Annotated in this window: 57 protein-coding genes and 1 pseudogene (2 of these 58 running past the window's edge); 26 read left to right on the plus strand and 32 right to left on the minus strand. The window is 72.1% G+C overall.

Annotated elements, in window-relative coordinates:
* Positions 1-465, minus strand: partial view of a dimethylargininase gene (ddaH, locus tag ACFT32_RS08610; RefSeq protein WP_382487326.1) — the 5' portion only. Its footprint begins 357 nt before the window's first position; the window shows 465 of its 822 coding nt (coding positions 1-465); it begins with the start codon at positions 463-465; its stop codon lies beyond the left edge, outside the window.
* A 157-nt stretch (positions 466-622) separates the two neighbouring features.
* A complete protein-coding gene (locus tag ACFT32_RS08615; protein WP_189724389.1) occupies positions 623-1,108 on the minus strand; it encodes an Lrp/AsnC family transcriptional regulator in 486 nt (161 codons plus the stop codon).
* A 77-nt stretch (positions 1,109-1,185) separates the two neighbouring features.
* Between ACFT32_RS08615 and ACFT32_RS08620 the strand changes: the two genes are divergently transcribed.
* The 4 genes from ACFT32_RS08620 to ACFT32_RS08635 are packed head-to-tail and all read left to right on the plus strand — an operon-like array spanning position 1,186 to position 5,228.
* Positions 1,186-1,935 carry a LytR/AlgR family response regulator transcription factor gene (locus ACFT32_RS08620; RefSeq protein WP_382487331.1) on the plus strand — a complete coding sequence of 250 codons (750 nt, stop codon included), beginning with the start codon at positions 1,186-1,188 and terminating at the stop codon, positions 1,933-1,935.
* A 2-nt stretch (positions 1,936-1,937) separates the two neighbouring features.
* Complete coding sequence (locus tag ACFT32_RS08625; protein WP_193482339.1) at positions 1,938-2,297, plus strand: hypothetical protein; 360 nt, start codon at positions 1,938-1,940, stop codon at positions 2,295-2,297.
* Between the two features lie 10 nt (positions 2,298-2,307).
* Entirely contained in the window at positions 2,308-4,023 is a 1,716-nt protein-coding gene (locus ACFT32_RS08630; protein ID WP_382487334.1) for a cation acetate symporter, read from the plus strand.
* A complete protein-coding gene (locus ACFT32_RS08635; protein ID WP_382487336.1) occupies positions 4,020-5,228 on the plus strand; it encodes a sensor histidine kinase in 1,209 nt (402 codons plus the stop codon). The genes ACFT32_RS08630 and ACFT32_RS08635 overlap by 4 nt, the downstream gene beginning before the upstream one ends.
* Before the next feature lie 4 nt (positions 5,229-5,232).
* Here the strand turns inward: ACFT32_RS08635 and ACFT32_RS08640 are convergent, their stop codons facing one another.
* The 5 genes from ACFT32_RS08640 to ACFT32_RS08660 all read right to left on the minus strand — a co-directional run bounded on the left by ACFT32_RS08640 (position 5,233) and on the right by ACFT32_RS08660 (position 9,780).
* Entirely contained in the window at positions 5,233-5,412 is a 180-nt protein-coding gene (locus ACFT32_RS08640; protein ID WP_382487339.1) for a hypothetical protein, read from the minus strand.
* Between the two features lie 80 nt (positions 5,413-5,492).
* Positions 5,493-6,443: a cytochrome c oxidase assembly protein gene (locus ACFT32_RS08645; RefSeq protein WP_382487341.1), complete on the minus strand. Its 951-nt coding sequence runs from the start codon at positions 6,441-6,443 to the stop codon at positions 5,493-5,495.
* A gap of 117 nt (positions 6,444-6,560) precedes the next feature.
* Complete coding sequence (locus tag ACFT32_RS08650) at positions 6,561-7,586, minus strand: 6-phosphofructokinase (protein WP_358562284.1); 1,026 nt, start codon at positions 7,584-7,586, stop codon at positions 6,561-6,563.
* Between the two features lie 203 nt (positions 7,587-7,789).
* Positions 7,790-8,518, minus strand: a complete 729-nt coding sequence (locus ACFT32_RS08655; protein WP_193482222.1) for a type 1 glutamine amidotransferase — start codon at positions 8,516-8,518, stop codon at positions 7,790-7,792.
* A 23-nt stretch (positions 8,519-8,541) separates the two neighbouring features.
* Positions 8,542-9,780, minus strand: a complete 1,239-nt coding sequence (locus tag ACFT32_RS08660; protein ID WP_189724382.1) for a MurT ligase domain-containing protein — start codon at positions 9,778-9,780, stop codon at positions 8,542-8,544.
* A 159-nt stretch (positions 9,781-9,939) separates the two neighbouring features.
* On the opposite strand from ACFT32_RS08660, the gene def reads away from it, so the two are divergent.
* Complete coding sequence (gene def / locus ACFT32_RS08665) at positions 9,940-10,479, plus strand: peptide deformylase (RefSeq protein ID WP_382487344.1); 540 nt, start codon at positions 9,940-9,942, stop codon at positions 10,477-10,479.
* A 4-nt stretch (positions 10,480-10,483) separates the two neighbouring features.
* Here the strand turns inward: def and ACFT32_RS08670 are convergent, their stop codons facing one another.
* Complete coding sequence (locus ACFT32_RS08670; protein ID WP_382487345.1) at positions 10,484-11,128, minus strand: TetR family transcriptional regulator; 645 nt, start codon at positions 11,126-11,128, stop codon at positions 10,484-10,486.
* Between the two features lie 175 nt (positions 11,129-11,303).
* On the opposite strand from ACFT32_RS08670, the gene ACFT32_RS08675 reads away from it, so the two are divergent.
* Positions 11,304-12,530 carry an acyl-CoA dehydrogenase family protein gene (locus tag ACFT32_RS08675; RefSeq protein ID WP_382487347.1) on the plus strand — a complete coding sequence of 409 codons (1,227 nt, stop codon included), beginning with the start codon at positions 11,304-11,306 and terminating at the stop codon, positions 12,528-12,530.
* On the opposite strand, the gene ACFT32_RS08680 is transcribed toward ACFT32_RS08675, so the two are convergent.
* The 3 genes and pseudogenes from ACFT32_RS08680 to ACFT32_RS08690 form a co-directional block, all read right to left on the minus strand.
* Positions 12,527-13,048 carry a cupin domain-containing protein gene (locus tag ACFT32_RS08680; RefSeq protein ID WP_382487349.1) on the minus strand — a complete coding sequence of 174 codons (522 nt, stop codon included), beginning with the start codon at positions 13,046-13,048 and terminating at the stop codon, positions 12,527-12,529. The genes ACFT32_RS08675 and ACFT32_RS08680 overlap by 4 nt on opposite strands.
* 7 nt (positions 13,049-13,055) lie before the next feature.
* On the minus strand, positions 13,056-14,270 hold the full coding sequence (locus tag ACFT32_RS08685) for a cytochrome P450 (protein ID WP_382487351.1): 1,215 nt from the start codon (positions 14,268-14,270) through the stop codon (positions 13,056-13,058).
* Between the two features lies 1 nt (position 14,271).
* Positions 14,272-15,342 (minus strand): annotated as a pseudogene (locus tag ACFT32_RS08690) (type III polyketide synthase); the annotation flags it as partial.
* A gap of 179 nt (positions 15,343-15,521) precedes the next feature.
* Between ACFT32_RS08690 and ACFT32_RS08695 the strand changes: the two are divergent.
* Positions 15,522-16,190: a transcriptional regulator gene (locus ACFT32_RS08695; RefSeq protein ID WP_382487353.1), complete on the plus strand. Its 669-nt coding sequence runs from the start codon at positions 15,522-15,524 to the stop codon at positions 16,188-16,190.
* 56 nt (positions 16,191-16,246) lie between these two features.
* Here the strand turns inward: ACFT32_RS08695 and ACFT32_RS08700 are convergent, their stop codons facing one another.
* The 5 genes from ACFT32_RS08700 to ACFT32_RS08720 form a co-directional block, all read right to left on the minus strand.
* Entirely contained in the window at positions 16,247-16,483 is a 237-nt protein-coding gene (locus tag ACFT32_RS08700; RefSeq protein WP_382487355.1) for a DUF6213 family protein, read from the minus strand.
* Between the two features lie 25 nt (positions 16,484-16,508).
* A complete protein-coding gene (locus ACFT32_RS08705) occupies positions 16,509-17,894 on the minus strand; it encodes an NADP-dependent succinic semialdehyde dehydrogenase (protein ID WP_382487357.1) in 1,386 nt (461 codons plus the stop codon).
* Positions 17,895-17,970: 76 nt separating this feature from the next.
* Complete coding sequence (locus ACFT32_RS08710; protein ID WP_382487358.1) at positions 17,971-18,429, minus strand: NUDIX domain-containing protein; 459 nt, start codon at positions 18,427-18,429, stop codon at positions 17,971-17,973.
* On the minus strand, positions 18,426-19,964 hold the full coding sequence (locus ACFT32_RS08715; protein ID WP_382487360.1) for an ATP-dependent DNA ligase: 1,539 nt from the start codon (positions 19,962-19,964) through the stop codon (positions 18,426-18,428). Before ACFT32_RS08715 ends, ACFT32_RS08710 begins: the two co-directional genes overlap by 4 nt.
* A 146-nt stretch (positions 19,965-20,110) precedes the next feature.
* Positions 20,111-21,064, minus strand: a complete 954-nt coding sequence (locus tag ACFT32_RS08720) for an NAD(P)/FAD-dependent oxidoreductase (protein WP_382487362.1) — start codon at positions 21,062-21,064, stop codon at positions 20,111-20,113.
* A gap of 77 nt (positions 21,065-21,141) precedes the next feature.
* On the opposite strand from ACFT32_RS08720, the gene ACFT32_RS08725 reads away from it, so the two are divergent.
* The 6 genes from ACFT32_RS08725 to ACFT32_RS08750 all read left to right on the plus strand — a co-directional run bounded on the left by ACFT32_RS08725 (position 21,142) and on the right by ACFT32_RS08750 (position 26,439).
* Complete coding sequence (locus ACFT32_RS08725; protein ID WP_382487363.1) at positions 21,142-21,714, plus strand: helix-turn-helix domain-containing protein; 573 nt, start codon at positions 21,142-21,144, stop codon at positions 21,712-21,714.
* 87 nt (positions 21,715-21,801) lie between these two features.
* Complete coding sequence (locus ACFT32_RS08730) at positions 21,802-22,770, plus strand: NADPH:quinone oxidoreductase family protein (protein WP_382487365.1); 969 nt, start codon at positions 21,802-21,804, stop codon at positions 22,768-22,770.
* A 20-nt stretch (positions 22,771-22,790) separates the two neighbouring features.
* Positions 22,791-23,972, plus strand: a complete 1,182-nt coding sequence (locus ACFT32_RS08735) for an acyl-CoA dehydrogenase family protein (RefSeq protein ID WP_382488819.1) — start codon at positions 22,791-22,793, stop codon at positions 23,970-23,972.
* Positions 23,969-25,042 carry an acyl-CoA dehydrogenase family protein gene (locus ACFT32_RS08740; protein ID WP_382487367.1) on the plus strand — a complete coding sequence of 358 codons (1,074 nt, stop codon included), beginning with the start codon at positions 23,969-23,971 and terminating at the stop codon, positions 25,040-25,042. The genes ACFT32_RS08735 and ACFT32_RS08740 overlap by 4 nt, the downstream gene beginning before the upstream one ends.
* A gap of 227 nt (positions 25,043-25,269) precedes the next feature.
* Positions 25,270-26,133 (plus strand): phosphatidylinositol-specific phospholipase C/glycerophosphodiester phosphodiesterase family protein, encoded by an 864-nt coding sequence (locus ACFT32_RS08745; RefSeq protein WP_382487369.1) that lies wholly within the window; start codon positions 25,270-25,272, stop codon positions 26,131-26,133.
* A gap of 111 nt (positions 26,134-26,244) precedes the next feature.
* Positions 26,245-26,439: a hypothetical protein gene (locus ACFT32_RS08750; protein WP_189724366.1), complete on the plus strand. Its 195-nt coding sequence runs from the start codon at positions 26,245-26,247 to the stop codon at positions 26,437-26,439.
* Between the two features lie 13 nt (positions 26,440-26,452).
* On the opposite strand, the gene ACFT32_RS08755 is transcribed toward ACFT32_RS08750, so the two are convergent.
* The 6 genes from ACFT32_RS08755 to xylB all read right to left on the minus strand — a co-directional run bounded on the left by ACFT32_RS08755 (position 26,453) and on the right by xylB (position 32,916).
* Positions 26,453-27,646 carry a phosphodiester glycosidase family protein gene (locus tag ACFT32_RS08755; RefSeq protein WP_382488821.1) on the minus strand — a complete coding sequence of 398 codons (1,194 nt, stop codon included), beginning with the start codon at positions 27,644-27,646 and terminating at the stop codon, positions 26,453-26,455.
* 171 nt (positions 27,647-27,817) lie between these two features.
* Positions 27,818-28,990 (minus strand): NUDIX domain-containing protein, encoded by a 1,173-nt coding sequence (locus tag ACFT32_RS08760; protein ID WP_382487371.1) that lies wholly within the window; start codon positions 28,988-28,990, stop codon positions 27,818-27,820.
* A gap of 3 nt (positions 28,991-28,993) precedes the next feature.
* Complete coding sequence (locus ACFT32_RS08765) at positions 28,994-29,389, minus strand: luciferase family protein (RefSeq protein ID WP_382487373.1); 396 nt, start codon at positions 29,387-29,389, stop codon at positions 28,994-28,996.
* A gap of 115 nt (positions 29,390-29,504) precedes the next feature.
* The gene (locus tag ACFT32_RS08770; protein WP_382487375.1) at positions 29,505-30,107 is read right to left on the minus strand and encodes an N-acetylmuramoyl-L-alanine amidase; all 603 of its coding nucleotides are present in this window, start codon (positions 30,105-30,107) and stop codon (positions 29,505-29,507) included.
* A gap of 142 nt (positions 30,108-30,249) precedes the next feature.
* On the minus strand, positions 30,250-31,458 hold the full coding sequence (locus ACFT32_RS08775) for an ROK family protein (protein ID WP_382487376.1): 1,209 nt from the start codon (positions 31,456-31,458) through the stop codon (positions 30,250-30,252).
* A 15-nt stretch (positions 31,459-31,473) separates the two neighbouring features.
* Positions 31,474-32,916 carry a xylulokinase gene (gene xylB, locus ACFT32_RS08780; RefSeq protein ID WP_382487378.1) on the minus strand — a complete coding sequence of 481 codons (1,443 nt, stop codon included), beginning with the start codon at positions 32,914-32,916 and terminating at the stop codon, positions 31,474-31,476.
* Positions 32,917-33,057: 141 nt separating this feature from the next.
* Between xylB and xylA the strand changes: the two genes are divergently transcribed.
* Together xylA and ACFT32_RS08790 are read left to right on the plus strand one after the other, a co-directional pair.
* On the plus strand, positions 33,058-34,224 hold the full coding sequence (gene xylA / locus ACFT32_RS08785; RefSeq protein ID WP_382487380.1) for a xylose isomerase: 1,167 nt from the start codon (positions 33,058-33,060) through the stop codon (positions 34,222-34,224).
* 171 nt (positions 34,225-34,395) lie between these two features.
* Positions 34,396-34,716, plus strand: coding sequence for a hypothetical protein (locus ACFT32_RS08790; RefSeq protein WP_382487382.1), 321 nt, complete (start codon positions 34,396-34,398; stop codon positions 34,714-34,716).
* On the opposite strand, the gene ACFT32_RS08795 is transcribed toward ACFT32_RS08790, so the two are convergent.
* On the minus strand, positions 34,705-35,982 hold the full coding sequence (locus tag ACFT32_RS08795; RefSeq protein ID WP_382487384.1) for an SWF or SNF family helicase: 1,278 nt from the start codon (positions 35,980-35,982) through the stop codon (positions 34,705-34,707). The two genes, ACFT32_RS08790 and ACFT32_RS08795, sit on opposite strands and share 12 nt — an antisense overlap.
* Positions 35,979-38,804, minus strand: coding sequence for a DEAD/DEAH box helicase (locus ACFT32_RS08800; RefSeq protein WP_382488822.1), 2,826 nt, complete (start codon positions 38,802-38,804; stop codon positions 35,979-35,981). Before ACFT32_RS08800 ends, ACFT32_RS08795 begins: the two co-directional genes overlap by 4 nt.
* 316 nt (positions 38,805-39,120) lie before the next feature.
* Between ACFT32_RS08800 and ACFT32_RS08805 the strand changes: the two genes are divergently transcribed.
* Complete coding sequence (locus tag ACFT32_RS08805) at positions 39,121-39,303, plus strand: hypothetical protein (protein WP_382487386.1); 183 nt, start codon at positions 39,121-39,123, stop codon at positions 39,301-39,303.
* 36 nt (positions 39,304-39,339) lie between these two features.
* On the opposite strand, the gene ACFT32_RS08810 is transcribed toward ACFT32_RS08805, so the two are convergent.
* Positions 39,340-40,296, minus strand: coding sequence for a hypothetical protein (locus tag ACFT32_RS08810; RefSeq protein WP_382487388.1), 957 nt, complete (start codon positions 40,294-40,296; stop codon positions 39,340-39,342).
* A 134-nt stretch (positions 40,297-40,430) separates the two neighbouring features.
* Positions 40,431-40,727 (minus strand): hypothetical protein, encoded by a 297-nt coding sequence (locus ACFT32_RS08815; RefSeq protein ID WP_382487390.1) that lies wholly within the window; start codon positions 40,725-40,727, stop codon positions 40,431-40,433.
* 99 nt (positions 40,728-40,826) lie between these two features.
* Between ACFT32_RS08815 and ACFT32_RS08820 the strand changes: the two genes are divergently transcribed.
* Positions 40,827-41,729: an oxygenase MpaB family protein gene (locus ACFT32_RS08820; protein WP_382487392.1), complete on the plus strand. Its 903-nt coding sequence runs from the start codon at positions 40,827-40,829 to the stop codon at positions 41,727-41,729.
* A 9-nt stretch (positions 41,730-41,738) separates the two neighbouring features.
* Here the strand turns inward: ACFT32_RS08820 and ACFT32_RS08825 are convergent, their stop codons facing one another.
* Positions 41,739-42,338: a class I SAM-dependent methyltransferase gene (locus tag ACFT32_RS08825; protein ID WP_382487393.1), complete on the minus strand. Its 600-nt coding sequence runs from the start codon at positions 42,336-42,338 to the stop codon at positions 41,739-41,741.
* A 153-nt stretch (positions 42,339-42,491) separates the two neighbouring features.
* On the opposite strand from ACFT32_RS08825, the gene ACFT32_RS08830 reads away from it, so the two are divergent.
* The 5 genes from ACFT32_RS08830 to ACFT32_RS08850 all read left to right on the plus strand — a co-directional run bounded on the left by ACFT32_RS08830 (position 42,492) and on the right by ACFT32_RS08850 (position 47,379).
* A complete protein-coding gene (locus ACFT32_RS08830; protein WP_382487395.1) occupies positions 42,492-43,265 on the plus strand; it encodes an MHYT domain-containing protein in 774 nt (257 codons plus the stop codon).
* Positions 43,266-43,336: 71 nt separating this feature from the next.
* Positions 43,337-45,853, plus strand: coding sequence for a nitrate- and nitrite sensing domain-containing protein (locus ACFT32_RS08835; RefSeq protein WP_382487397.1), 2,517 nt, complete (start codon positions 43,337-43,339; stop codon positions 45,851-45,853).
* Positions 45,850-46,287: a roadblock/LC7 domain-containing protein gene (locus tag ACFT32_RS08840; RefSeq protein ID WP_382487399.1), complete on the plus strand. Its 438-nt coding sequence runs from the start codon at positions 45,850-45,852 to the stop codon at positions 46,285-46,287. The genes ACFT32_RS08835 and ACFT32_RS08840 overlap by 4 nt, the downstream gene beginning before the upstream one ends.
* Positions 46,288-46,309: 22 nt before the next feature.
* A complete protein-coding gene (locus ACFT32_RS08845; RefSeq protein WP_382488823.1) occupies positions 46,310-46,720 on the plus strand; it encodes a DUF742 domain-containing protein in 411 nt (136 codons plus the stop codon).
* Positions 46,721-46,773: 53 nt separating this feature from the next.
* On the plus strand, positions 46,774-47,379 hold the full coding sequence (locus ACFT32_RS08850) for an ATP/GTP-binding protein (protein ID WP_382487401.1): 606 nt from the start codon (positions 46,774-46,776) through the stop codon (positions 47,377-47,379).
* A gap of 25 nt (positions 47,380-47,404) precedes the next feature.
* On the opposite strand, the gene ACFT32_RS08855 is transcribed toward ACFT32_RS08850, so the two are convergent.
* Positions 47,405-47,833, minus strand: a complete 429-nt coding sequence (locus ACFT32_RS08855) for a PPOX class F420-dependent oxidoreductase (protein WP_382487402.1) — start codon at positions 47,831-47,833, stop codon at positions 47,405-47,407.
* Positions 47,834-47,937: 104 nt separating this feature from the next.
* On the opposite strand from ACFT32_RS08855, the gene ACFT32_RS08860 reads away from it, so the two are divergent.
* The 4 genes from ACFT32_RS08860 (at position 47,938) to ACFT32_RS08875 (ending at position 50,633) form a co-directional block, all read left to right on the plus strand.
* A complete protein-coding gene (locus ACFT32_RS08860) occupies positions 47,938-48,351 on the plus strand; it encodes a roadblock/LC7 domain-containing protein (protein WP_189724347.1) in 414 nt (137 codons plus the stop codon).
* A 126-nt stretch (positions 48,352-48,477) separates the two neighbouring features.
* Complete coding sequence (locus ACFT32_RS08865; protein WP_382487404.1) at positions 48,478-49,398, plus strand: DUF6397 family protein; 921 nt, start codon at positions 48,478-48,480, stop codon at positions 49,396-49,398.
* A 64-nt stretch (positions 49,399-49,462) separates the two neighbouring features.
* Positions 49,463-49,834 carry a VOC family protein gene (locus ACFT32_RS08870; protein WP_382487406.1) on the plus strand — a complete coding sequence of 124 codons (372 nt, stop codon included), beginning with the start codon at positions 49,463-49,465 and terminating at the stop codon, positions 49,832-49,834.
* Positions 49,835-49,844: 10 nt separating this feature from the next.
* Positions 49,845-50,633 (plus strand): Fpg/Nei family DNA glycosylase, encoded by a 789-nt coding sequence (locus ACFT32_RS08875; RefSeq protein ID WP_382487408.1) that lies wholly within the window; start codon positions 49,845-49,847, stop codon positions 50,631-50,633.
* Positions 50,634-50,697: 64 nt separating this feature from the next.
* On the opposite strand, the gene ACFT32_RS08880 is transcribed toward ACFT32_RS08875, so the two are convergent.
* The 4 genes from ACFT32_RS08880 to ACFT32_RS08895 form a co-directional block, all read right to left on the minus strand.
* Positions 50,698-51,447, minus strand: coding sequence for an SDR family oxidoreductase (locus ACFT32_RS08880; RefSeq protein ID WP_382487410.1), 750 nt, complete (start codon positions 51,445-51,447; stop codon positions 50,698-50,700).
* A gap of 15 nt (positions 51,448-51,462) precedes the next feature.
* Positions 51,463-52,359, minus strand: a complete 897-nt coding sequence (locus tag ACFT32_RS08885) for a DMT family transporter (RefSeq protein ID WP_382488824.1) — start codon at positions 52,357-52,359, stop codon at positions 51,463-51,465.
* Positions 52,360-52,508: 149 nt separating this feature from the next.
* The gene (locus tag ACFT32_RS08890) at positions 52,509-53,381 is read right to left on the minus strand and encodes an acyl-CoA thioesterase (protein ID WP_382487411.1); all 873 of its coding nucleotides are present in this window, start codon (positions 53,379-53,381) and stop codon (positions 52,509-52,511) included.
* A gap of 37 nt (positions 53,382-53,418) precedes the next feature.
* Positions 53,419-54,587: the 3' portion of a DEAD/DEAH box helicase gene (locus ACFT32_RS08895; protein ID WP_382487413.1), read on the minus strand. The gene runs 1,345 nt beyond the window's last position; only the last 1,169 of its 2,514 coding nucleotides appear in the window; its start codon lies off the right edge, out of view; its stop codon occupies positions 53,419-53,421.

The following is a 54,587-nucleotide window of genomic DNA, read 5'->3' on the forward strand; positions in this document are numbered from 1 at the left end:
CACCCCGAAGAACTCCTGTACCTCGAGATGGGCCTCACGGGTGGTTCGGAACCCGGTGCCGGCCAGGACCCAGCGGCCGGCCGGCACCAGGTCGCCCTCGCCCTCGCACACGGACTCGGGGTGGTAGACCTCGTAGCCCTGCGCCTTGAACCAGGCCTCGTACGGCACGGACTCGGGGCGGCGCTCCAGCGCCTTGAAGAGGGAGCCGAACACTCGGCCCTCGACCACGACGGCCGAGTTCGCCGCGAAGACCATGTCGGGCAGGCCGGGGACCGGCTTCACCGTGTCCACGGTGTGGCCGTGGGCACGGTAGGCGTCGACCAGCGCCTGCCACTGGTCCAGGGCGCGGAGGACGTCGACGGGTTCGTCGGGATGCATCCAGGGGTTGATCGCGTACTGCACGGCGAAGTGTCTGGGTTCGCAGACCACGTAGCGCCGCCGGCGCGGCACACGGGAGTCGGGCACAGAGGGGTACCTCCGCTTCCTAACGGTGTGTGACTGAGGGTTGACACCAAGGTAGAAACTGACGGAGGCGGTCCACAAGAAACATCAGTTGCGTCTTCACGCAGGAACGCTGCGTCTTGAGGCCGACCGACGCACGCCTGCTGCGCGGCCTCGCGGGCTAATCCGGCGCGGGATGGCTGGCCCCCGCCTCCGGGCTCTCCGGAAGCAGATGGGACAGCACCATCACGCTGATCGTCTTCCGGATGAACGGCTCCTGGCGGATCCGCTCCAGCACCTCCTCGAAGTGCTCCACGTCCCGCGCCCGCACATGCAGCAGCGCGTCCGCGCCGCCGGTCACGGTCATCGCCGCGGTGATCTCCGGGTAGTCGCGCACGACCTCCGCGAGCCGCCGCGGCGGGGCCGCGCCCTCGCAGTACACCTCGACGTAGGCCTCCGTGCGCCAGCCCAGCGCCGACGGCTTCACCGTGGCCGTGAAACCGGTGATCACACCCGTTTCGCGCAGCCGGTCGACCCGCCGCTTGACCGCCGTGGCCGACAGCCCGATCGCCGTGCCGATCTCGGCGAAGGACGTCCTGGCGTTCGCCATCAACGCGGTGATGATCTTCCGGTCGAGTTCGTCGAACGGCGTGGACCTGCTGTTCATGCGGGCACTGTATCCAGCGGGAACGCCCACCCCCAGCACATGTCCAGACGTACGGATCGCCCCTACACTCCGGGTTCATGCTGCGCGCCCTCGCTGTCGACGACGAACGCCCCTCGCTGGAGGAACTGCTCTACCTGTTGCAGGCGGACCCCCGCATCGGCAGCGCGGAGGGCGCCGGCGACGCGACCGAGGCGCTGCGCCGCATCAACCGCGCCCTGGAGTCCGGCCCCGGCGGTCCCGAGGCGATCGACGTCGTCTTCCTCGACATCCAGATGCCCGGCCTCGACGGCCTCGACCTGGCCCGGCTGCTCACCGGGTTCGCCCGGCCTCCGCTCGTCGTGTTCGTCACCGCCCACGAGGACTTCGCCGTCCAGGCCTTCGACCTCAAGGCCGTCGACTACGTCCTCAAGCCCGTCCGCAAGGAACGCCTCGCCGAGGCCGTCCGCCGCGCCGCCGAGCTGCGCGGCGCCGCCCCGCACATACCCGTGCACGAACCCGACCCCGACCACCTGCCCGTCGAGCTCGGCGGCGTGACCCGCTTCGTCGCCGTGGACGACATCACCCACGTCGAGGCCCAGGGCGACTACGCCCGGCTGCACACCGGCAAGGGCAGCCATCTGGTCCGTATCCCGCTGTCCACCCTGGAGGAGCGCTGGCGCTCCCGCGGCTTCGTCCGCATCCACCGCCGCCACCTCGTCGCCCTGCGCCACATCGGCGAACTCCGCCTGGACGCGGGCACCGTCAGCGTCCTCGTAGGCTCCGAGGAACTCCAGGTCAGCCGACGTCACACCCGCGAACTGCGCGACCTGCTCATGAGGAGGCCGTGACAGTGCCCCAGGACCACACCGAACGCCGCGTCGTCGTCACCGCCCCGCCCCGCCGCACGGGCCGGGCCTCGGGCTACTACCGCCCGCGCACCGAGATCGACGAACAGACCACCCTCGGCCACACCTACGTCCGCTCCCTGATGCGCACCCAGTTGCGCGCCGCACTCACCGTCTTCGCGATCCTCGGGCTGCTCGTCGGCCCGCTGCCGCTGCTGTTCGCCGCGACGCCCGGCACCGGCCGCCTCGAATGGGCCGTCCTCGGCTTCGGCCTCTACGCCCCGCTCGTCCTGCTCGCCCGCTGGTACGTCCGCCGCGCCGAGCGCAACGAACGCGACTTCGTACGCCTCGTCGAAGACCGCTGAAGCCGCACCCATGAACTCCAGCTACGCCATACCCGCCGTCGCCCTGGTCGTCGTCGCGACGGTCCTGGTCGGCGCCTTCGGCCTGCGCATCTCCCGCACCACCTCCGACTTCTACGTCGCCTCCCGCACCGTCGGCCCCCGCCTCAACGCCGCCGCCATCAGCGGCGAGTACCTCTCCGCCGCCTCCTTCCTCGGCATAGCCGGCCTCGTCCTGGTCCAGGGCCCCGAGATGCTCTGGTACCCGGTCGGCTACACCGCCGGCTACCTGGTCCTGCTGCTCTTCGTCGCCGCCCCGCTGCGCCGCTCCGGCGCCTACACCCTCCCCGACTTCGCCGAGGCCCGTCTCGCCTCCCAGGCGGTACGGCGGCTGGCCGGCGCCTTCGTCGTCGGCGTCGGCTGGCTGTACCTGCTGCCCCAGCTCCAGGGCGCCGGACTGACCCTGACCGTGCTGACCGGGGCGCCCGACTGGCTCGGCGGAGTGATCGTGGCCGTCGTCGTGACCGCCACCGTCGCCGCCGGCGGCATGCGGAGCATCACCTTCGTGCAGGCCTTCCAGTACTGGCTGAAACTCACCGCCCTGCTCGTCCCCGCGCTCTTCCTGGTCCTCGCCTGGCAGAACGACGGAGCCCCGCGCCACGCCTTCGACGAACCGGCCACCTTCCGCGAGCAGCGCGTGGTCCGCGTGGACGACAGCATCGCCCTCACGCTCGACCGGCCGCTGGCCGTCACGGTGACCGGCACCGTGGACGGCCGGGCGCACACCGGCACCCGCCTCGAAATCCCCGCCGGTACCCACCACATCGAAAGCGGCACCCGGCTCACCTTCGCCGCGGGGACGACCGTCCCCGCGGCCGAGCGCAGCGGCGGCGGCGACCTGTCGCCCTCGCAGGACGAGGGCCGCGAGGAACGCCCGCTGTACGCCACGTACGGGCTGATCCTCGCCACGTTCCTCGGCACCATGGGCCTGCCGCACGTCGTGGTCCGCTTCTACACCAGCCCGCACGGCGTCGCCGCCCGCCGCACCACCGTCGTGGTCCTGGGCCTGATCGGCGCCTTCTACCTCCTGCCACCCGTCTACGGCGCACTCGGCCGTCTCTACGCCCCCGAACTGACCCTCACCGGAGACCCGGACGCGGCCGTCCTGCTGCTGCCCGACCGCGTGATCGGGGGAGTGGGCGGGGACCTGCTGGGCGCACTGGTGGCGGGAGGTGCCTTCGCCGCCTTCCTGTCCACGGCCTCGGGGCTGACCATGGCGGTCGCGGGGGTCCTCACCCAGGACGTCCTGCCGTCCCGGGGCGTACGGCACTTCCGGCTCGGCACGGTCCTCGCCATGGCCGTGCCCCTCGCGGCGAGCGTCCTCGTCGGCGGGCTCCCGGTCGCCGACGCCGTCGGGCTCGCCTTCGCGGTGTCCGCCTCCTCGTTCTGCCCGCTGCTCGTCCTCGGCATCTGGTGGCGGCGGCTGACCCCGCCCGGCGCCGCCGCCGGCATGCTGGTCGGCGGCGGCTCCGCCCTGCTCGCCGTCGCCGCGACCATGGCGGGCTACCCGGGCCGGGGCGCGCTGCACGCCCTGCTCGCCTGGCCCGCCCTGTGGTCGGTACCGCTGAGCTTCCTCACCATGATCCTGGTCTCCCTGGCCACCCCGGGCCGGGTGCCCCCGGGCACGGCGGCCGTCCTGGCCCGCTTCCACCTGCCCGAGGAACTGCGCACGGAGGTGAAGACGCCATGAGCGGATTCCTGGCGGGTCTGTGCGTCGCCGTGCTCCCGGTGCTGGCCGCCGGGGTGTGGCTGGGCCGGCGCACCGCACGGGGGGCCAAGAGCCTCGGCGGCCTCGGCACCCCCGTCGAGCACGCCACCTTCGAGACCCTGCACACCGCCTCCCTCGCCGCACCCCCGCTGCGGGCCGGCCTGACCGAGGAGACCGCCCGCAAGTCCGCCCGCAAACTGCGCTCCCTGCTCGGCACGGACGCCCTCTGCCTCACGGACCGCGAACAGGTCCTGGTCTGGGACGGCGACGGCGCCCACCACCGCTCAGAGATCATGGAACGGCTCGGGGGCGCCCTGGACACCGGCAGGGGCGAGGCCTTCCGGCTCACCTGCGACATCCTCGACTGCTCGGTGCGCTGGGCGGTCGTCGCCCCGCTCACCGTCGACGACCGGGTGCACGGCGCCCTCGTCGCCTGCGCGCCCCGTGAGTCGGCGGTCCTGGTCCGGGCGGCCGGCGAGGTGGCCCGCTGGGTGTCCGTCCAGCTGGAGCTGGCCGACCTGGACCAGTCCCGCACCCGCCTCATCGAGGCCGAGGTCAAGGCGCTGCGGGCCCAGATCTCCCCGCACTTCATCTTCAACTCGCTCGCGGTGATCGCCTCGTTCGTCCGCACCGACCCCGAGCGCGCCCGCGAACTGCTCCTGGAATTCGCCGACTTCACCCGCTACTCGTTCCGCAGGCACGGCGACTTCACCGCCCTCGCCGACGAACTCCACGCCATCGACCACTATCTGGCGCTCGTACGGGCACGCTTCGGCGACCGCCTCTCCGTCACCCTCCAGATCGCTCCGGAGGTGCTGCCCGTCGCCCTGCCCTTCCTCTGCCTCCAGCCGCTCGTGGAGAACGCCGTGAAGCACGGCCTGGAAGGCAAGGCCGACAAATGCCGCATCCAGATCACCGCCCAGGACGCGGGCGCCGAGGCGCTCGTCGTCATCGAGGACGACGGCGCCGGCATGGACCCCGACCTGCTGCGCCGCATCCTCGCCCGCGAGGTCAGCCCCTCGGGCGGCATAGGGCTCTCCAACGTCGACGACCGGCTCCGCCAGGTCTACGGCGACGACTACGGCCTCGTGATCGAGACCGCTCCGGGCGCGGGCATGAAGATCACCGTCCGGATCCCGAAGTACCAGCCGGGCGTGCACTCGGGGGGCCGGCTGACCCGGGAGTGAGCCGTCAGGTGCTGCGGGCGGTCACCACCAGCCCGAGGGTGATCAGTCCCAGGACGACCCAGCCGAACCACAGCCAGCCGTTGCTTCCGAGCGCCACCGTGTAGGCCGTCACCATGACGAGGCCGCCGAGTGTGAGCACTCCCATGGTCTTGGTCGAGTTTGAACCGTTCGTGGAACCGGGCATCGCAACACCCTCCTCGTGGTCCGATGCCTCCATGGTGCCTGGCGGACGCCCGGCGCGCACGGTCCTTGCGAGAGCCGGCTTCAGCGCCCCTGCGTGTTCAACGAGGCCAGATAGGCGTTGTACGCCTCCAGCTCCTTGTCCCCGTCGCGGTCGGCGGCCCGGTCCTTGCGCCTGGCCTGGCGCTGGTCGGAGGCGTACCACTGGAACAGCAGGGCGAGCAGCACCAGCACGGACGGGATCTCACTGAACGCCCAGGCGATGCCGCCCGCGGCGTTCTGGTCGGAGAGCGCCTCGATGCCGAGCGAGGCGGGCGGGTTCTCGAACGTCCCGACCATGGGCTCGGACGCCATCATCAGCGCGATGCCGAAGAACGCGTGGAACGGCATGCCCGCGAACAGCTCCAGCATCCGCATCAGGTAGCCGGGGCGGTGCGGCCCCGGGTCCACGCCCATGATCGGCCAGAAGAAGACCAGACCGACGGCGAAGAAGTGCACCATCATCCCGATGTGCCCCGGCTTGGAGCCCATCAGTGTGTCGAAGAGCGGCGTGAAGTAGAGCCCGTACAGGCTCGCGATGAACAGCGGGATCGTGAACGCCGGGTGCGTGATGATCCGCATGTACCGGCTGTGCAGGAACATCAGCAGCAGCTCGCGAGGGCCCTTGCGCCCGCGGCCCGCCGTCGGCAGCGCGCGCAGCGCCAGCGTGATCGGCGCGCCGAGCAGGACGAGGATCGGCGACACCATGCTGATCACCATGTGCTGCACCATGTGCACGCTGAACATGACCATGCCGTAGTCGTTCAGCCGGGTGCACATCATGAGCGCGATGGTCAGCACACCGATGACGAAGGCGACCGTCCGCCCCACGGGCCATTTGTCCCCGCGCCGCACCAGCCGCACGACACCCCACCCGTACAGCCCCAGCCCGACCAGGCAGGCGACGAGAAAGAACGGGTCGGCCGACCACTCCAGCCCTCGCCCCAGCGTGAACGGCGGCAGATCCATGGTCATGCCGTGCCCGCTGTGATCCATTCCGCCGGCTCCTGTTTCGTGGGGGTGTGCAGCAATCTGTCCGCCCACAAGAGTAGAACCGCCCCCGGCCACTCAAGTGACCGGGGGCGGTTCAATGTACTCAGGGGCGCGGGGAACTCAGAGAACGGTCTCCGCCTCGGCGTACCGCTCATCCGGCACGGTCTTCAGCGTCTTCACGGCCTCGGCCAGCGACACCATCACTATGTCCGTCCCCCGCAGCGCGGTCATCTGCCCGAACTCCCCGCGGTGCACGGCCTCCACCGCATGCCACCCGAACCGCGTGGCCAGCACCCGGTCGTAGGCGGTAGGCGTACCACCCCGCTGCACATGCCCGAGAATGACGGGCCGGGCTTCCTTCCCCAGCCGCCCTTCCAGCTCCACGGACAGCTGCCGCGCGATCCCGGCGAACCGCTCGTGCCCGTAGATGTCCTTGCCGCCCTCGTCGAACTCCATGGTCCCGGCCCGGGGCTTCGCGCCCTCCGCCGCCACTACGATCGCGAAGCGCTTGCCGGCCTCGAACCGCTCGCCGACCCGCCGGGTCAGTTCCTCTATGTCGAAGGGCCGCTCGGGGACGACGATGGCGTGCGCGCCGGCCGCCATGCCGGAGTGCAGCGCGATCCACCCGGTGTGCCGCCCCATGACCTCGACCACCAGGACCCGCTGGTGCGACTCGGCGGTGGTCTTCAGCCGGTCCAGGGCCTCGGTCGCCACCCCGACGGCCGTGTCGAAGCCGAAGGTGACGTCCGTGACCGCGATGTCGTTGTCGATCGTCTTCGGCACACCGACGACGGGCAGACCGCTGTCGGACATCAGCCGGGCGGCCTTGAGGGTGCCCTCACCGCCGATGGGGATGATCGCGTCGAGGCCGAGTTCCTCGACATGGCCCTTGGCCCGCTCCACGCCGTCCCGCAGATGGGAGGGCTGGACCCGGGAGGACCCGAGAATCGTGCCGCCGCGGGCGAGGATGCCGCCCACCGCGTCGAGGTCGAGCTTGAGGTAGTCGCACTCCAGGAGGCCCTTCCAGCCGTCCCGGAAGCCGATGACCTCGTCGCCGTGGTCCACGACGGCGCGGTGTACGACGGACCGGATCACGGCGTTCAGGCCGGGGCAGTCGCCGCCGGACGTGAGGACACCAATACGCATAGCCCGAAATACCTTCTCAACGTGGGCCGGGGACCGGACCACGTTGTCCGGCTCGAATTCCCGCCACCCTAGCGTCAGGAAGGGGCGGGACCGAACCGCGCGTCCGCCTGCTGGACTACCCCGCTCACCTGTGCGGATGTGCCGTCAGACGGGCTGTTGACCAGCAGGTTGACGCGTACCTCGGGCAGGCCCCGACGCCGTGCCTACGCAGGCTGCTGAGCAGCCGCGATGCGCTCGTCGCGCAGTGCCTCGTACCAGCGGTCGTCGGTCGGCGGCAGCGCGTTGACGTCGAGTGCCAGCTTCAGCAGCAGATCCGCGATCAGCGGGTTGCGCGCGAGCACGGGGCCGTGCATGTACGTGCCGAAGACGGTGTCGTTGTACGCGCCCTCCGTGCCGTCGCCCGTGCCGTTGCCGTTGCCGAAGCGCACCTGGGCGAGCGGGCGGGCGGTGGGGCCCAGGTGGGTGACGCCCTGGTGGTTCTCGAAGCCGGTCAGCGGGGGCAGGCCGAGGCGCGGGTCGATGTCGCCCAGCACGTCACCGACGCACCGCTCGCCCTCGCCGCGCACCGACACCACGTCCAGCAGCCCGAGGCCGGGCTCGCGCTGGCCGAGGTCGTTGATGAACTCGTGGCCGAGGATCTGGTAGCCGGCGCACACGGAGAACACGATGGCGCCGTTCTCCACGGCCCGCTGCAGACCGCCGTCCCGGCGCAGCCGCTCGGCCGCGAGCCGCTGCGGACGGTCCTCGCCGCCGCCGATCAGGTAGATGTCGCCGGAGGTCGGGATCGGCTGGTCGCTGCGCACGTCCAGCCGGGCCACGTCCAGGCCGCGCTGCTGGGCCCGGCGCTGCACGACGAGCACGTTGCCCTGGTCGCCGTAGGTGCTGAGCAGGTCGGGATAGATCCAGACGACCCGCAGTTGGTTGTCGCTCACAAAAGTCCCCTGACGTCTCGTGCTCAGTTGCCGACGCGGCGGCGCAGGTCCTGGAACGCCGTGTAGTTGGCGATGACCTCGATCCGGCCCGGCGGGCACGCCGCCACGGCCTGGTCGAGGTTCTCGTAGACCTGGAAGTGCTGGTCCGCGACCTCCAGCCGCACCGCGAGGTCCAGCCGCCGGTCGCCGACGACGCAGATCGGGTGACCGGTCAGGCGCGTGTAGTCGACGTCCCACAGCCAGGAGGTGTCGGTGCCGTCGGCGCCGCGCGCGTTCACGGAGAGGATCACCGGGGTCGGCGGCGGGTCGATCAGCGAGAACGTCTCCAGCCAGCCGGCCGGGTTCTTCGCGAGCAGGAGCCGGAGGTCACGGCCCTGGAACTGGACGATGTCGTACCGCCCGGCCACCGCCTGCACCTGGTACATGCGCTCCAGCGCTACCTGCGGCGGCACCCCGAACACGGCGGCGACGGCGGCCGAGGACGCGGCGTTGGCCTTGTTGGCGCGGCCGGGCAGCTGGAGGTGGATCGGCCAGGCCGAGCCATGCGGGTCGAGGACGTGGTCGCCGGACAGCGCCCAGCTCGGCGTCGGACGGCGGAAGCCGCACTCACCGCAGAACCAGTCGTCGCCCGGGCGCTGCATCACGCCACCGCACGACGGGCAGGACCAGGCGTCGTCCTTCCACATCTGCCCGGCGGCGACCCAGATCACATTGGGGGAGGAGGACGCCGCCCACACCACCAGCGGGTCGTCGCAGTTGGCCACGACCACGGCCTTGGAACCCGCGAGTCCCTCCCGCCAGTTCTCGGCGAGCATCCGGGTCTCGGCGGCACGGTCGAGCTGGTCGCGGGAGAGGTTCAGCAGCGCGATGCACTTCGGTGCGGTGTCCCGGGCGACTCCGGCGAGGTACTTCTCGTCGACCTCGATCACGCCGTACCGCGCCTCCGAGCTGCCCGCGAGCGCCGAGGTGATGCCGGCCGGCATGTTGGCGCCGAGGGCGTTGGAGACGACCGGACCGGCCGCCCGCAGGGCCTCGGCGATGAGCCGGGTGGTGGTGGTCTTGCCGTTCGTCGCCGAGACCAGGATCACGTCCAGGTTCTGCGCGAGCCGGGCGAGGAGGTCGGGGTCGAGCTTGAGCGCCACCCGGCCGCCGATCACCGAACCGCTGCCGCGCCCTGCGGCGCGGGATGCCGCTGCGACCGCCTTGCCCGCGGTCACGGCCAGCTTGGCCCGCGGCGAGAGCGGGTCCGAGTTGCCTGCCATCAGTTCTCGATCCTCCTTGCGTACGCGCCGCGCCTTGAAGCCTGACGGCCACGTGGTGTGGACCTCAGCCTATCGAGATCCATTAGCACTCCCGAACCGCGGCACTGTGGCGAACTCGTGTGGGAGGCGCGGACCGAGAAGGACCTTACTCTTGCCGCCATGCGACAGAGCCCCATCCCCGGCGCCCACGGCCGCGTGAGACCCCTCACGCTGCACGGCGAGCCGCTCCTGCACACGCCCTGCGCGGAGGTCACCGACTTCGGGCCCGAACTGGCCCGGCTCGTCGAGGATTTGTTCGCGACCATGTACGCCGCCCAGGGCGTCGGCCTCGCCGCCAACCAGATCGGCGAGTCGCTGCGGGTCTTCGTCTACGACTGCCCGGACGACGAGGATGTCCGCCACCTCGGGCACGTGGTGAACCCGCGCCTGGTCGAGTCGGACGGAGTGGTGATCCGCGGCCCGGAGGGCTGCCTGTCCCTGCCGGGCCTGGAAGCGGGCACGGAACGTTACGACCACGCGGTGGTCGAGGGCTTCACGGTGACCGGCGACCCGGTCACCGTCCACGGCACGGGCTTCTTCGCCCGCTGCCTGCAACACGAGTGCGACCATGTGGAGGGCCGCATCTACGCGGACCACCTGACCGGCTGGCGCCACCGCAAGCTGATGCGCCAGGTGGCCAGGTCTTCTTGGCGTACCTGAACGGTCAGAACCCCGGACCGCCGACCTTGTCTCCCGCAGCCGCGAGACGCCCCCACAACAGGTCAGCCAGACTCCGCACCAACTCCGCACGGGAACAAGGCCGTTCCCCCAGCCACCAGTCCCCGGCCGCGTGCATCATGCCGACGATCCCATGCCCCCACACCCGCGCCAGCTGCTGCCCGCCCGGCCCGAGATCCAGCCGGTCCTCGATGACCTGCGCGAGTTCCTCACCCATCCGCCGCAACAACGGCGCACTGTGCTTGCCGACATCGAACCCCTGATCCCCCGGCTGGCTCCCCTCCGCCGGATGCATCAGAAACCGGTACACCTGAGGCCGCAGCTCGATCGCAGCGAGGTACGTGTCCAGCGTCGCCTCGACCCGCTCCCGCCGGTCCGCCGGCGCGTCGAGCGCCGCCCGCAGTGAGTCCAGCAACGCGTCCGTGTGCCGCTTGGCAAGGGCCGCGTAAAGTCCGCCCTTGTCGCCGAAGTGCCGGTACAGAATCGGTTTGGTGATGCCCGCCTCCGCGGCGATCGCGTTCATCGAGGCCTGCGGGCCGTCGCGCAGCACCACCCGGTCGGCGGCCTCCAGCAGCTCGCGCCGCCGGCGGTCGGCGGACCGTTGCTGATCGGTCCGCTGCGTGGTGTCCATGTGCTCTCCCCACCCGTGCTGATTCGATGACGCCAGCGCAAACTAACACCCAAGCATGCACCGGACATCGAACGGGTGCCGACCGGTCGGTAGGAGTTGACTTCGACTACCCACCGGTAACAGGATGGTGTTACCGCAAGTAACATGCACGTGTGCCGCCGCTGGAGGGGACGACATGGCCGAGTTCACCATGGATCTCAACGACGAACAGAAGGAGGTCCGGGACTGGCTGCACGGCTTCGCCGCCGATGTGATCCGCCCCGCGGCCGCCGAATGGGACGAGCGTGAGGAGACTCCCTGGCCGGTCATCCAGGAGGCCGCCAAGGTCGGCATCTACTCCCTGGACTTCTACGCCCAGCAGTACTTCGACCCCACCGGCCTCGGCATACCGATGGCGATGGAGGAGCTCTTCTGGGGCGACGCGGGGATCGCCCTGTCCATCGTCGGCACCGGCCTCGCCGCCGTCGGCGTCCTCGCCAACGGCACCGAGGAGCAGATCGGCACCTGGATCCCGCAGATGTACGGCGACGCCAACGATGTCAAGGTCGCCGCCTTCTGCTCCTCCGAGCCCGACGCCGGCTCCGACGTGGCCTCCATGCGTACGCGGGCCGTGTACGACGAGGCCAAGGACGAATGGGTGCTCAACGGCACCAAGACCTGGGCGACCAACGGCGGTATCGCCAACGTCCATGTCGTGGTCGCGGTGGTCGACCCGGAGCTCGGCTCCAAGGGGCACGCGTCCTTCATCGTCCCGGCGGGCACACCGGGTCTGGCCCAGGGACAGAAGTTCAAGAAGCACGGCATCCGCGCCTCGCACACCGCCGAGGTCGTCCTGGACAACGTGCGCGTTCCCGGCTCCTGCCTGCTCGGCGGCAAGGAGAAGCTGGACGAGCGGCTCGCCCGTGCCCGGGAGAAGGCCAAGCAGGGCGGGGAGCGCGTGAAGAACGCGGCGATGGCCACGTTCGAGGCGTCCCGCCCCGCGGTCGGGGCCATGGCGGTCGGTACCGCCCGAGCCGCGTACGAGGTCGCGTTGGACTACGCGAAGACCCGTGAGCAGTTCGGCCGGCCGATCATCGACAACCAGGGTGTCGCCTTCCAGCTCGCCGACATGCGCACCTCCATCGACGCCGCCCGGCTCCTCGTCTGGCGCGCCTCCTGGATGGCGGTCAACGGCAAGCCGTTCACCGCCGCCGAGGGCTCGATGTCCAAGCTGTTCGCCAGCGAGACGGCCAAGAAGGTCACCGGCCAGGCGATCCAGATCCTGGGCGGCAACGGCTACACCAGGGAGTACCCGGTGGAGCGGATGCACCGCGATGCCGCGATCTACACGATCTTCGAGGGCACGAGCGAGATCCAGCGACTGGTCATCGCCCGCACCCTGGCCGGCACGCCCATCCGCTAACGATGCCTGAGCGGCGTCAGCTGCTCGATGTCGTACCGCGCCCGCAACTCCGCGATCGCCGCGTGGTCCGGCGGGCCCCCGCTGCCGAGGATCTCCAGCAGTTCCTCGAAGTACCGCTCGTGATCCGGCGGCGGGCTCGCCTGGAAGAACATCTTCGCGGGTTCGCCCGTCGGGTTGGCGAACGCGTGCGGGCAGCCCGGGGGTACGACGATCACCGTTCCCGGCGTCGCGCGCACCACCCGGTTGCCCGAAATGGACTCCCACTTCTGCCAGTTGTCGGGGGTGCGGACACGCGGCTCGAAGGCGAGGACGTCCAGCTCGCCTTCGAGCACGTAGAACAACTCCTCGCTGCGGGTGTGCACATGGGCGCCGACGTCGAAGCCCGGCGGCACGACCACCTCGAAGGTGGAGGCCATGCGCGAGTGCGAGCCGGTCACCTTGAAGGTGACGTGCTGGGCAGGGGCCTGCACCACCCGGCCGTGACCGGGTGGTACGAGCAGTCCTTCCGGCGACGTCATCGCCCGCTCACCACGTCACGGGCAGGGCCTCGGGCCCGCGGATCAGCGCGCCCTTCCTGAAGGGCACCTCTTCGGCGGGTACGGCGAGCCGCAGACCCGGAACGCCGTCGAGGAGCGCGTCGACCAGAAGCTCCGACTCCAGCCGGGCCAGCATGCCGCCCGGGCAGTAGTGAGGGCCGAAGCCGAAGGACACATGGGGGTTGGGGCTGCGCAGGAAGTCGATCGTCTCCGGGTCCGGGAAGACGTCGGGGTCGCGGTTCGCGGCCAGGTACGACACGTAGATCGCGTCGCCCGCCCGGATCGTCACGCCCTTGATCTCCACGTCCTCCAGGGCGATCCGCGACAGGCCGACCGCGTTGCGGTGGGGGATCCAGCGCAGCAGTTCGTCGATGGCCCCGGGGCGGATCTCCGGCTCGGCGCGCAGCCGGTCGGCCAGGTCGGGCCGGGTCAGCAGGACGTAGAACATCTGGCCGCTGTTGTTGGTGACCGCCTCGCCGCCGATCTGGAGGAGCACCGCGAGTCCCACCCCTTCCTCCAGGGTGATCTCGCCGCGGCCCAGGGCGGCGCCGAGCAGGGACGCGACGTCCTCGCCCTTGCTGCCCTCGCGTGCGCCGATCAGATCGGCGAAGTAGGAGCTCATCTCCTGCTTGGCCTTCTCGCTGACCTCGGCGCCGTGCGAGGAGGACAGGATCAGCTGGGTCCAGGAGTGCATGTCCTGCCGGTCGGCGGCCGGGACGCCCATCAGCTCGCAGATGACCGCGATGGGGAACGGGCTGAGCACGGCTGCCGTGAGGTCGGCGGGCGGGCCGTCCTGGAGCATCTCGTCGACCAGTTCCGCCAGCATGCGACGGGACCGCTCGCGCACCCGCTCCACCCCGCGCGCCGTGAACGCGGCGGCGACGCTGCGGCGCAGCCGGTTGTGGTCCGGCGGGTCCAGGAAGCCGACCGCGCCACGGGCCGGGATGAAGTGCGGTGCGAGCCGGGTGACCTGCCGGTCCATGACGGCCTCGCGGCTGAAGCGCGGGTCGTTGGTCACCATCCGGGTGTCGTCGTAGCGGGTGACCAGCCAGGCCCAGCCGTCGCCGTTGGGCAGTTTGATGCGGGTGACCGGGCCCTCGTCCATCAGCTCCCGCAGGACCGGGTCGAAGTCCGTGCCGGACAGATCGAGCGCGGGCCAGTCGCGGACCGGGGGCAGCGTTTCGGTGATCGTCTCTTCGCTCATCTCACATCGTCTCGTCCGCGCGGTGCCAGCGGCCCACGGCCATCTCGGCGGTGATGCCGGGTCCGAACCCGGCGAGCAGCCCGCGTGCCCGGTGCTGGGCGCCGCCCTCCTCGAACAGCCGGCGCAGCGCGTCGAGGACGACACCGCTGGCGATGTTGCCGTACTCGGTGAGCGTGGCCCGGCTGAAGCGGAAGGCGTGCGGGTCGACCTTCAGGAAGGTGCTGAGGTCGTCGAGTATTCGGGGGCCGCCCGCGTGGACGATGTAGAAGTCCAGGTCGGAGGCGTCCCAGCCATGGTCTCCCGCCAGTTCCTTCAGCGCCGGGGCGAGCGGCTCCATGGTGGCCGGCACCCGCTTGTCGAGCAGGAAGTGAAAGCCGGTGGCCCGTACGTCGTACATGATCCACTCTTCGGTCTTCGGGATCAGGTACGAGCCGTTGCGCTCCAGGCTGATGCCCTCGCCGCCCCGGCCACGGACCGCGGCGGCGGCGATACCGTCACCGAACAGGCCGTTGGACAGCAGCGAGCCGACACCGATGTCGGTGGGCTGGTAGCACAGAGAGCAGAACTCGCAGGCCACGATCAGCGCGTTGGCCTCGGGGTAGGCCGTGCAGAAGTCGTGCGCCCGGTTGATCGCCGCGCCGCCGGCCGCGCAGCCCAGCTGGGCTATGGGGAGTTGCCGGGTGGTCGGGTCGAAGCCCATCTCGTTGATCAGCCAGGCGGTGAGCGAGGGCATCATGAAGCCCGTGCACGACACGTAGATGATCACGTCCACGTCGGTGGTGAGCAGCTCGGCGTGGTCGAGTGCCTCCTGGATGACGGCGGGCACCCGCGCTTTCGCCTCGGCCTCGTAGAGCTTGTTGCGGTCCTCGAACCCGGGGTGCTTCAGGGTCTCCTCGATGGGCTGGACGATGTGCCGCGTGCGTACGCCGGTGTTCTCGATCAGCCGGAGGGCCAGCGGCAGTTGGGGGTGATCGGCGTGGCGCTCACGCGCCAGCTCAAGCGTCTCCTCCATCGTGATCACGTGCTCTGGAACGGACACCGAAGGTCTGCACAAAGTCGCCATGAACCGTGCCTGCTTTCGCCTCCCGGAAGGCCCTTCGCCTCCCGGTCAGAAGGTGGTTCACCACAGAGGGTGGTCCATCCACGATCACCCGTCGGGACGCCGACTTCGCGTCGGACTGCTCCATTTCGGGGACCCCGTGCCAGGCTCGGGACAGACCTGTCCGAGGACACGCACCGACGGAGGACGCGATGACGCGCACGGCCCGGGACCTGCTGCGGACGACCACCACCCGACTCGCCCCGGACCCGCGGTCCAACCCGTTGGTCCCCCCGATCGCCGATGGCACGGCCCCGCGCACCGCCCTCGCCGCCCTCGCCCTGGAACAGTCCTGGGTGATCCCCGCGGACCGCCGCGCGTTCCTCCATCTGGCCGAACGTTCCCTCGTCACCGCACCCGAGGCCGCGGCCTTCTTCCGGAGCCTCGCGGAGGGCGAGGCACTGGCGGAGGAACTGTTGCCCTCGCTCGCGCAGGCGTGCGGCGTGGACGACGCGACGGCGGCGTCGTACGAACCGCTGGCCGGCTGCCAGGCCTACCCCGCGTACGTCGCCTGGCTCTCCCTGAACGGCTCACCGGCGGATACCGTCCTGGCCCTGACGGCCAACTTCTCGGCGTGGGGCGGCTATTGCGCGACGATCTCCAAGGCCCTGCGGGCCCACTACGCCTTCACGGACGAGGCCTGCGCCTTCTTCGACTTCTTCGCGGAACCGTCACCCGAACTGGACGAGAAGGCCGTGGCGGCGGTACAGGCGGGCCTGGACACCGGGCAACTGAACGAGCCCCTGGCAGCTGGATACGGCCGCCTGCTCCAGCACTACGAGGCGATGTTCTGGTCCACACTTGCGGATCTGCCCCTTTAGGGGCGCGGGGAACTGCGCGATCAACCCCCACGCACCCGCACCCGCAGCCGCCCAGCTCAGGTCGCACTCCCACTGCTGTGCGCGATACAAGCCACATCAATCCGATCGGCCAGCTTCGCAAGCTCGATCGTCAACGCCGCGACCGTATCCTCGTCCAGCCCCGACTCCCCGCCCTCCACCAGCCGCACCCACCGACCCCCCAACGTCCGCAACAGCTTGCTGACATCCGCCGCAGCCACCTGCAAGGTCCCGTGGTCGTCGACGATCAACGGCAGAGTCACTTCGCGGTTCACAGACGGGATCGTAGCCCCGCAAGACTCACGCACCGTGCCAAACGGTCGTGATGTTGCAGAACTCCCGGATTCCGTGCCCGGACAGCTCACGGCCGTACCCGGACCGCTTCACCCCGCCGAACGGGAACCCCGGATGGGAGGCCGTCATCCCGTTGAAGAACACGCCGCCCGCCTCCAGATCCCGTACGAAGCGGTCCACCTCGGCCTCGTCCCGCGTCCACACGTTCGAACTCAGCCCGAAGGGCGAGTCGTTCGCGATCAGAACGGCCTCGTCCAGGTCGGCCGCCCGGTACAGCGTGGCGACCGGACCGAATGCCTCCTCCCGGTGGATGCGCATCTCGCGGGTGATGCCGGCGAGGATCGTCGGCGTGTAGTACCAGCCGGGCCCCTCGGGCCGTTCGCCACCGCACAGCACCTCCGCGCCGCCGCGCACCGCGTCGTCGACCAGTTCCTCCACATCGCGCAGTCCCTGCTCGCTGGAGAGCGGGCCGACGTCGGTGTCCTCGGCCGTGGGGTCGCCGACGTTCAGCGCCCTCATGCCCTCGGCGAAACGTTCGGCGAAGGCGTCGTAGACATCCGTGTGCACGATGAACCGCTTCGCGGCGATGCAGGACTGCCCGGTGTTCTGCACCCGCGCGGTCACCGCGACCTTCGCCGCCCGGTCGATGTCCGCGGAGGGCATGACGACGAACGGGTCGCTGCCGCCCAGCTCCAGCACGGTCTTCTTGATCATCTCGGCGGCGGTGGAGGCGACCGCGCGGCCCGCCGGCTCGCTGCCGGTGAGGGTGGCCGCCTTGACCCGCTCGTCGCGCAGGATCTCGTCGACCGCGCCGGAGCCGATCAGCAGGGTCTGGAAACATCCCTCGGTGAAGCCCGCCCGGTGGAACAGGTCCTCCAGGTAGAGGGCGGTCTGCGGGACGTTCGAGGCGTGCTTGAGCAGGCCCACGTTCCCCGCCATCAGCGCGGGCGCGGCGAAGCGGATCACCTGCCACAGCGGGAAGTTCCACGGCATCACCGCCAGCACCGGACCCAGCGGCCGGTAGCGCACGCGTACGCGTGAGGCGCCCGAGTCCTTCACATCGGCGCCGGCGGGTTCCTCGTCGGCGAGCAGTTCCTCGGCGTGCTCGGCGTACCAGCGCATCGCCTTGGCGCACTTCGCGGCCTCTGCCCGGGCCTGCTGGATCGGCTTGCCCATCTCGGTGGTCATCACGCGGGCGATGTCCTGCTGATCCTCTTCGAGGAGGTCGGCGGCCTTGTTCAGCAGCCGGGCGCGCTCGCCGAACGTCGACGTCCGGTACGTGCGGAACGTGGCCTCGGCGAGCTGGAGCCGGCGCTCGATCTCCTCCTCGCCCATGGCCTCGTACGTCTTGAGCGTCTCGCCGTTCGCCGGGTTCACCGTTGCGATGGGCATGGCTGACCTCCCTCGGTGCGGGCTGTGTCTCGACCTTCCCGCGCGGCGGAGGGGACCGCAACGCGGGAGCGTCTCCTCAGGGCGAGTGCTCCGCCAGGCGGTCGAGAAACGCCGCCTGCGCCTTGACGATCACCTCGCGGGCCCGGTCGAGGGCGAACCACGCCACCCGGTCCAGCTCGGGGAACTCCTGGAGCTCTCCCGATCTCGGAGGCCACTCCATCCGGAACGTGCCGGGCGTGATCGTCGCCGGGTCGAGGTCGGCCTCGATCGCCCACACTGTGACGATCTTGCCGCCCGTCTGCCGGACCTCGCCCAGGTCGATGGCCTCGCCGTCGGGCGGGGGCAGCCCCAGTTCCTCCTCGAACTCGCGGCGGGCGGCCGCCCAGGCGGACTCGTCGGGCTCGTACTCGCCCTTGGGGACGGTCCAGGCCCCGGCGTCGCGCCGGGCGAAGAACGGGCCGCCCATATGGCCGAGCAACACTTCCGGACCGTCGTCGGCGGGGTGGAAGAGCAGCAGGCCCGCACTGCGCTTCACGGGCGCACCTCCGGATGCGCGGCCAGCAGCGTCTCCACGGTGTCGGCGTCCTCCGGGCGCTTGTCCTCCCGGTAGCGGATCACACGGGCGAAGCGGAGGGTGACGCCGGCCGGGTAGCGGGTGGAGCGTTGCAGACCGTCGTAGGCGATCTCGACGACGAGTTCCGGGCGTACGGTCACGACGTGTCCGTCGTCCTCGACGGCGAGCTGCCGGAGCCGTTCGGTCTGCCAGGTCAGCAGCGCGTCGGTCATGCCCTTGAAGGTCTTGCCGAGCATGGCGAGGCCGCCGTCGGCGGTGCGGGCGCCGAGGTGGAGGTTGGAGAGCTTGCCGGTGCGGCGGCCGTGGCCCCACTCGGCGGCCAGCACCACCAGGTCGAGCGTGTGGACGGGCTTGACCTTCAGCCAGGACGCACCGCGCCGGCCCGCGCTGTAGGAGGCGTCCAGCGCCTTGACGACGACGCCCTCGTGGCCGCGCTTCAGGGTCTCGGCGAGGAACTCCTCCGCCGTGCCCACGTCGTCCGGGCCGGACATCGTCGTGCGCCGCACCCGCATCGGCTCGGGGACCAGCCGGGCCAGCTCCGCGTGCCGCTCGGCGAACGGCAGGTCGAGCAGGTCGCGGCCGTCGACGGAGAGCGCGTCGAAGAAGACGGGGGAGACGGGGACGGCGCGGGCCGCCGTCGCCACGTCCGTGCGGGAGCCGACGCGACCGGCGGTCTCCTGGAACGAACGGGGGCGTCCGCCCTCGTCGAAGGAGATCACCTCGCCGTCCAGGATGAACCGCTCGCCCCGCAACTCCAGTGCAGCGGCCGTCACTTCGGGCAGGCGGTCGGTGATGTCGTCGAGGGTGCGGGTGTAGAGCCGTACCGTGCCGCCGTCCCGGTGCACCTGGACGCGGATGCCGTCCAGCTTCTCCTCGACCGCGCAGGCGCCGAGCTTGTCCACCGCCTCGGCGACCGAGGAGGCGCTGTGCGCCAGCATCGGCCAGACCGGGCGGCCGACCGTGAGGCGGAAGCGGTCCAGGGCGGTGGGGCCGTCCGCGAGCAGTGCCTCGGCCACCGCCTGGAGGGAGCCCGCCAGCATCACCGCCCGCCGGACGTCCGCCGGGGGCGCCCCGGTCGCCTGGGCCAGTCCCTCGACCGCGACGGCGTCCAGCGCGCCCTGCCGCACCTCGCCGGTGAGCAGCCCGAGCAGGAACCGCTGCTCGTCCTCGGTGGCCGCGCCCATCAACTCCCCGACGAGGCGCGCCCGTTCCGCCTGTGAGCCGGGGCCGGACACCTTGCTCAGCTCCGCGAGCCGGGCGTCCACCTCCCGCACGGTCAGACCCGGCTCGGCGGCCGGGGCGACCGGGCGGCTCAGCACCTTCCAGCCGACGCCGATCCGGCCCTGCGGCAGCCGGCCCGCCAGATACGGGATGACGATCGGCACGTCGTCGGCCTCCGCGTCCCGGAACAGCTCCGCGAGCAGGGCCGTCTTCCGGGACCGCGCCGAGGTGGCGGCGACCTCCTGGGACACTTGGGCCAGCCGGTGCAGCAGCATGCAGCCATGGTGCACCGGAGGCGGTGCCTCTACACCCGGGCGGTCTGCGTCGGCTGGTCATCGGAGCACCCCCGGCGACGGCGGCGCGGCCACAGCTGGGGAGGTGCGTCAGCCGCCAAGGCCCCCGGCGCTCACGGAAGCGGCCCCTACCTCCGGGCGGCCGCGTCCAGGTCCGTCATCAGCAGGTCCCCGACGATCGCGGACGCCGCCCGGTAGCCGCCGCTCGCCGCGTGCACGACCTGCTCGGCGAAGCCGATCGCGTTGCCGGCTGCCCAGACTCCGGGCACGGTCGTCAGGCCCGTCGGGTCGATCATGGGGTACGCGCCGAACGGCGTCTCGTGCAGCTCGGCGCCGAGCTGTTCCAGCAGGCCGGTCCGCGGGACGGCGTGCGGGGCGACGAACAGCACGGAGCGGGCGTGCGTCGTGCCGTCGGCGAGCCGGACTCCGGTGAGCCGGTCGTCCTCGACCAGCAGCCCCGTGACCTCGCCGGGCACCACGTCGACCCCGGCCGCGGCGAGCCGGCGCAGATCCTCGTCGGACAGCTCCTCCTCGGCGACCGTGTGCAGGAAGAACCGCACGTCCTTCGACCACTGGGACACCATCAGCGCCTGGTGCACGCTCTTCGGGGACGTACCGAGCACGCCGAACGGCTGGTCGCGCACCTCCCAGCCGTGGCAGAACGGGCAGTGCAGCACGTCCCGGCCGAACCGCCCGGCCAGGCCGGGGACCGCCGGCAGCTCGTCCTTCAGCCCGGTCGCGACGACCAGGCGCCGGGCGCGCACGGTCCGCCCGCCGGCCAGCACCACGTCGAAGTCCTCACCGCGCTCCGCGGCGCCGTCCCCGCCCGGCTCCACCCGCACCACCCGGTCCCGCACGAGCTCCACGCCGTAGCGCGCGATCTCCTCCCGGCCGACGGCGAGGAACTCGGCGGGCGGCATGCCGTCCCGGGTCAGGAAGCCCTGCATGTGCGCGGCGGGCGCGTTGCGCGGCTCGCCCGCGTCGACGACCAGCGTGTGCTGCCGGGCCCGGCCCAGCACCAGCGCCGCCGACAGGCCCGCGGCACCGCCGCCGACGACCACGACTGCGTACTTCTCGGTCATGTGACCACCTCCACTGCCGAGCGTCGCCCCGGCCCCGCGGGATTGACAAACTTGTTTGCCGAACCTGCAATACGACCATGACCACGGACGAGGTACTCGCGGGCGTCGGCCCCCGGCTGCGGCAGATGCGCAAGGAGCGGGAGGTGACCCTGGCGGCGCTCTCCGAGACCACCGGCATCTCCGTCAGCACCCTGTCGCGGCTTGAGTCCGGACTGCGTAAACCCAGTCTGGAACTGCTGCTGCCGATCGCGCGCGCTCACCAGGTGGCCCTGGACGAGCTGGTCGGTGCCGCGCCGACGGGCGATCCGCGCGTGCGGTCCAAGCCGATCGTGATGGGCGGGCGCACCCTCTGGCCGCTCACCCGTCAGCCGGGCGGCCTCCAGGCCTACAAGGTGCTGGAGCCCCGGCGGAAGGAGGAACCGGAGCCGCGCACCCATGAGGGCTACGAGTGGTTGTACGTGCTGTCCGGGAAGCTGCGCCTCGTGCTGGGCGAGCACGACGTGGTGCTCACGGCGGGGGAGGCGGCCGAGTTCGACACGCGGGTGCCGCACTGGTTCGGATCGGCGGGGGAGGGGCCCGCGGAGTTCCTCAGTCTGTTCGGTCCGCAAGGGGAACGGATGCACGTCAGGGCGCGGCCCAGGAAGTCGTGACCCACATGACTGTTCCCTGATCGGCAAGCGACCGCTTAGTATGCGAACCGACCCCGGTCAGACGAAGCAGTCCCGTGGAGGCCCCGCATGCAGGCATGGCAAGTGCACGAGAACGGCGAGCCGAGCGAGGTGTTGCGCCTGGCGGACGTGGCGCGGCCGGTGCCCGGCGACGGCCAGGTCCTGCTGAAGGTGCGCGCCGCGAACATCAACTTCCCCGACGCCCTGCTGTGCCGGGGCCAGTACCAGGTCAGGCCGCCGCTGCCCTTCACTCCGGGCGTGGAGATCTGCGGCGAGACCGAGGACGGCCGCCGGGTGATCGCCAACCCGGCGCTGCCGCACGGCGGCTTCGCCGAGTACGCCGTCGCCGATGCCGCCGCCCTGCTGCCCGCGCCGGACGCCCTGGACGACGCGGAGGCCGCGGCCCTGCACATCGGCTACCAGACCGGCTGGTTCGGACTCCACCGGCGGGCCGGTCTGGAAGCCGGCGAGACCCTGCTCGTCCACGCTGCCGCAGGAGGGGTCGGCAGCGCGGCCGTGCAGCTCGGGAAGGCCGCCGGCGCCACCGTCATCGGTGTCGTCGGCGGCCCCGGGAAAGCGGCCGTCGCCCGCGAGCTGGGCTGCGACGTCGTGATCGACCGGCGCGCCGAGGACGTCGTCGCCGCCGTCAAGGAGGCCACCGGAGGCCGGGGCGCCGACGTGATCTACGACCCGGTCGGCGGCGAGGCCTATGCCCAGTCCGCCAAGGTCGTCGCCTTCGAGGGGCGCATCATCGTCGTCGGCTTCGCAAGCGGCACCATCCCCAGCCCGGCCCTGAACCACGCCCTGGTGAAGAACTACTCGATCATGGGCCTGCACTGGGGCCTCTACAACACCAAGAACCCGAAGCTGGTCCAGCACTGCCACGAGCAGCTCACCGAGCTGGCCGCCCGGGGTGCGATCAAGCCGCTGGTGAGCGAGCGCGTCCCGCTCCCGGGAGCGGCCGCCGCCGTGCAGAAGGTCGCGGACGGCCTGACCACCGGACGGATCGCCGTCGTCATGGAGGAGGCAGCAGCATGACCAGCGCGGAGCAGCGCAGTGTGACCGGCGCCGAGGAACTGCGCGGCCGTACGCGGGAGTTGCTGGCCGCGCACCCGCCGGCCTCGACCGACCGCCTGGACTTCCTCCGGGCCCGCTTCGACGCCGGCCTTGCGTGGGTGCACTACCCGGAGGGCCTCGGCGGAGTCGGCGCGCCCCGCTCCCTCCAGGCCGTCGTGGACGCCGAGCTGGAGGCCGCCGGGGCGCCCGACAACGACCCGCGGCGGATCGGCATCGGCCTCGGGATGGCCGCGCCGACGATCCTCAAGTACGGCACCGAGGAGCAGAAGCAGCGGTTCCTCAGGCCCCTCTGGGTGGGCGAGGAGGTCTGGTGCCAGCTGTTCAGCGAGCCGGGCGCCGGGTCCGACCTCGCCGCGCTGCGCACACGGGCCGTCCGGGAAGGCGACGGCTGGGTGATCAACGGGCAGAAGGTCTGGACGTCCAGCGCCCATGTGGCCCGCTGGGCGATCCTCATCGCCCGCACCGACCCGGACGTGCCCAAGCACCGGGGCATCACCTACTTCGTCTGTGACATGACCGACCCGGGCGTCGAGGTGCGGCCGCTGCGGCAGGTCACCGGCGAGGCCGAGTTCAACGAGGTGTTCCTCACCGACGTCCGGATCCCGGACGCGCGCCGCCTCGGCGAGGTCGGCGACGGCTGGCGGGTCGCGCAGACCACGCTGAACAACGAACGCGTCGCCATCGGCGGCATGCGGCTGCCCCGCGAGGGCGGCATGATCGGACCGGTCTCCAAGACCTGGCGCGAGCGGCCCGAGCTGCGCACCCACGACCTGCACCAGCGTCTGCTGAAGCTCTGGGTCGAGGCCGAGGTCGCACGGCTCACCAGCGAACGGCTGCGCCAGCAGCTCGTCGTGGGCCAGCCCGGCCCCGAGGGCGCCGGCATGAAGCTCGCCTTCGCCCGCCTCAACCAGGAGATCAGCGGCCTGGACGTGGAACTCCTCGGCGAGGAGGGCCTGTTGTACGACGACTGGACCATGCGCCGCCCGGAACTGGTCGACTTCACCGGCCGCGAGGCCGGCTACCGCTATCTGCGCTCCAAGGGCAACAGCATCGAGGGCGGGACCACCGAGGTCCTGCTGAACATCGTCGCCGAGCGCGTCCTCGGCCTGCCCGCCGAACCGCGCACCGACAAGGACGTCGCCTGGAAGGACCTGGCCCGATGACGGATCTTCTCTACTCCGAGGAGGAAGAGGCGCTGCGGGCCGCCGTACGGGACCTGCTCGCCGACCACTGCGACGCGCCCGGCGTGATCGCCCGCACCGAGTCGGACACCCCGCACGACCATGAGGCCTGGAAGGCGCTCACCGACGGCATGGGCCTCGCGGGGCTCCTGGTGCCCGAGGCGAAGGGCGGCCAGGGCGCCACACACCGCGAAGCCGCCGTCGTCCTGGAGGAGCTGGGCCGCGCGGTCGCTCCCGTGCCGTACCTGACCAGCGCCGTCGTCGCCACCGAGGCCCTGCTCGCCTGCGACGCCGACGACCTGCTCGCCGACCTGGCGTCCGGGCGGCGGATCGGCGCCCTCGCGGTCTCCCTCAGCGTCGCACCGGGCACCGCCTACAGGGTGGTCCGGCACGAGGACGGCCGGCTGAGCGGTGAGCTGACCGGCATCGCGGACGCGGCCGTCGCGGACGTCCTGCTGGTGCCCGCCGACGACGGCGGCCTGTACGCGGTCGACGCCACGGCGGCGACGGTCACGCCCCAGGTGTCCCTGGACCTGACCCGGCCACTGGCGACCGTCAGGCTCGACGGGGTGCCGGGCCGTCTGCTGGGCGACGCCGAACCCGCCGTACGCCGGGCCCTGACCGCCGGAGCCGGACTGCTCGCCTCCGAACAGTTCGGGCTCGCCGACTGGGCGCTGACGGAGACCGTCCGCTATCTGAAGGAACGCAAGCAGTTCAACCGGCCCGTCGGCGGCTTCCAGGCGCTCAAGCACCGGCTGGCCCAGCTGTGGCTGGAGGTCGTCAACCTCCGCGCGGCCGCCCGCAACGCCGCCGACGCGCTGGCCACGGGCGAGGACGTCGAGGTGGCCGTCACCGTCGCCCAGGCCTTCGCGGCACCCGTGGCCGTGCATGCCGCCGAGGAGGCACTGCAACTGCACGGCGGCATCGGCATGACGTGGGAGCACCCGGCGCACCTGTACCTCAAGCGTGCGAAGGCCGACTCGATCGCCTACGGCACGGCGGGCGCCCACCGCGAGGCCCTGGCCGGACTGGTCGACCTCCAGGCCCCCTGACGTACACGAAGGCGCACATCTCGTACACCTGGTCGACGCAAGGGAAAAGCCCGGGAATCCCCGGGGAAAGCCCGTCCCACCCGGGGCGGGCTTTCTCGTGCGCCCCGCCCCGGTGAAGTGAACGCGGGGCGGCAGTCCGGCCAACTCCCCGCACGGGCCTGCTTCCTGGACCTTGCCGGGACCCATACTCACAGGGTTCCCGTACGGCACTTCCAGGGAGGCAGAGCATGGCCCTCACCACCCGTCGCAGAGCCCTCACCACCCTCGGCGCCGCCCTCGCGGGCTCGGTCGCCCTCCCCGCCGCCTCCGCGGCGGCCGGCGAACGAGGGCATGGGCGCCGCCCGTTGTGGCGCGCCCACGCCCACAACGACTACGAGCACCCGCGCCCCCTCCTCGACGCCCTCGACCACCGGTTCGGCAGCGTCGAGGCCGACATCTACCTCGTGGGCGACCAGTTGCTCGTCGCCCACGACCCGGAGGACCTCGACCCGTCCCGCACCCTCGAGTCCCTGTACCTCGACCCGCTCGCCGCCCGCGTCCGGGCCAACAAGGGCCGCGTGTACCGGGGGTACCGCGGCTCCCTGCAACTCCTCGTCGACATCAAGACCGAGGGCTCGTCGACGTATCTCGAGCTCGACCGCCATCTGCGGCGCTACCGCCACCTGTTCACGACTTACGCCCACGGCCGTGTCCTCCCCGGCCCGGTCACCGCCGTGATCTCCGGCGACCGCGCGGCCCGCGCCCCCATGGAGGCCCAGAGCGTCCGGCGCGCCTTCTACGACGGCCGCCTCGCCGACCTCGGCAGCCAGGCCCCGGCCTCCTTCGTCCCGCTGATCAGCGACAACTGGACGCTCAACTTCACCTGGCAGGGCGTGGGCGCGTTCCCGGACGCCGAGCGGCAGAAGCTGCGGGGCATCGTCCGGGCCGCGCACGCGCGGGGGCAGAAGGTGCGGTTCTGGGCGACCCCGGATCTGGCCGGACCCGCCCGAGACGCGGTGTGGGCCGAACTGCTCGCCGCGGACGTCGACCATCTCAACACCGACGACCTCGCCGGACTGGAGGCGTTCCTGGACGCCCGCCGGGCGGCGTAGGACATCACACGTTCGGCGGACAGGTCAGCCACCCGGACGAACCCTCCGCTACGCCACACTTGCCGCCGAACGCCGTGAATCGGATAGGGCGGCGTGGCGGAGGAGTTGACGATGGCCATTTCCATCTCTGTGGTGCTGCTGCTCGTGATCCTTGCGGTGATCTTCCTGCGCAACGGCGGGCTGAAGGTCTCCCACGCGCTGGTCTGCCTGCTGCTCGGCTTCTATCTGGCCAGCACGAGCATCGCCCCCACCATCCACAGCGGCATCACGGCGACGGCGGAGATCGTCAGCAGTTTGAGGCCTTGAGGCCTTGGGACCGCTAGCCCGAGAACACGCCGATGCCGTTCGGGACGGCGCGTTCGGCGCCGCCGCTGGGGTGGTTGCGTACGGACACGGTGCTCGCGCCCGGCTTCCGGGCGACCAGCGTCGACGACCCGCCGCCGTCCAGGCTCAGCGCGTCCCGTGAGCCCAGCCGCCGCATGGTGTCGGCCACTTCGGCGATCGTCAGGCCGCTGCGGTAGGCGGTGCCACCGTCCAGTGCGAGCAGCAGCATGCGCCGCCCGTCGTCGGCGAGCCCCACGGCCGTGCGGACGGCCGACGTCGTGTCGTCCAGACCCGGCAGCGGCCGGCCGCCCGAGAGGACCGGGTAGCCGCCGAGGGCGAGACGGTACGGGACGCCGCTCGTGGCCGCGACGAGACTGTGCTCGATCTCGACCGCTTCTCCGGTGGAGAACTTCCGCAGCCGCTGGGCGCCCGCCTCCCGTCCGACCAGCACGGTCGTCCCCGCGGCGATGGGACCGCGGCCGGGCGTGTCCGCGGCCGATACGACCTTGCCGTCGCGGACCGTCACCTCGTAGGTGTCGGTGCTGCACGGAGCGGCCCGGTCCGTGTCCGTGCCGCAGGTGGCGCGCACCCGGGAGGCGCTGCCCCACTCGGAGGTGAACGCGCCGACGGAACCCACCGGCAGCGCGTACTGGTTGAGCCCGCCGAGCGGCAGCCGTGTTCCGGCGGTGCGGACCGATCCGTCGAGGGCCAGCCGGTCCAGCCGGGCCCGTCCGTCGGCGCCGACACCGAACACGTCCTCGGTGGTCGTGCCGGGCGGCAGCTCCGGGCCGAACCGCTGGCCGTTCGGCACGGCCGCCTTGAGCGTCCGCCCGGCCGTGATCGCCGGACCCACGCTCGCGCCGGTCGCCTCGACGCCCGGGTGCTGCGTCTCGGTGATGTTGAAGAAGTCGCCGTTGACCCCGGCGACCGCCCCCTGGGCGTCGGCCATCCGCGAAACCTGCGCGCGCGAGGCCACCGCCCCGGGGTACAGCAGATCGACCTGTACGCGCGGGTTGCCCAGGTCGACCTTCAGCACATGCGCGTGTGTCACCCCCTTGGCCGCCTGGATGTCGAAGTGCTCGTAGGTGACGCCCGGCGCGACACGGACGCGCTTCTGGACGGCGTCGGCCTCGGCCGCCCCCGCCACACCCGCACCGGCCAGTGCGGCGAACGCCGTGAGAAACGCCAGTACCGCTCTGCCTGCTCTGCCTGCTCCGCGTCGCTTGTGACGACCTGTCACCGTACCCCCTGATGTCTCGTCAGATGTCCTCAGGGCAGTGGAGCAGACGTGGGGGCTCAGGAGTACGGCTTACTGCCGACTACGCGGAAACAGTCGGAAAAACACACCCCTCCGGGTGCTTCAGCCGCCGTCCGTCTCGGTGGTGTACGGCGTGTAGTGCGCGGGCGTGTGGTCGATGGGCAGGCCGGGCCGCCAAGCCGTGAGGGCCTGCGCGCTGCACACGAACAACTGTTCAGGCAGCCGGTCCAGGCCGAACCAGCGCCAGCGGCCCACGCTCTCGTCGGGCTGGTCCGCCGGCTCGCCCCGCCAGGCGGTGACCCGGGCGGCGACGGTCACCCGGACGACCCCGCCGACGTCGTCGAGGAGTGTCCCCAGCAGCCGGACGTCCTCCGGCCGTGCCGTGAGCCCGGTCTCCTCGCTCAGTTCACGCACCACCGTGTCCCGCAACGACTCCCCGGGCTCCACCGTCCCGCCGGGCAGCTCCCACGTCCCGCGCCGGTGCCGGCCCAGCAGCAGTCCGCGGGGACCGTACAGAATGGCGCCGTCCCCGAGCGCGGCATGGGCCGGCGGCGGCCGGTCGACGCGCGGCCGGGAGGAGACGCGGACGGGCCGGGTCACCTGGAAGAGCCGGTAGGACGCGTGGTTGCCGGCCTGCGGCGTGTCGAGGGCGTCGATGTGCTCCACGCGCAGCCCGTACTCGGTCAGCAGCTCCGTCCAGAGCTCCGGGGTGAGGACCCACATCTGGACGGTGATGTCACCGCCGCCGGCCATCCGCAGGATCTCGGGCCGGGCCGTGACCCGGTCCGACGGGCCGTCACCGCCCGAGTTGGTGTGCAGCACCGTGAAACAGAGCCTGCCGCCCGGCCTGAGCGCAGCGGCGAGGGCGGGCAGCAGCCGGTGCGGGTCGAGGTACGGGACGGCATGCAGGGAGTAGATGACGTCGTACGGCTCCGCCGTGCGCAGATGTTCCACCGCGTCGGCCAGGACCAGCCGCAGCCCGGCCAGCGAGCCGTACCGGGCACGGGCCCGCTCGTACTGGCCTGCCGAGGCGTCGACCGCGTCCACCAGCGCGCCGTGGGCACGCACCAGATGGGCGGCGTGCCGGGCCGGACCGCATCCGAGGTCCAGCACCCGTCGGCCCGAGAGCTCCCCGAGGACCTCGGCCCCCGGCCCGGTGCCCTCGACACCCCAGTCGATCCGCGTCACCTCGGACAGTTGGGTGCCACGCCGCAGATGATGGGCTCCGTACGCGCGCCAGGCCTCGGCGTTGACCTCCTCCGAACGTGTCACCAAGGCTCAGCCGCCCGCGGCGGCGTCGCGCGGAAGCACCCTGACACGGTGGAAGTTGCATCCGACGGGTCGCGACTCGTCGGCGGCGGGCGGGGTCTGGTGGGCCTTGAGCGCGATGCTCACCAGGCTGAGCAGCAGGTCGACGTCCGCTTCGCAGTCGAGGTGGACCGTCACCCAGCACGAACCGGGAACCAGGTGGATCGCGCTCGAACCGGCGAGGTCGTAGTGGAACCGCTGGATGGCCCGGTGGGTGAGGTGGAGGTCCACGTCCCGTGCCGAGTGGAAGTGGACGATCTCGTCACGGACGGAACGGATCGCCCGTCCGGTACCGCAACTCGCCGGGCCCGGTATCAGGTCGGGCCAGGCCTGCAGGCGCTCCATGGCGCGCTGGGCCAGAGTCATGGCCCCATCGTTGCGCGCTTACCGTCCCGCAACCAGAGGTTGAGTGCTTTGTAACCGGGACGTGAGGTGGGGAGGAGGACGTGAGGTGGGGTTGGAGGGCTCGGGCGGCTGCCTCTCAGCCGGAGTCTCTGACCAGCCTCATGTAGCGCTTCCAGTCCCAGTGGCGGCCCGGATCGGTGTGGTCGCTGCCCGGTACCTCGTGGTGGCCGATGATGTGTTCCCGGTCCCGGGGGATGCCGTGCCGCGCGCAGATCGCCGCGGTGAGCCGGGCCGATTCCTCGTACGCGACGTCGGTGAAGTACGAGGGCTGGTCCACCCAGCCTTCGTGCTCGATGCCGATGCCGCGCTTGTTGTAGTCCCAGTTCCCCGCGTGCCACGCGATGTCGGCCTCGCGCACGCACTGCGCCACATGGCCGTCGGCCGAGCGGACCACATAGTGCGCGGACACCTGCTTCCTCGGGTTCCGGAAGATGGACAGGGTGCCGGAGAAGGTCGTCTGCGCGACATGGATGATCACCCGGTCGACGGGATGGCCGCGGGGGCGGTTCGACGCCGTGTAGTTGGCGCCGGTCGCCGGGTGCCACTCGGCTCCGGGGTGATCAGGGGCTTGAGGCCGGGCCGCGGCCCGGGTGCCGGGGAGCAGGACGTACGGGACGGCGGTGAGGGCGGCGCCCACGAGGATGCCTCGCCTGCCGGGGAGCGGTGCTGCCTGGTTCATGACGGGATGCCTTTCGCTTCGACGGATCATCACGCTACGGCGCCTGCCGGCCCGTCAGAAGGGAGCGAGGTGTTTCGGTGGACTGACCGGCGATTGTGGATAACTCGCCCACCCCTGCGGGTGATTCGGGCTGTCCAGAGGGTCAGGCCCGCTCGGCCACGGCCGCCGGATCGTCCAGCACGGCCCGCACGACCGAGTGCGCGGCCCCCAGCAGCGGCCCCTCGGGGCCCAGCCGTGACACGGACACGGGACAGGCCGGACCCGCCGTGCGCCGCGCCAGCTCGTCCCGCAGCGAGGGCAGCAGCCAGGGCGCGAGACCGGACAGCTCCCCGCCCAGCACCACGCTCTGCGGGTCGAGCAGATTGACCGCCCCGGTCAGGGCGACACCGAGCGCGGTGCCCGCGTCGCGCAGGGCACGGCGTACGTCCTCGTCGCCCTCGGCGGCGCGCCCCGCGAGCAGCCCCACGCGGTCCTCGCCCGGCTCCAGGCCCGCCGCACGCAGCACCGCCTCCTCACCGGCGTACTGCTCCAGGCATCCGCGCCCGCCGCACGCGCACGCCGGCCCGTCCGGCCGGACCGGCACATGGCCCAACTCACCCGCGAAACCGCGTGTTCCGCGCAGCAGTCCGCCGTCCACGACGACGGCCGCACCGATGCCGATCTCCGCCGACACATGCAGGAAGTCGCGCGGCGTGCCGTCCTCGAGCCAGAGTTCGGCGAGCGCGCCGAAGTTGGCCTCGTTGTCCACGGTCAGCGGCAGGCCCGCCGGCAGCAGGGCACCGAGGTCCGTGTCGTGCCAGTCGAGATTCGGGGCGCGTACGACGGTCCGGGCGTCGCGCGCCACCAGGCCCGGTACGGCCACGGCGAGCCCGGCGGGCCACAGGCCCTCGCCCTCCGCCTCGGCGACGACCCGGCCGATCAGTTCGGTGAGCTCCGCCGTCACGGGCCCGGGGGAGCGGCCGCGGTTCGCGCCCTGCCGTATCGCGCGCGCCCTGGTCGTGCCTCGCAGATCGACGGCACAGACCGCGAGATGGTCGACGCCGATCTCCGCGCCGATCCCGGCCGGGCCCCGTGCGCTGACGGCGAGCGCGGAGCCGGGGCGGCCCACCCGGCCGGGCCGCTCGGGCCCCAGCTCCTCGATCAGCCCCGAGCGGACGAGTTCGTCGACGAGCGTCGACACCGCTGCCCGGGTCAGTCCGATCCGCGACGCTACTGCGGCCCGGGACAGCGGCCCCTCGGCGCGGACGGCGTGCAGCACCCGGGCGAGGTTGCGGCGGCGCATGCCCTGCTGGGTGTCGGGCAGCGCGCGTCCCGGCCCGGCCGGGTGAGCCTCGTGCGGCGGTGCGGTCATGCCTGACGCCAGTCCTCAGTGGGTGTCGGTGGGCCGCTCCAGCAGCGGGGCCGCGTCGGAGAGTACCCCGGCGATCCTGGCCAGCGTCTCCTCGTCCCTCTCGACGGCGTCGAGCACCGGCCCGGCCGCCGTGTCCCAGCGGCGCGCCACGGCCGCCGCGTCCTCCCCGGTCAGCAGCCCGGCCGCCTGCGCGGCGGCGCCGAGCGCCACCAGTTCCTTGGCCTCGGGCACCTGCACGGGACGCCCCGACAGCCTGCGTACGGTCTGCTGCCAGGCCGTGCCCCGGGCGCCGCCGCCGATCAGCAGCAGCGGCGCCGAGGAGTCTGCGTCCTGGTCCAGGACCAGGTCGAGCGCGCCGAGCAGGGAGTGCACGGCACCGTCGTATGCGGCCTGGAGCAGCTGGCCGCCGGTCGTGTCGTGACGCAGGCCGTGCAGCAGGCCGGAGGCGTTCGGCAGGTTGGGGGTGCGCTCGCCGTCCAGGTAGGGCAGCAGGGTGACGCCCGTACCGGGTTCCACGGCAGCGCGGTCCAGGCCCAGCAGCGTCGCGACACGGTCGACGGCGAGCGTGCAGTTCAGGGTGCAGGCCAGCGGCAGCCAGTCACCGCGAGCGTCGGCGAAGCCCGCCACCGTGCCGGTCGGGTCGGCGGGCCGGTGCCGGGACACGGCGTACACCGTGCCCGAGGTGCCGAGGCTCATCACCGGCACGCCCGGACGCAGCCCGAGGCCCAGCGCCGCCGCGGCGTTGTCGCCGGTCCCGGGTGCGACCAGAGTGCCCTTGGAGAACGGCAGATCGTGGCTGTGCACCGTGCCCGCCACCTCCGCGGGCCGGACCACGCGGGGCAGCAGGGCCGGGTCGAGCCCCACGTGCGCCAGGATCTCCTCGTCGTACGACTCCGTCCCGGACGCCCACCAGCCCGTCCCGGAGACATCGCCGCGGTCGGTCGTGCCCTGCCCGGTGAGCCGCTCGGTGAGGTAGTCGTGGGGGAGGCGCACGGCCCTCGTGGCCCGGACCGCCTCCGGTTCGTGCTCCGCCAGCCAGGCCCACTTGGTGACCGTGAAGGAGGCGGCGGGGACGCTTCCGGTGCGCTCGGCCCAGAACTTCGCGCCGCCCAGTTCCTCCGTCAGCCGGCGTGCCTGCGGCGCCGAGCGCACGTCGTTCCACAGCAGAGCCGGACGCACCGGCTCGCCCCGGTCGTCCAGGGTGACCAGTCCGTGCTGCTGCCCGCCGACCGACACCGCGGCGGCCTCGTGCGCCGCGTCACCGCACTGGCGCAGGGCCTCGCACAGCGCGTCCCACCACTGGCGCGGATCGCTCTCGCGGCCGGCCCCCGAGGAGACGGTGTGCGGGGCCTGGCCGCTCGCCACGACCCGGCCGGTGGCCGCGTCGACGACCAGCGCCTTGGTGGACTGGGTGGACGAGTCCACGCCGACGACGAGCGGACCCTCGGCTGCTGACATCGGGCTTCTCCCTCTGCTCTCGTCCTTCTCCGGTCTTGCTTCTCTCGTTCCGAGACACCTTGTCTCTTCCCAGAGAGGTGCTCGCATACTAATTTGTAAATCGCCATGACGAAATAGTCTCAGCGAGCGAGGAGCCGCGGCATGAGCTACCAGCCCACCCCCGAGGACAGGTTCACCTTCGGCCTGTGGACCGTCGGCTGGCAGGGACGGGACCCCTTCGGCGACGCCACGCGGCGTGCCCTCGACCCGGTCGAGTCGGTGCAGCGGCTGGCCGAGCTCGGCGCCCACGGCGTCACCTTCCACGACGACGACCTGATCCCGTTCGGCTCGAGCGACACCGAGCGCGAGGCCCACATCAAGCGCTTCCGGCAGGCCCTGGACGCCACGGGCATGAAGGTCCCGATGGCGACCACCAACCTCTTCACGCATCCGGTCTTCAAGGACGGCGCGTTCACCGCCAACGACCGCGATGTGCGCCGCTACGCGCTGCGCAAGACCATCCGCAACATCGACCTCGCCGCCGAGCTCGGTGCCCAGGTGTATGTGGCCTGGGGCGGCCGTGAGGGTGCCGAGTCCGGGGCCGCCAAGGACGTCCGCGCGGCCCTGGACCGGATGAAGGAGGCCTTCGACCTGCTCGGCGAGTACGTCACCTCCCAGGGGTACGACCTGCGCTTCGCGATCGAGCCCAAGCCGAACGAGCCGCGCGGCGACATCCTGCTGCCGACCGTCGGCCACGCGCTGGCGTTCATCGAGCGCCTGGAGCGTCCGGAGCTGTACGGCGTCAACCCCGAGGTCGGGCACGAGCAGATGGCCGGGCTGAACTTCCCGCACGGCATCGCGCAGGCCCTGTGGGCGGGCAAGCTGTTCCACATCGACCTCAACGGCCAGTCCGGCATCAAGTACGACCAGGACCTGCGCTTCGGCGCCGGCGATCTGCGCGCCGCGTTCTGGCTGGTCGACCTGCTGGAGTCGGCCGGCTACACCGGCCCGCGGCACTTCGACTTCAAGCCCCCGCGGACCGAGGACCTGGACGGGGTGTGGGCGTCGGCGGCCGGCTGCATGCGCAACTACCTCATCCTCAAGGACCGCGCCGCGGCCTTCCGCGCCGACCCGGAGGTCCAGGAGGCGCTGCGCGCGGCCCGCCTGGACGAGCTGGCCCAGCCCACCGCTGCGGACGGCCTCCAGGCCCTGCTCGCCGACCGGTCGGCGTTCGAGGCCTTCGACGTCGACGCGGCCGCCGCCCGCGGCATGGCCTTCGAGCACCTGGACCAGCTGGCGATGGACCACCTGCTGGGGGCGCGCGGCTGAGCCCACGCGCGCGTGCACGCGTGACCGTGTGCGCGTGCCTGGGCGTGCGCCTGTGCGTGTGTCGGCCGTACTGCCTGGAATGCCACGGAATCATGCGATCCACGCCATGAGTCCGTATCAACTCCCGTGCACCGCTCGCGCCTTGAGCGGTGCACGGTGACCCTGGTCGGTATGGCCCTGCCGCCCGTACCGCCTCAGCGGCGGAATCCGCTGTTCATCCTGCTCACCGTGCTCGTGGCCACCGCAGCCGTGTGCGCGGTGGTGCTGATGGCCAGGGGAGGCGACGGCTCGCCGGACCGGGAGCCGCCCGCCGGGAGCACGAGCCGCACCCCTGGCCCGTCCTACGGCATCCCCACGAAACTGCCCACCGCGTTGCCCAGCGAGCTGCGGACCCGGCTGCCGTCGGGCTTTCCGAGCCGACTGCCGAGCGAGCTGCCCAGCGACCTCGAATCGCTCCTCCCGTCCCTGGATGCCGGCGAGCTACTGCCGTAGGGGCACCTCTTCCGGTGCGGCTCCGTCTCCGGTGGCCGGCTCCACCGATGTCAGGGCCGTCGCCGGATCCTGTGCGGCGCCTCCCGCCGGCATCCAGCGGCCGCGTTCCTCGCGGTACGGCCACCAACGGCCGTCCCGGCCGAGGCGCAGCTGGACCGGTGCGCCGACGACCGTCCACCGGTTGGCCCGCGCCCGCACCTCCGGCCGCTCGTCCGTATCCCAGGCCGACTCAAGGGCGGCACGCGCGCGTGCGAGCGCTTCGCCCTCCACCCGCCACTCCTCGTCGAGCACGGCCAGCGCGGCCGTACCGCCGAGGTGCCAGGCACGGACCGCCGCTTCGAGGCCCTCCCGGCCGCGTCCCGACCCGTCGGCGAGACGGTCCGCCACATCGCCTCCGGGATCGCCCGCGGCCAGCCGCACCGCGTCCTGCGCCACCGTCAGCTCCGCCTCGAAGGCGCCCCGGAGGGCCTCCGCGAGCAGACGGTGGCCCTGTACGGCGGTCCGCGCGGCCAGGAACTCCAGCGCGGCCGGGTCGATGCCGGGCGCGGGCGGCGTCTCGGTGTCCAGGGACGGCGGTACCCCCGGCTCGTCGGGGAGCCCGGGCAGGGCCGGCAGCGGGGGCAGGATGTCACCGGCCGCGTACGCCTCATCCGCGTCCACACCCTCAGGACCGGAGGACTCCGCGGCGGATCCGTCGCCGCGGGTCTGGAGATCGTCCAGCAGGGCGGCTTCGTCGCGGCCCCGCATCAGCATCAGGACGAACGGATCCTGGTCCAGCAGCCGCGCCACCTGATAGCAGAGCGCCGTCGTGTGCCCGCAGTGGTCCCAGGCACCGCAGTCGCACTGCGGCTCCAGATCGCCCAGGCCGGGCAGCAGTTCGACGCCTTCGGCCGCCGCGTCCTCGACCAGGTGCGGCGGCATCTCCCGGTCCAGCAGCGCCGCCACATGCCCGGCCCGCTCCACCGTCATGTCCAGCAAGCGGTCCCACTGTTCGGGCGAGAGCTCCTCCAGCAGGACATCGGCCCGGTGCGCCGTGCGGTCGCGGTCCTGGACGACGGCCGTGAGCCGTCCCGGGCGCACCGACACCGCGCCGACCGCCCCCGCGCGGGCGAGCCGGCGGCCCGTCTTGAGCTGCGCCGAGTCCAGCGCCGTGTCCTCCAGTGCCTTCAGCCAGGCCTGGCCCCACCAGGTCTGCGCGAAGCCGCGCCCGTGCGCGGGCGGCAGTGCCGCGAACGTGCGCTCCATGTCACCGTCGTGCCGGGTCATCGCGCCCCTCGCAGTTCGACCAGTTCCGCCAGTTCCGCGTCCGTCAGCTCCGTGAGCGCCGCCTCGCCGGAGCCCAGGACGGCGTCCGCCAGCTCCCGCTTGCGGACCAGCAGTTCGGCGATGCGGTCCTCGATGGTTCCCTCCGCGATGATCCGGTGCACCTGTACGGGCCGGGTCTGGCCGATGCGGTAGGCACGGTCGGTGGCCTGCGCCTCGACAGCCGGGTTCCACCAGCGGTCGTAGTGCACGACGTGCTCGGCCCGGGTGAGGTTCAGACCGGTGCCCGCCGCCTTCAACGACAGCAGGAACACCGGCACTTCGCCGTCCTGGAAGCGCCGCACCATGGCCTCGCGCTCGGTGACGGGCGTCCCGCCGTGCAGGAACTGCGAGGGCGTGCCCCGGGCGGCCAGATGCCGTTCGAGCAGGCGGGCCATCTGGACGTACTGCGTGAAGACCAGCACGCCCGCCTCCTCGGCGAGAATCGTGTCGAGCAGTTCGTCCAGCAGTTCCAGCTTCCCGGAGCGTCCGGCGATCACCGGGCGCTCCTCCTTGAGGTACTGCGCCGGGTGGTTGCAGATCTGCTTGAGGCCGGTCAGCAGCTTCACGATCAGACCGCGTCGAGCCATGCTGCCGGCGCCGGAGATCTCCGCCAGCGCCTCGCGCACCACCGCCTCGTACAGGCCCGTCTGCTCCTGGGTGAGCGACACGGCGTGATCGGTCTCGGTCTTCGGCGGCAGCTCGGGCGCGATCCCCGGGTCCGCCTTGCGGCGGCGGAGCAGGAACGGCCGTACGAGCCGGGCCAGGCGGTCCGCGGCGGCCGGGTCCTGACCGCCCTCGACGGCCTCCGCGTACCGCCTGCGGAAGGTGCCGAGCCGGCCCAGCAGCCCCGGAGTGGTCCAGTCGAGGATGGCCCACAGCTCCGACAGGTTGTTCTCCACCGGGGTGCCGGTGAGCGCCACGCGCGCGCGTGCGCGGATGGCACGCAGCTCCCGCGCGGTCGAGGAGTACGGGTTCTTCACGTGCTGGGCCTCGTCCGCCACGAGCATGCCCCACGGCACCCCGGCGAGCCGGGGGGCGTCCAGGCGCATCGTGCCGTACGTGGTGAGCACGAACTCTCCGTCGGCCAGGTCGTCGAGGCTGCGCCGCGCTCCGTGGAAGCGCCGCACGGGGGTGCCGGGCGCGAACCGCTCGATCTCCCGCTGCCAGTTGCCCATCAGGGACGTCGGGCAGACCACCAGGGTGGGTCCGGCGGACTCGGGGTCACTCTGCCGGTGGAGGTGGAGGGCGATCAGCGTGATCGTCTTGCCGAGCCCCATGTCGTCGGCGAGACAGCAGCCGAGGCCCAGGGACGTCATACCGGCGAGCCAGTTCAGGCCCCGCCGCTGGTAGTCCCGCAGGGTGGCGGCGAGGGCGGCGGGCTGCTCCACGGGCTGCTGCGCCTCGGGGTCCGCGAGCCGCTCCCGCAGGGCCGCCAGCCACCCGGTGGGCCGCACCTCGACCCGGCTGCCGTCCACCTCCGCCCAGCCCGTCAGGGCCACGCCCAGCGCGTCCACCGGTGTGACCTTGTGGTCCTGCCGGGAGCGGGCGAGCCGTACCTCCTGAGGGTCGATCAGGATCCACTGGTCACGCAGGCGCACCACCGGGCGCTTGGCCTCGGCGAGCCGGTCCAGCTCCTCGCGGCTCAGCCGCCGGTCGCCCAGCGCGAACGACCAGTTGAAGGCCAGCAGCGCGTCGGCGGACAGGAACGACGGCACGGCCGCGACGGACCCGGACCCCTGCTCGTCCGCGTCGTCGCCGAAGGTCCCCACCGGCCCCACCTCCGCGCGCGTGGTGAGCTCGCGGGTCAGTGCCTTCGGCCAGTGCACGTCGACTCCGGCCGCCGCCAGGGCACGGGCGCCCGCGCCGAGCAGCTCGGTGACCTCGTCGTCGGCGAGTTCGACCGCGTCCGGCACGGTCGCCGACAGCAGCGGCGTGAGCGTGGCCCAGGCCCGGGCCGCGCGCCGCAGGGCGAGCAGGGCGTCCATCCGCGCGCGCGGGCCGAAGGCCTCGCCCCTGGCACCGGCCCAGACGTCAGCGGCGTCCGCGACCAGCGCGGGGTCGCTCACACTGTGCACCTGGAGCACGGCCCGGAACGTCACGTCCGCGTCGGCCACCGCGTCCGTCAGGCCGGGCGCCTCGATCCGCAGCGACAGCCGCACGCCCGCGTCGTGGCCCGCGGCGACGTCGGCGGCCCAGGCGCGCTGCTCGGGCAGGTGCACCGGCTCGGGCGACGCGTAGGCGGGACCGCCGGTCACCAGCGGCGCGGCGGGGGAGCGGGGCAGGGTGTCGGCGACGGCATCGAGGAAGGCACGCAGGAGCCGCTCCGGGTCGGGCAGCCGCAGCGGCCCCGGGCCCGCGAGCGGCACGGCGTGCGCCTCGGGCGGCATCGCGGCGGCGAGCCGGCGTACGGCCTCGACGTCCTGGGCGCGCAGGGGACCCGTGCGCCAGGCGTCGTGGTCGTCCGGGGAGAGCCCCGGCAACAGCAGCCCGCGCGCCACGAGGTGCAGGGCGTGCACGGCCGCGGCGCCCCAGAACACGGTGGAACGGTGCCCCCGCGCGCTCACCCGCGCGCGGGTGAGGACCGGCAGGGCCGCGTGCACCGGCACCAGGACGGCGGGCACGCTCTCTGCCCCGATTCCGTCGCCGCCGGGCACGACGACGGTCAGGTTCGCGGCGGACGCCGATGCCACGGCCGGCAGGGCCTCGCCGTCGGGCCGCCAGAAGGCGATGCCGCCGGTGCGGGCCGGGTCGCCGGGCAGGAACACGGTGCGGCAGTGGGCCAGTTCGGAAGAGACGAAGGTCGGTGCGGAGGTGGTGGTGGAGGGCGTGGAGGAGGGTGAGGAGGAGAGTGCCGGGGGAGTCGGGTGCTCGGCTATGGCTGATTCCTCAAACTTGACTAGCGGATCGGAGTCGCCGAGGGTACAGCACGTCTGGCGCACACGGGTATGACTATGGTGTGACCTGGGTCACTATGAGGAGGTCAGGGGTGTGTAGGGGTCGCACCTCAGGGATGTCTCAGGGGCGCGGTCAGGAACCGCCACAAGCGCGGACCCGTTTTCGAGACAGAGAGCGGCAGTGGCCGCGAAGGAGGCGACAGACATGTCCAAGAACGCCAAGATCGCCGCGGGTGGTGTGGCGGCCGGGCTCATCCTGTTGATCTGGCTGCCCTGGTGGGCATCGCTCCTGATCATCCTGGGAGTCCCGGCCGCCGCGTATCTCACGCTGGACCCGTCGCAGCGGCGCAGGCTGCGCCGCGCCACCCGTAAGGAGCTCGGTCGCTGAGGCGCTGATCCGGCGCGGCCGAAGACCGTCGCCGGATCAGTTCGGCCGTACGGCCATCTTGTCGAGCGCCTCGAGGAGACCCGGCAGCTCCGGCCCCCGGCCCACCGGCAGGACCTCGCCGGGTTCCTCGTCGAGCAGCACGAAGGCCATGTCGTCGGTCCTGGCCACGAGTGACCAGCCCGGACCGTCCGCCCGCAGGATCCGCGCGTCACTCGTCGCGAACGACGACCGGACCCGGCCCAGCGGCGGCGGCGAGTCGATGTAGGTGCGGGCCTCCGCGAGGACCCGCCGGATGCCGCTGTGGCCCAGGCGGCCGTTCCCCCCGCTCGCTGTTGAAGCGTCGGCCGCCTCGCCCTCGTTGCCCGATACAGCCGAGGAATCCGATACCTCGGGGGACTCCGGCGCTCCCGAGGACTCCGGTGCTCCCGAGGACTCCGGTGCTCCCGAGGACTCCGGCGACCCCGACGGCCCGGGCGCCCCCGCCGCCGGAAATTCCGAGTCGTTCACCTGCTCCCGCCATGTCGCCCACTGCAGCGCGATCTCGTCCGCGCCCAGGCGCCGCTGAGCCGGCCCCCAGACGGTGGTGTCCGGCGGAGCCAGCGGCGGCCGGTCGTCGTCCTCCGGGCCGGGGTCGTGCGGGGCGGGCACCCCGGGCGCCGCGACGGCGACCGCGAGCGGCCAGCCGGGCAGGGCCGCGACGACCGAGCGCTCGTCGGGCGACAGCTCGTACTCCATGCCGCAGTCCCAGGACGCGATCGCGACGGCGACCAGGGAGACGTCGTCGATGGCGACGGTCCACCGGGAGCCGTCGCCGTCCTGGCCGAGCACCAGCCCGTACCCGTCGGCCAGCGGTGCGAGACCGAGCGCCCCGCACGCCTCCGGATAGTCGTCGCCCAGGACGCTCGGGAACTTCGCAGGCGTCAGCAGTACCGCCGTGAGCACATAGAGCGCATCGTCCGCGGCGGCGACGGCGTCCTCGTCCGTCCCGGCCATCCCAGCCTCCCCATCGTTCGTCCAATCGCGCGCACCCTAGTGCGCGCGGAAGCCGCTTGTCACGGCCCTGGCAAGCGCACCCGAGCTGCAGTTTTCCGGCGGACGGGGCGAATCGGCCGTCCGGGCCGTGCTCGTCACGCCGTCGGCAGCCCCAGCAACTCACGGGCCACGGTCCGCGGAGACTCGCCGCGTTCCCGCGCCAGCGCGATGACGGCCCGGCAGGCCAGCTCGTTCACCCCGAACGACAGCGCCTCCGGCGACACCCAGCGGGACGCCTCGTCCGCCCGCTCCTGGTCGTCCTCCGCGCACGCCGCGACATAGACTGCGGCAGCCTCGAAAAGGTTGTGTGGACGTTTGTCCCCGTCGGCCTTGGTCTCCGTGCGCAAGGCCTCGGCGACTCTTCCCCCGGCCTTGCGGAACCTGCCCCACATATGGACCACCTTCCCCCTGTGCGGTTGTTGCGTCTGATCTTTCATCTCCCGGCCACCAACGTAAAGTTGGAGAACCTGTGACAGAAGGGGGACGGCACGGTGAAGCGCTTCGACCGGCTGGTTCGGATCCGGCGGATGGACCCGTATCGGGAGGCCACGGAGATCTACCGGCTGAGCGTCGCGTACGAGTTCCCCTGGGACTTCACCCGTGCCCTGGAACTGGCCCTGTACCGCACCTACGCCGTCCCGAGCATCGGCCGGCTGCTCGCGGAGACCGCGGAGCTCACGGAGCGGACCCAGAAGCGCTACGACGACACCTCGCTGCTCCTGGACGCCGTCGTCGAGCACGGCTTCGGCAGCGCCCAGGGGAAGACCGCGATCCGCCGCATCAACCAGATGCACCGCGGCTATGACATCAGCGACGACGACATGCGCTATGTGCTCTGCACCTTCGTCGTGATGCCCAAACGGTGGATCGACGCCTACGGGTGGCGCAGGATGTCACGCCACGAGATCGTCGCCAGTGCCGTCCACTACGGCACGCTGGGCCGGCACATGGGCATCAAGGACATCCCCGAGACCTACGAGGAGTTCGAGACCTGCCTCGACGACTACGAGGCGGCCCACTTCGCCTGGGACGCGGAAGCCCGGCGGGTCTCGGACGCCACGCTCGACCTGATGGCGTCCTGGTACCCGCGCCCGCTCGCACCGCTGCTGCGCACCACCACCCTCGCGCTGCTCGACGACCCGCTCCTGCACGCCTTCCGCTACACCCCGCCGAGCGCCGCCACGCGCGCGTGGGTGCGTCGCGCGGTACGGCTCCGGGGGCGCGCCGTCCGGCTGATGGCGCCCCGGCGCGCCCCGCACTTCGCCCGCCAGAACTGGGAGATCAAGGGCTACCCGTACGGATACCGGCTCGCCGACCTCGGCACGCGACCGGTCCCGGGCCTCCGGGGCTGCCCCGTGCGGCACCCGGCGGAGGGGGACACCGAGGCCGGGTGACGCGGCGGCTCAGTCCTCGCGGACGGCGAGCGCCAGGAAGCGGGTGTCATCGTCGGCGTACGACGTCATGCGCCACCCGGAACCGGCCAGCAGCGGGCGGAGGTTGGGCTCGGCGCGCAGGTCGTCCGGGGTGAGCGGGCGGCCGTGGCGTGCGGCCAGTGCCGCCCTGCCGATCGGATGGAACAGCGCCAGCACACCACCGGGACGCACCACCCGCGCCAGCTCGCGCAGGTTCTCGGCCGGACTCGCCAGGTGCGAGACGAGGCCCGCCCCGAACACCGCGTCCAGCGACCGCGAGCGCAAGGGCAGCGCGGCGACGTCCGTGAGCAGCAGCTGCCCGTCGCGGTCCCGTCCGGCCCGTACGGCCTCCCGCAGCATGGCCGGGGTCAGATCGGCCCCGAGAACCACTCCCGAGGGCCCCACGGCGGCACGCAGCGGGGGCAGGGCCCGTCCGGTGCCGCATCCGGCGTCGAGCACCCGGTCGCCCTCGCGCAGTCCGAGCTCGGCGACCGCCCCCGCGTAGGCCGGACCGTCGTCCGGGAACTTGCTGTCCCAGTCGGCGGCACGAGGTGTGAAGAACTCCTGGACACGCGTCTGGTCGTCGCTCATGTAGTGCATGATTCCTCACCGACGCGGATGGACGCCTCTGTGCACACGTTCGAGCGTGACGCGATCGTTCCGATACATCCTTGCGTCATATTCCAACACCTTTCGAAATGCGCCCCCTTCGTGCGCCCTTTCCGGGTCTAGCGTCCCGGGGCCATGGGACACCTGGACCACGCCGCCCTGGGGTGGCTGACCCCCGCGCTGTCGTACGCGATGGCTTGCATAGGCGCCGCGCTCGGACTGCGCTGCACCGTCCGCGCCCTCGCCGCCACCGGCCGCTCGCGCCGCAACTGGCTCGTCACCGCCGCCTCGGCGATCGGCACCGGCATCTGGACCATGCACTTCGTGGCCATGCTCGGGTTCGCCGTCACCGGCACCGACATCCGCTACGACGTGCCGCTCACCCTGCTGAGCCTGCTCGTCGCCATGGTCGTCGTGTGCGCCGGCGTCTTCGCCGTCGGCTACGGCCGGGACCGCGGCAGGGCCCTCTTCCTCGGCGGCCTCACCACCGGCCTCGGCGTCGCGAGCATGCACTACCTGGGCATGGCGGCCGTACGCCTGCACGGCGACGTGACCTACGACCCGCTGCTCGTCGGGCTCTCCGTGCTGATCGCCGTCGTCGCTGCGACGGCGGCCCTGTGGGCGGCGCTCAACATCAAGTCGCCCGTCGCGGTCACCATCGCCTCCCTGATCATGGGCGCGGCCGTCAGCAGCATGCACTACACCGGGATGTTCGCGGTGAGCGTGCGGGTCACGCCCTCCGGGGCGGTACTGCCCGGGGCCACGGCGATGCAGTTCATCTTCCCCCTCGCCGTCGGCCTCGGGTCCTACCTCTTCCTGACCTCGGCCTTCGTCGCGCTCTCGCCGACGGCAGGCGAGCGCGAGGCGTCCGCCTCGGCCCAGCGGCCGGTCGAGAGCGTCGCCCCCTAGAGGGCTCCGGATGGATCTCCGCGGCGTCGCGACGCCCGGCACGCCCCCGACCACTCCCGAGCGAGGAGTCCATGCGTACACCCCGTAGGAGTCCCACGACCGGCGCCGAGGCGCCGCCCCCGCCCGTGCGCGGTCGCCGCGCGCACGCCGGGCCACCGGCCGACGAGGGCCCGGAGGCACCTTCGGGCGCCGTACCGGACGGGGAGGTCACGCGCGCGGAGCGCTGGCACATACGCCCGCGCACCGTGCGCGCCAAGATCGTCTGCCTGCTGATGGTGCCGGTCGTCTCCCTCCTGGCCCTGTGGGCCTACGCCACCGTCACCACCGCCCAGGATGTCTCCCGGCTGCGGCAGGTCCAGCGCGTGGACGCCACGGTCCGCGCCCCCGTCTCCGCGGCGGTCGCCGCCCTCCAGGCCGAGCGCGCGGCCGCGGTACGCCACGCCACCGACCCGTCGGCCGTACCGTCCGGCGAACTGGACGAGCTCGCCCGGCGCACCGACCGCGCCGTCGCGACACTGCGGCTCGGCGAGGGCAACACCGTCGCCGACAGCGAGGAACTGCCCGCCGGAGTCGCCGGCCGGCTGGAGGCGTTCGTCACCGGCACCGAGGAACTGCGGCCGCTGCGGACCGCGGTGCGGGACCGGCGCGTGGGCTGGGCCGAGACGTACAGCCGCTACACCAGGAGCATCTCGGCGGCCTTCGGCGCCGGCGGTGCCCTCACCGGCATCCAGGACGCCGACCTCGGCTCCGACGCGCGCGTGCTGCTCGAATTCGCCCGCGCGGGCGAGGCGTTGGCCCAGGAGGACGCGGTGCTGGCGAGTGCCCGGCTGTCCGGCACCCTGACCGGGGAGCGGCTCCGGCTCTTCACCGGCGCCGTGGACCTGCGCCGCACCCTCACCGGATCGGCCGTCGCCGACCTGCGCGGCACCGAACGCTCCGCGTGGAACGCCCTCGCCGACAGCAGCGCCTACGCGGGCCTGGGCGACGCCGAGGACCGGATCCTCGCCCGCGGGCCCGGCGCAAAGGCGGTCGAGGCGGCGCCCGAGAGCGCCTGGAACACCGCTCACACGCGCGTGCAGCACGGCATGCGCGCCATCGAGGACGACGCGGCACGCGGCGTCGCGCAACGGGCTGACCCGTTCACCCGAGGACTGCTCACCCCGGCCGGTGCCGCCGTCCTGCTCGGTCTCGCCGCCGTCGCCGCCTCGCTCGTCATCTCCGTACGCATCGGACGGGGCCTGGTGGTGGAACTGGTGAGCCTGCGCAACGGCGCCCTGGAGATCGCCCGGCGTAAACTCCCCGAGGCCATGCGGAGACTGCGCGCGGGTGAGGAGATCGACGTCCGTGCCGAGGCGCCGCCGGGAGCGCCCGCGGAGGACGAGGCCGGGCAGGTCGCCGAAGCGCTCCACACGGTCCACCGCGCCGCGCTGCGGGCCGCCGTGGAGCGCGCCGAGCTCGCCAGCGGCATCTCCGGCGTCTTCGTCAACCTCGCCCGCCGCAGCCAGATCCTCGTCCACCGGCAGCTGAGCCTCCTCGACAGCATGGAACGCCGCTCCGACGACCCGAACGAACTGAGCGACCTCTTCCGCCTCGACCACCTCACCACCCGCATGCGACGCCACGCGGAGAGCCTGATCATCCTCTCCGGAGCCGCCCCCGGCCGGGCCTGGCGCATGCCCGTCGCCCTGACCAACGTGGTCCGCGCGGCCGTCTCCGAAGTCGAGGACTACGCGCGCGTGGAGGTACGGCAACTCCCCGAAGCGGCCGTCATCGGAACGGCCGTGGCCGACCTCACCCACCTGCTCGCCGAGATCATCGAGAACGCCGCCCAGTTCTCACCGCCGCACACGCGCGTGCGCGTCACCGGTGAACCCGTCGGCAACGGCTACGCCGTCGAGGTCGAGGACCGCGGCCTCGGCATGGGCCAGGAGACCCTCGCCGAAGCCAACCGCCGCATCGAGCAGTCCGAGGCGCTCGACCTGTTCGACAGCGACCGGCTCGGCCTGTTCGTGGTCAGCCGGCTCGCCGCCCGGCACGACGTCAAGGTCCACCTGAAGACCTCGCCCTACGGCGGCACGACCGCCGTCGTCCTGCTGCCCACCGCCCTCCTGCACTCCGGGGCGACGGAACGTTCCCCTGGTGAGGCGGCACACGCGCGACAGCCCGAGGAACGCGCCTACGCGCGCGTGCCCGACGACACCCCGCTCCAGGACGTCGTCCCCGCACCGGCCGACCGGCGCGCCCTCGTGGCTCCCGTACCCGCCGCGGCCGAGACCACGAACCACACCCCACCCCCAGGAGTCGCCACCTTGCGACTGCACCGACCCCAGGAGCAGCCCGAAGGTTCCGAGGACCTCCCGCGTCGCGTACGCCAGGCCAGTCTCGCCCCCCAACTGCGCGAGGGGCGTCCCGAGGAACCGCCGCCGACGCCGGCCCCCCGGGACGACGAACGCACCCCCGAAGTCGTACGCGACCGCATGGCGGCGTACCGCGACGGCTGGGCACGCGGCGGCGGCAGGCGGCCCGGCCGCGGCACCACTCCCGGCCCCGCGACGGGCAGAGACAGCAGCGAAGGAGACCCCGCATGATCCAGGACTCGAGCACGCGTTCCGCCCGGCGCTCCGGCGAACTCGACTGGCTGCTGGACGATCTGGTGCTCCGCGTGAGCGACATACGGCACGCCGTGGTCCTCTCCAACGACGGCCTCGCCGTGGGTGCCTCGACCGGCCTCCGGCGCGAGGACGCCGAACACCTCGCAGCGGTCGCCTCGGGCTTCCACAGCCTCGCCAAGGGAGCGGGACGGCACTTCGGCGCCGGCGGTGTCCGCCAGACCATGGTGGAGATGGACGACGCATTCCTCTTCGTGGCCGCCGCCGGCGACGGCTCCTGCCTCGCCCTTCTCACCGCCGTGACAGCCGACATCGGCCTTGTGGCGTACGAGATGGCCCGCCTGGTGAAGCGCGTCGGCGAGCACCTCGGCACGGCGCCCCGCGCCGGCGCCCGGCCACCCGCCGCCGGATGAGCCGAGAGTGCGGTCCGCGCAGATGACCGAGGACATGACGGGCACCCTGAGCGAGCAGGGCAGCCAGTGGTACGACCACGAGGCCGGCCCTCTCGTCCGCCCCTACGCCATGACGGGCGGACGCACCCGGCCCGGCCCCACCGGTGTGCGGTTCGACCTGATCGCCCTGGTGACCCTTGACCCCGCTGCGCCAGGCGTGGACGACGCCCCGCTCGGCCCGGAACACCGGACCCTCCTCGACCTGTGCCGCACGGAGACCCAGTCGGTCGCCGAACTCGCCGCCGGAGCGGACCTGCCCGTGGGGGTGATCAGGGTCCTCCTCGGCGACCTCCTGGAACTAGGCTGCGTCACCGTCAGCCGCCCCGTACCGCCGGCCCAGCTGCCCGACGAACGGATCCTGCGCGAGGTGATCGCGGGACTCAGGGCGCTGTAGACGCAGAGCGCCGCAGATGAACGCACACCCCCCCGACACGAGAGAAGTGACTGATGGTCTCCGAGCACTCCGACGCCCCGGACGGCGACTCCGCCGCACTGGCGTTGAAGATCCTGGTCGCGGGCGGCTTCGGCGTGGGCAAGACCACGCTGGTGGGCGCCGTCAGCGAGATCCGGCCGTTGCGCACCGAGGAACTGCTCAGCGAAGCGGGGCAGTCGGTGGACGACACCGACGGCGTGGACCACAAGACCACCACGACCGTCGCGATGGACTTCGGTCGCATCACCATCCGGTCCGGTCTCTCCCTGTACCTGTTCGGCACGCCGGGCCAGGACCGGTTCTGGTTCCTGTGGGACGAGTTGTCACAAGGGGCGCTCGGCGCGGTGGTGCTCGCGGACACCCGCCGCCTGGAGGACTGCTTCCCGGCGGTCGACTACTTCGAGCACCGGCGCATCCCGTTCGTGGTGGCCGTCAACTGCTTCCCGGGCGCCCGGCAGCACGGCGCCCCGGACGTCTCGCGCGCCCTCGACCTCGACCGGGGGACGCCCGTGGTGCTGTGCGACGCCCGGGACCGCGACTCGGGGAAGGAGGTGCTGATCAGGCTGGTCGAGTACGCCGGGCGGATGCACACCGCCCGGCTCCTCGACTCGGTCGGCTGACCGGAGACACGGAGATCTCCCGTGGTCAGTCCGCGACATCCCGCTCCGCCAGGATCCGGTCGACGGCGACACGGATGAGGAGTTCACCCGGGACGCCGTTGCGGGCGCCGAACTCCTCGGCGCGTTCCTCGCCCATGTACCGGGCGCCGATGCGGGTGGCCCAGTGCCTTATGTCGTCGAGGTCCTCCGAGATCCGGGCGCGGCCCTGCAACACGACGAAGGAGTACGGCGGCCGGTCGTCGTCCACGCACAGGGCGACGCGGCCGTCACGGGCGAGATTGCGCCCTTTCACGGTGTTCTTGCCGGTGTTGAACACCACGTCGTCCCCGTCCAGCAGGAACCAGATCGGGGCCACGTGCGGACTCCCGTCCGCCCTGACGGTGGAGAGCTTCGCGGTGCGGGTGCCGTGGGAAACGAACTCCCGCCATTGCGCATCGGTCATCTTCTCTGCCATGGCTCCCATCCTCCTTGCCCCGGCAGCGGTCGTGGGGAAGGCTGGCGTGGAGATCCTCCGGCCAGGAGGAGAATCGCACGGGGAGAAAACGGGGAGATCGGAACATGGCGCAGAACCAGGGACTCGACTGGCTGCTGGACGACCTGACCGAGCGCGTCCACCAGGTGCGGCACGCACTGGTCCTGTCCAACGACGGCTTGGTGACCGGGGCGAGCACGGGACTGCGCCGCGAGGACGCGGAGCACCTCGCGGCGGTGTCGTCCGGGTTGCACAGCCTGGCCAAGGGCTCGGGACGGCACTTCGGCGCGGGCAGCGTACGGCAGACGATGATCGAGTTCGATGACGCGGTGCTCTTCGTCACCGCCGCCGGCACGGGCAGTTGTCTGTGCGTCCTCAGCGGCGCCGAGGCCGACATCGGTCAGATCGCGTACGAGATGACACTTCTTGTGAACCGGGTCGGCGAGCATCTCGACGTGGATGCCCGCCAGCCGGAGCGGAAGCCGACCACAGACGCCTGACCTGCACATTTGTCTCCCCTCGCGGAGTTATCCACAGGCTCGTCACGCAGTGCGCCGAAGCGGTTACGGTTTTCTCACGGCGACCGCACACGGCGTGAGCCGCCGACTCCACGGGGGAGACCGACCATGTCAGGCACCATCGCGAAATCCGACCGCCTCACCTGCGCCCCGAGCCGGGCCGCCCGCGAACTCGACCTCAAGCGTGGTGAGTTCGACCTCGCGGTGAATCTCGGGCTCATCCGGACCGTTCCCGACGAAGGCGGCGGAGGGCTGCGCGTCGCACGCGCGGAGATCGACCGGCTGCGCGCCGGGGAGGGCTTCCCGGACGAACTGCGCGAACGCGTCGCGACCGCCGGCACTCATGAGGGCGCCGAGCTCTTGGACGTGACGCCCGCCAGATTCACGAGTCTCGCCCGCTACGGCCTGCTCGTGCCGGTCACGTTCTACCTGAACCGCTACCGGGCGGTCGTCTGGCTGTATCTGGCCGAGGAACTGAGGCAGTTCGCGGCAGAGGAGAGCAACGCCCGGCTGCTGAAGGGGCGCACACCCGCACAGATCCGGGAAGGCCAGAAGGACGGCCTGGACCGGCGGCCCCGCAACTGGCGGGGACGCCACATCGGATTCCTGACGCGGCAGGCCGGGGACGACGCCTGGGCCCACGCGGCAGCCGTCGCCTGTCTCCTCGACCCCATCGACGTGGCGGAGGTCGTGGCGGACCCCTACGAGCGCGCCCACCTCAACCGCCGCCGTCCTCGCCTCCCGGTGCACGGCACCCCTGGTTCACCCGCCGCCGAACTGGCCGAGACGCTCATGACGGCCGGCGAGCCGGACGAAGTGGCCTGGTTCCGCGCGGACCTGGCCCACACGATGGAGACGGCGCGCAGCCGGCACCCGGCACCGCGTCCGGCCCCGACATCACCCTCGACGCCGGAGCCGGGCGGGACACCCCCGGTTCCGGCCGGAAACCGGCCCGAGAGCTCGGACCGCACCCCTGCACACGGCCTCCTGGGATGGCTGCAGCGCAGAGGCCGGCGACGTTCGGGGTGAAAAGCGATGAGTTTCCGGATGCGTCCCGGTCGAAATTCTGAGGAGATGATTCCAGGAGGCGATCATGTTCGGTACGACCAAGGCGTTCAGCGGGTTCTCGGTGAACGACATCGACGCGGCCAGGACGTTCTACGGCGAAACGCTCGGACTCCGGGTGTCGGAGGAGAACGGCCTGCTGTTCCTGCACATCGCGGGTGACCGGGACACCCTGGTCTACCCCAAGGAGGACCACACCCCGGCGACGTACACCATCCTCAACTTCCCCGTCGACGACATCGAGGCCGCCGTCGACGAGCTGAGCAGGAGAGGAGTCCGGTTCCAGCACTACGACCACCTCAAGGCGGACGACAAGGGCATCTTCCGCGGCGGCGGCCCGCTGATCGCCTGGTTCACCGACCCCGCGGGGAACGTGCTGTCCGTCCTGCAGGAATCCTGACGCGCCGGAGATGCCCGAGCTCCCCGACGTCGAGGGCTTCCGGCAGGTGCTCGAGTCCTGCGCGACGGGTCGGGTCGTCCGGCATGTCGACGTGCGGGACGCGGGCGTGCTGCACGGGGTCGGTGCCCGGCGACTGCGTGACGCGCTGGAGGGCCGGCGCTTCGGCACACCGGAGCGGCACGGGAAGTGGCTGCTCGCCCGCACCCGCGCCGGCCCGACCCTCGTGCTGCACTTCGGCATGACCGGCCGACTGGTCTGCGGTCATCCCGATGATGCCGTCGAGGCGCACGACCGTGTGCTGTTCACGCTGAGCGGCGGCCGCCAGCTGCGCTTCCGTGACCAGCGCAAACTCCAGGGACTCTGGCTGGCAGGCGACGACTCCGACATCGATCGGCTGCTCCGGGGGCAGGGCCCCGACGCGCTGGCGGTGGAGCGTGCGGATTTCGAGGCCGTCCTGTCCGCACGCCGGGGGCATCTCAAGACCGCGCTCACCGACCAGTCCGTTCTCGCGGGTCTCGGAAATCTGCTCGCCGACGAGATCCTGTGGCGAGCGCGGTTGCGCCCCGACCGCCCGGCACGTGATCTCACCCAGGCCGATCGTCGCCGGCTGTACAGCCAGATGCGCCGCACCCTGCGCTCGTCGGTCACCGCCGGCTGCGTCCCGCCGCGTGACTCCTGGCTGACCGGCCACCGCGACGACCTCGACCCGAGGTGCCCACGCTGCGGCACCGGCCTGCGCCGGACCCGGATGGCAGGCCGAGGCACGGTGTGGTGCCCGCAGTGCCAGCCGGGCCGGTGACCCGGCAGGGCTCTCTGGAACACCGGATCAGTCTGTGGGAGTCAGTCAGATGTAGAACACCAGGTCAGTCCGTGGGAGTCAGAACAGCCGGTGCCCCGGCGAGGATGCCGCCGTCCACGATGAACTCGCAGCCCGTGGAGAAGGTCGCCTCGGTGATGATGAAGAGCACCATGCGGGCGACCTCCTCGGGCTCGCCGAACCGGGGGAGGGGCTGCCCCGCGGTGTACGCGTCGCCGAAGCCGGCCGTCATCCGGGTGCGGATGGCGCCGGGGTGGACGGAGCAGACCCGGACCCGGTCGGGCGCGAGTTCCAGCGCGGCGACCTTCGTCAGGCCGCGCAGGCCCCACTTGCTGGCCGCGTACGCTCCGACACCGGCGTAGGCGGTCAGCCCGGCGAGGGAGGACATGTTCACGATCACGCCGCCACCGGCCCGGCGCAGCGAGGGTGCCGCCGCGCGCATGCCCAGCCAGGCGCCCGTGAGGTTGACGTCGACGACCCGGCGGAACGACTCGGGGCTCTGTTGCTCCATCGTGCCCCAGTCGATGATCCCGGCGATGTTGACCAGCACCGAGACCGGGCCCAGGTCCCGCTCCGTCTCGGCCAGGGCCTGCTGCCAATCGTCCTCACTGGTGACGTCCAGGTGCTGGAAGCGGGCCTGCCCGCCGAGCTCGGACACGAGCCCCGTCCCCTCCGGGTCCCGGACATCGGCGATCACCACGGAGGCGCCCTCGGCCGCCAGGGCACGCGCCACCGCGGCCCCTATGCCTCCGGCCCCACCGGTGACGATCGCCACCCGCTCGCTGAGACGCTCCATCGTGACCTCCTCGGCTCAGGGCGCTCCCGCCGTCTGACGTTCCTCGCCCGGCGCCACCAGGGACTGGGTGAGCGGAATCCGCGCCAGGGCGAGCACCCCCGCGGCGATCAGTGCGACACCGAAGAGCTGGGGCAGCAGCCACCACCCGGAGCGGATCGTCTCCTCGTACAGGAGGATGCCGAGGGCGAGGCTCACCAACGCGTCGCCGAGGGTGAGCGCGGGCTGCGAGGCGACCAGCGGACCGGCCTGCATCGCGTTCTCCAGCAGGAACAGCGCGCACACGCCGGTCGCGGCGAAGGCGTAGGTCTGCCAGGCGGTGAGGAAGGCCACGAGTCCCTGGTCGTCGAGGATGTGGGTGGCGGCCTTCATCAGGGCCGCGGTCACCGCGTAGCTGATCGCCGTCGCGGCACCCAGGCAGGCCGCCCGGGCGCGGCCCTCCGGGCGCTTGAGGGCGGCGAGAGCGAGGGCGACGACCGCTCCCGCGCACACGGCCAGCGCGGGGATCCAGCGGTCCAGCTCCACATGGGTGCGATTGCCCGAGGGGGACGCGGCGGCGAGCGCCACCGCAAGACCGGCCACCACCACCGCCACGGCCAGCCAGCCCACGCCCGGCAGATGCCGGTGCATCAGCAGCGAGGCGACGATGAGGGTGAGCGGCAGCTCCAGCACGAACAGCGGCTGCACGATCGTCAGCGGCCCGGTCGCCAGCGCCAGCGCCTGGCAGACGGCGGCGGCGATCACCGCGAGGATGCCGGCCAGCCAGACGCGCCGGCGCAGCAGATCGAGCATCAGCCCGGCCCGGAAGCCTTCGGAGCGCGGCACGGTGAGCGCCGCCTTGCGCTGCAGCACCGTCGCGACGGCATTGCTGAAGGCCGCGCAGATCGCGAAGAGGACGGGGAGCACGGTGTGCAGCGTGGCCACCTCCCGGATCGGCGGGCGTGTGACGCCGGCGGTGCCTCCTCCTGCCATGGTCACCGGATCGGGGCACGGGCGCGAACGGAGTGCCGAAGCGCGCGTGCCCCCAAGCGGCGGAAACCCGTGACGGTCCGGCCCGCGGACCGTCAGTCCAGCTTGCGGAAGAGTCCTTCCTGCACGACCGAGACGACCAGCCGGCCCTCACGGTCGTAGATCCGGCCCCGGGCCAGACCGCGGCCGCCGACCGCGATCGGCGACTCCTGGTCGTACAGCAGCCAGTCGTCGGCGCGGAACGGGCGGTGGAACCACATCGCGTGGTCCAGTGACGCCATGTCGAAGCCGCGCGGGCCCCAGAGCGGCTCGACCGGGATACGGACGGCGTCCAGGAGGGTCATGTCGCTGGCGTAGGTGAGGGCGCAGGTGTGGACGAGCGGGTCGTCGCCCAGCGGTCCGACCGCGCGCATCCACACGGCGCTGCGCGGCTCGGAGTCCTCGACCTCCTCGGCGGTCCAGCGCAGCCGGTCCACATAGCGGATGTCGAAGGGCTGGCGGCGGGCCATCCGCTCCAACTGCTCGGGCAGCGCGCCCAGATGCTCCCGGATCTCGTCCGTGACCGTGGGCAGCGACTCCGGGTCCGGGACCTTGCGGGCCGGCGGCAGCTGGTGCTCGAAGCTGCCCTCCTCCGGCTTGTGGAAGGAGGCGGTGAGATTGAATATCGTGCGGCCCTGCTGGACGGCCGTGACCCTGCGGGTCGTGAAGGACCGCCCGTCGCGCACCCGCTCGACCTGGTAGACGATCGGCACACCCGGGATGCCCGGGCGCAGGAAGTACGCGTGCAGCGAGTGCACGGGGCGGTCGCCCTCCGTGGTGCGGCCGGCGGCGACCAGGGCTTGGCCCGCCACCTGGCCGCCGAAGACCCGCTGGAGGGACTCCTGCGGGCTGCGGCCGCGGAAGATGTTGACCTCGATCTGCTCCAGGTCGAGCAGGTCGACGAGTCTCTCGGCCGGGTTCGTGGTCATGGGTGGGATTCTCCTGTGCTCGCTGCGGTCCGGCCGTTCAGAGCTGGCCGACGTCGGTGACGCGGACGATGGCGCGGCCCTCCGCGTCGGAGGCGGTCAGGTCGACCTCCGCGCTGATGCCCCAGTCGTGGTCGCCGTTCGGGTCGTGGAAGATCTGCCGGACCCGCCACAGGGCGCTCTCCGGCTCCTCCTCGATGAGCAGCAGCTTGGGGCCGCGGGCGTCGGGGCCGGTGCCGAGGTCCTCGTACTCGTCGAAGTACTTGTCCATCGCCTCGCCCCACGCGTCGGCGTCCCAGCCGGACTCCGCGTCCATCTCGCCCAGCTCCTCGACCTGGTCGAGGGCGGCCAGCTCGACCCGGCGGAACATGGCGTTGCGGACCAGCACGCGGAAGGCGCGCGCGTTGGCGGTGACCGGCTTGACCTCGTCGGCCTTCTCCTGGGCCTCCTCGGCGGTCATCTCCGCCGGGTTGGCGAGCTGCTCCCACTCGTCCAGCAGGCTGGAGTCGACCTGGCGCACCATCTCGCCCAGCCAGGCGATCAGGTCTTCCAGATCCTCGGACTTGAGGTCGTCCGGGACGGTGTGGTCCAGGGCCTTGAAGGCGCTGGCGAGATAGCGCAGCACGATGCCCTCGGTGCGCGCGAGCTCGTAGTGGGACACCAACTCCGTGAAGGACATCGCCCGTTCGTACATGTCGCGGATGACCGACTTCGGCGACAGCGGATGGTCGCCGACCCAGGGGTGGCTCTTGCGGTAGGTGTCGTACGCGTGGAAGAGCAGCTCCTCCAAGGGCTTCGGGTACGTGATGTCCTGGAGGCGCTCCATGCGCTCCTCGTACTCGACCCCGTCCGCCTTCATCTGGGCCACGGCCTCGCCGCGCGCCTTGTTCTGCTGGGCGGCGAGGATCTGCCGCGGGTCGTCGAGCGTCGACTCCACGACGGACACCATGTCGAGGGCGTACGACGGGGACTCGGGGTCCAGCAGCTCGAACGCGGCGAGCGCGAACGTGGACAGCGGCTGGTTGAGGGCGAAGTCCTGCTGGAGGTCGACGGTGAGGCGGACGATGCGGCCGGTGGCGTCCGGCTGGTCGAGCTTCTCGACGATGCCGCCGTCCAGCAGCGAACGGTAGATCGCGATGGCCCGGCGGATGTGCCGCAGCTGCTGCTTGCGCGGCTCGTGGTTGTCCTCCAGCATCCGGCGCATCGCCT

The sequence above is a fragment of the Streptomyces sp. NPDC057002 genome (genome assembly GCF_042673825.1).
Taxonomy (GTDB): Bacteria; Actinomycetota; Actinomycetes; order Streptomycetales; family Streptomycetaceae; genus Streptomyces.

Excerpts from the sequence above, each read along its gene's own strand:
- ACFT32_RS08615 (WP_189724389.1), bottom strand. The coding sequence starts at position 1,108 with ATGAACAGCAGGTCCACGCCGTTCGACGAACTCGACCGGAAGATCATC.
- ACFT32_RS08620 (WP_382487331.1), top strand. The coding sequence starts at position 1,186 with ATGCTGCGCGCCCTCGCTGTCGACGACGAACGCCCCTCGCTGGAGGAA.
- ACFT32_RS08630 (WP_382487334.1), top strand. The coding sequence starts at position 2,308 with ATGAACTCCAGCTACGCCATACCCGCCGTCGCCCTGGTCGTCGTCGCG.
- ACFT32_RS08635 (WP_382487336.1), top strand. The coding sequence starts at position 4,020 with ATGAGCGGATTCCTGGCGGGTCTGTGCGTCGCCGTGCTCCCGGTGCTG.
- ACFT32_RS08640 (WP_382487339.1), bottom strand. The coding sequence starts at position 5,412 with ATGCCCGGTTCCACGAACGGTTCAAACTCGACCAAGACCATGGGAGTG.
- ACFT32_RS08645 (WP_382487341.1), bottom strand. The coding sequence starts at position 6,443 with ATGGATCACAGCGGGCACGGCATGACCATGGATCTGCCGCCGTTCACG.
- ACFT32_RS08650 (WP_358562284.1), bottom strand. The coding sequence starts at position 7,586 with ATGCGTATTGGTGTCCTCACGTCCGGCGGCGACTGCCCCGGCCTGAAC.
- ACFT32_RS08660 (WP_189724382.1), bottom strand. The coding sequence starts at position 9,780 with ATGGCAGGCAACTCGGACCCGCTCTCGCCGCGGGCCAAGCTGGCCGTG.
- def (WP_382487344.1), top strand. The coding sequence starts at position 9,940 with ATGCGACAGAGCCCCATCCCCGGCGCCCACGGCCGCGTGAGACCCCTC.
- ACFT32_RS08670 (WP_382487345.1), bottom strand. The coding sequence starts at position 11,128 with ATGGACACCACGCAGCGGACCGATCAGCAACGGTCCGCCGACCGCCGG.
- ACFT32_RS08675 (WP_382487347.1), top strand. The coding sequence starts at position 11,304 with ATGGCCGAGTTCACCATGGATCTCAACGACGAACAGAAGGAGGTCCGG.
- ACFT32_RS08680 (WP_382487349.1), bottom strand. The coding sequence starts at position 13,048 with ATGACGTCGCCGGAAGGACTGCTCGTACCACCCGGTCACGGCCGGGTG.
- ACFT32_RS08685 (WP_382487351.1), bottom strand. The coding sequence starts at position 14,270 with ATGAGCGAAGAGACGATCACCGAAACGCTGCCCCCGGTCCGCGACTGG.
- ACFT32_RS08695 (WP_382487353.1), top strand. The coding sequence starts at position 15,522 with ATGACGCGCACGGCCCGGGACCTGCTGCGGACGACCACCACCCGACTC.
- ACFT32_RS08705 (WP_382487357.1), bottom strand. The coding sequence starts at position 17,894 with ATGCCCATCGCAACGGTGAACCCGGCGAACGGCGAGACGCTCAAGACG.
- ACFT32_RS08715 (WP_382487360.1), bottom strand. The coding sequence starts at position 19,964 with ATGCTGCTGCACCGGCTGGCCCAAGTGTCCCAGGAGGTCGCCGCCACC.
- ACFT32_RS08720 (WP_382487362.1), bottom strand. The coding sequence starts at position 21,064 with ATGACCGAGAAGTACGCAGTCGTGGTCGTCGGCGGCGGTGCCGCGGGC.
- ACFT32_RS08725 (WP_382487363.1), top strand. The coding sequence starts at position 21,142 with ATGACCACGGACGAGGTACTCGCGGGCGTCGGCCCCCGGCTGCGGCAG.
- ACFT32_RS08730 (WP_382487365.1), top strand. The coding sequence starts at position 21,802 with ATGCAGGCATGGCAAGTGCACGAGAACGGCGAGCCGAGCGAGGTGTTG.
- ACFT32_RS08740 (WP_382487367.1), top strand. The coding sequence starts at position 23,969 with ATGACGGATCTTCTCTACTCCGAGGAGGAAGAGGCGCTGCGGGCCGCC.
- ACFT32_RS08745 (WP_382487369.1), top strand. The coding sequence starts at position 25,270 with ATGGCCCTCACCACCCGTCGCAGAGCCCTCACCACCCTCGGCGCCGCC.
- ACFT32_RS08750 (WP_189724366.1), top strand. The coding sequence starts at position 26,245 with ATGGCCATTTCCATCTCTGTGGTGCTGCTGCTCGTGATCCTTGCGGTG.
- ACFT32_RS08765 (WP_382487373.1), bottom strand. The coding sequence starts at position 29,389 with ATGACTCTGGCCCAGCGCGCCATGGAGCGCCTGCAGGCCTGGCCCGAC.
- ACFT32_RS08770 (WP_382487375.1), bottom strand. The coding sequence starts at position 30,107 with ATGAACCAGGCAGCACCGCTCCCCGGCAGGCGAGGCATCCTCGTGGGC.
- ACFT32_RS08775 (WP_382487376.1), bottom strand. The coding sequence starts at position 31,458 with ATGACCGCACCGCCGCACGAGGCTCACCCGGCCGGGCCGGGACGCGCG.
- xylB (WP_382487378.1), bottom strand. The coding sequence starts at position 32,916 with ATGTCAGCAGCCGAGGGTCCGCTCGTCGTCGGCGTGGACTCGTCCACC.
- xylA (WP_382487380.1), top strand. The coding sequence starts at position 33,058 with ATGAGCTACCAGCCCACCCCCGAGGACAGGTTCACCTTCGGCCTGTGG.
- ACFT32_RS08790 (WP_382487382.1), top strand. The coding sequence starts at position 34,396 with ATGGCCCTGCCGCCCGTACCGCCTCAGCGGCGGAATCCGCTGTTCATC.
- ACFT32_RS08795 (WP_382487384.1), bottom strand. The coding sequence starts at position 35,982 with ATGACCCGGCACGACGGTGACATGGAGCGCACGTTCGCGGCACTGCCG.
- ACFT32_RS08805 (WP_382487386.1), top strand. The coding sequence starts at position 39,121 with ATGTCCAAGAACGCCAAGATCGCCGCGGGTGGTGTGGCGGCCGGGCTC.
- ACFT32_RS08810 (WP_382487388.1), bottom strand. The coding sequence starts at position 40,296 with ATGGCCGGGACGGACGAGGACGCCGTCGCCGCCGCGGACGATGCGCTC.
- ACFT32_RS08815 (WP_382487390.1), bottom strand. The coding sequence starts at position 40,727 with ATGTGGGGCAGGTTCCGCAAGGCCGGGGGAAGAGTCGCCGAGGCCTTG.
- ACFT32_RS08825 (WP_382487393.1), bottom strand. The coding sequence starts at position 42,338 with ATGAGCGACGACCAGACGCGTGTCCAGGAGTTCTTCACACCTCGTGCC.
- ACFT32_RS08830 (WP_382487395.1), top strand. The coding sequence starts at position 42,492 with ATGGGACACCTGGACCACGCCGCCCTGGGGTGGCTGACCCCCGCGCTG.
- ACFT32_RS08835 (WP_382487397.1), top strand. The coding sequence starts at position 43,337 with ATGCGTACACCCCGTAGGAGTCCCACGACCGGCGCCGAGGCGCCGCCC.
- ACFT32_RS08840 (WP_382487399.1), top strand. The coding sequence starts at position 45,850 with ATGATCCAGGACTCGAGCACGCGTTCCGCCCGGCGCTCCGGCGAACTC.
- ACFT32_RS08845 (WP_382488823.1), top strand. The coding sequence starts at position 46,310 with ATGACCGAGGACATGACGGGCACCCTGAGCGAGCAGGGCAGCCAGTGG.
- ACFT32_RS08850 (WP_382487401.1), top strand. The coding sequence starts at position 46,774 with ATGGTCTCCGAGCACTCCGACGCCCCGGACGGCGACTCCGCCGCACTG.
- ACFT32_RS08855 (WP_382487402.1), bottom strand. The coding sequence starts at position 47,833 with ATGGCAGAGAAGATGACCGATGCGCAATGGCGGGAGTTCGTTTCCCAC.
- ACFT32_RS08860 (WP_189724347.1), top strand. The coding sequence starts at position 47,938 with ATGGCGCAGAACCAGGGACTCGACTGGCTGCTGGACGACCTGACCGAG.
- ACFT32_RS08865 (WP_382487404.1), top strand. The coding sequence starts at position 48,478 with ATGTCAGGCACCATCGCGAAATCCGACCGCCTCACCTGCGCCCCGAGC.
- ACFT32_RS08870 (WP_382487406.1), top strand. The coding sequence starts at position 49,463 with ATGTTCGGTACGACCAAGGCGTTCAGCGGGTTCTCGGTGAACGACATC.
- ACFT32_RS08875 (WP_382487408.1), top strand. The coding sequence starts at position 49,845 with ATGCCCGAGCTCCCCGACGTCGAGGGCTTCCGGCAGGTGCTCGAGTCC.
- ACFT32_RS08880 (WP_382487410.1), bottom strand. The coding sequence starts at position 51,447 with ATGGAGCGTCTCAGCGAGCGGGTGGCGATCGTCACCGGTGGGGCCGGA.
- ACFT32_RS08890 (WP_382487411.1), bottom strand. The coding sequence starts at position 53,381 with ATGACCACGAACCCGGCCGAGAGACTCGTCGACCTGCTCGACCTGGAG.